Source organism: Limnobacter olei (assembly GCF_029087225.1).
GTDB classification, from domain to species: Bacteria; Pseudomonadota; Gammaproteobacteria; order Burkholderiales; family Burkholderiaceae_B; genus Limnobacter; species Limnobacter olei.
This window is the reverse complement of sequence record NZ_JARFJD010000003.1, coordinates 115,344-161,401: the sequence shown is the minus strand read 5'-3', so window position 1 is coordinate 161,401 and position 46,058 is coordinate 115,344. Positions and strand designations below refer to the sequence as shown.

The 46,058-nt window shown below is 53.0% G+C and carries 48 protein-coding genes, 1 tRNA gene and 1 pseudogene (1 of these 50 only partly in view); 16 read left to right on the top strand and 34 right to left on the bottom strand.

The window, feature by feature from the left end:
- The first annotated feature begins 196 nt into the window (after positions 1-196).
- The gene (gene rfbD, locus PY990_RS03510; protein WP_275270415.1) at positions 197-1,144 is read left to right on the top strand and encodes a dTDP-4-dehydrorhamnose reductase; all 948 of its coding nucleotides are present in this window, start codon (positions 197-199) and stop codon (positions 1,142-1,144) included.
- A gap of 15 nt (positions 1,145-1,159) precedes the next feature.
- On the opposite strand, the gene PY990_RS03505 is transcribed toward rfbD, so the two are convergent.
- The 3 genes from PY990_RS03505 to ftsY are packed head-to-tail and all read right to left on the bottom strand — an operon-like array spanning position 1,160 to position 3,762.
- Positions 1,160-2,068, bottom strand: coding sequence for a cell division protein FtsX (locus PY990_RS03505; RefSeq protein ID WP_275270414.1), 909 nt, complete (start codon positions 2,066-2,068; stop codon positions 1,160-1,162).
- 21 nt (positions 2,069-2,089) lie between these two features.
- Complete coding sequence (locus tag PY990_RS03500) at positions 2,090-2,824, bottom strand: cell division ATP-binding protein FtsE (protein ID WP_008247789.1); 735 nt, start codon at positions 2,822-2,824, stop codon at positions 2,090-2,092.
- Entirely contained in the window at positions 2,821-3,762 is a 942-nt protein-coding gene (gene ftsY, locus PY990_RS03495; protein WP_171100807.1) for a signal recognition particle-docking protein FtsY, read from the bottom strand. The genes PY990_RS03500 and ftsY overlap by 4 nt, the downstream gene beginning before the upstream one ends.
- A gap of 116 nt (positions 3,763-3,878) precedes the next feature.
- On the opposite strand from ftsY, the gene PY990_RS03490 reads away from it, so the two are divergent.
- From PY990_RS03490 to PY990_RS03460, 7 genes and pseudogenes are all read left to right on the top strand, one after another.
- On the top strand, positions 3,879-5,291 hold the full coding sequence (locus PY990_RS03490; RefSeq protein ID WP_275270413.1) for a M16 family metallopeptidase: 1,413 nt from the start codon (positions 3,879-3,881) through the stop codon (positions 5,289-5,291).
- A 51-nt stretch (positions 5,292-5,342) separates the two neighbouring features.
- Positions 5,343-6,692: a M16 family metallopeptidase gene (locus tag PY990_RS03485; protein WP_275270412.1), complete on the top strand. Its 1,350-nt coding sequence runs from the start codon at positions 5,343-5,345 to the stop codon at positions 6,690-6,692.
- Between the two features lie 44 nt (positions 6,693-6,736).
- Complete coding sequence (rsmD, locus tag PY990_RS03480) at positions 6,737-7,315, top strand: 16S rRNA (guanine(966)-N(2))-methyltransferase RsmD (RefSeq protein ID WP_413789493.1); 579 nt, start codon at positions 6,737-6,739, stop codon at positions 7,313-7,315.
- A gap of 59 nt (positions 7,316-7,374) precedes the next feature.
- Positions 7,375-7,878, top strand: a complete 504-nt coding sequence (coaD, locus tag PY990_RS03475) for a pantetheine-phosphate adenylyltransferase (protein ID WP_105027419.1) — start codon at positions 7,375-7,377, stop codon at positions 7,876-7,878.
- Between the two features lie 9 nt (positions 7,879-7,887).
- A pseudogene (locus PY990_RS03470) lies at positions 7,888-8,115 on the top strand (YfhL family 4Fe-4S dicluster ferredoxin); the annotation flags it as partial.
- 231 nt (positions 8,116-8,346) lie between these two features.
- Positions 8,347-8,631: a hypothetical protein gene (locus PY990_RS03465; protein WP_240605626.1), complete on the top strand. Its 285-nt coding sequence runs from the start codon at positions 8,347-8,349 to the stop codon at positions 8,629-8,631.
- A gap of 14 nt (positions 8,632-8,645) precedes the next feature.
- Positions 8,646-9,263 (top strand): hypothetical protein, encoded by a 618-nt coding sequence (locus PY990_RS03460; RefSeq protein ID WP_275270410.1) that lies wholly within the window; start codon positions 8,646-8,648, stop codon positions 9,261-9,263.
- Here PY990_RS03460 and PY990_RS03455 read toward each other — a convergent pair.
- The 6 genes from PY990_RS03455 to leuA all read right to left on the bottom strand — a co-directional run bounded on the left by PY990_RS03455 (position 9,260) and on the right by leuA (position 16,987).
- Positions 9,260-10,489, bottom strand: coding sequence for a hypothetical protein (locus tag PY990_RS03455; RefSeq protein WP_275270409.1), 1,230 nt, complete (start codon positions 10,487-10,489; stop codon positions 9,260-9,262). The genes PY990_RS03460 and PY990_RS03455 overlap by 4 nt on opposite strands.
- A 106-nt stretch (positions 10,490-10,595) precedes the next feature.
- The gene (gene ychF / locus PY990_RS03450; protein WP_275270408.1) at positions 10,596-11,687 is read right to left on the bottom strand and encodes a redox-regulated ATPase YchF; all 1,092 of its coding nucleotides are present in this window, start codon (positions 11,685-11,687) and stop codon (positions 10,596-10,598) included.
- 60 nt (positions 11,688-11,747) lie between these two features.
- Complete coding sequence (locus tag PY990_RS03445) at positions 11,748-13,346, bottom strand: methyl-accepting chemotaxis protein (RefSeq protein WP_275270407.1); 1,599 nt, start codon at positions 13,344-13,346, stop codon at positions 11,748-11,750.
- Positions 13,347-13,529: 183 nt separating this feature from the next.
- Positions 13,530-14,645 carry a patatin-like phospholipase family protein gene (locus PY990_RS03440; protein WP_275270406.1) on the bottom strand — a complete coding sequence of 372 codons (1,116 nt, stop codon included), beginning with the start codon at positions 14,643-14,645 and terminating at the stop codon, positions 13,530-13,532.
- On the bottom strand, positions 14,642-15,241 hold the full coding sequence (pth, locus tag PY990_RS03435) for an aminoacyl-tRNA hydrolase (protein ID WP_275270405.1): 600 nt from the start codon (positions 15,239-15,241) through the stop codon (positions 14,642-14,644). The genes PY990_RS03440 and pth overlap by 4 nt, the downstream gene beginning before the upstream one ends.
- A 75-nt stretch (positions 15,242-15,316) precedes the next feature.
- Positions 15,317-16,987: a 2-isopropylmalate synthase gene (gene leuA / locus PY990_RS03430; protein WP_275270404.1), complete on the bottom strand. Its 1,671-nt coding sequence runs from the start codon at positions 16,985-16,987 to the stop codon at positions 15,317-15,319.
- A 141-nt stretch (positions 16,988-17,128) separates the two neighbouring features.
- On the opposite strand from leuA, the gene PY990_RS03425 reads away from it, so the two are divergent.
- Positions 17,129-17,596: an Lrp/AsnC family transcriptional regulator gene (locus PY990_RS03425; protein WP_275270403.1), complete on the top strand. Its 468-nt coding sequence runs from the start codon at positions 17,129-17,131 to the stop codon at positions 17,594-17,596.
- A gap of 9 nt (positions 17,597-17,605) precedes the next feature.
- On the opposite strand, the gene PY990_RS03420 is transcribed toward PY990_RS03425, so the two are convergent.
- From PY990_RS03420 to PY990_RS03390, 7 genes are all read right to left on the bottom strand, one after another.
- On the bottom strand, positions 17,606-18,238 hold the full coding sequence (locus PY990_RS03420) for an exopolysaccharide biosynthesis protein (protein ID WP_275270402.1): 633 nt from the start codon (positions 18,236-18,238) through the stop codon (positions 17,606-17,608).
- Positions 18,239-18,344: 106 nt separating this feature from the next.
- On the bottom strand, positions 18,345-18,932 hold the full coding sequence (locus PY990_RS03415; RefSeq protein WP_105027408.1) for a 50S ribosomal protein L25/general stress protein Ctc: 588 nt from the start codon (positions 18,930-18,932) through the stop codon (positions 18,345-18,347).
- Positions 18,933-19,033: 101 nt separating this feature from the next.
- Positions 19,034-19,987 carry a ribose-phosphate diphosphokinase gene (locus tag PY990_RS03410; RefSeq protein ID WP_105027407.1) on the bottom strand — a complete coding sequence of 318 codons (954 nt, stop codon included), beginning with the start codon at positions 19,985-19,987 and terminating at the stop codon, positions 19,034-19,036.
- Positions 19,988-20,060: 73 nt separating this feature from the next.
- Positions 20,061-20,137, bottom strand: a tRNA-Gln gene (locus PY990_RS03405).
- 15 nt (positions 20,138-20,152) lie between these two features.
- Complete coding sequence (gene ispE / locus PY990_RS03400) at positions 20,153-21,070, bottom strand: 4-(cytidine 5'-diphospho)-2-C-methyl-D-erythritol kinase (protein ID WP_275270401.1); 918 nt, start codon at positions 21,068-21,070, stop codon at positions 20,153-20,155.
- A 3-nt stretch (positions 21,071-21,073) separates the two neighbouring features.
- The gene (locus PY990_RS03395) at positions 21,074-21,643 is read right to left on the bottom strand and encodes a hypothetical protein (RefSeq protein WP_275270400.1); all 570 of its coding nucleotides are present in this window, start codon (positions 21,641-21,643) and stop codon (positions 21,074-21,076) included.
- 4 nt (positions 21,644-21,647) lie between these two features.
- The gene (locus PY990_RS03390) at positions 21,648-23,426 is read right to left on the bottom strand and encodes a tetratricopeptide repeat protein (protein ID WP_275270399.1); all 1,779 of its coding nucleotides are present in this window, start codon (positions 23,424-23,426) and stop codon (positions 21,648-21,650) included.
- 79 nt (positions 23,427-23,505) lie between these two features.
- On the opposite strand from PY990_RS03390, the gene mutM reads away from it, so the two are divergent.
- Both mutM and mutY read left to right on the top strand, forming a co-directional pair.
- Positions 23,506-24,324, top strand: a complete 819-nt coding sequence (mutM, locus tag PY990_RS03385; protein WP_275270398.1) for a bifunctional DNA-formamidopyrimidine glycosylase/DNA-(apurinic or apyrimidinic site) lyase — start codon at positions 23,506-23,508, stop codon at positions 24,322-24,324.
- Positions 24,325-24,331: 7 nt separating this feature from the next.
- Complete coding sequence (gene mutY, locus PY990_RS03380) at positions 24,332-25,453, top strand: A/G-specific adenine glycosylase (protein ID WP_275270397.1); 1,122 nt, start codon at positions 24,332-24,334, stop codon at positions 25,451-25,453.
- Here the strand turns inward: mutY and rapZ are convergent.
- The 10 genes from rapZ to PY990_RS03330 form a co-directional block, all read right to left on the bottom strand.
- Complete coding sequence (gene rapZ, locus PY990_RS03375; protein WP_413789492.1) at positions 25,406-26,275, bottom strand: RNase adapter RapZ; 870 nt, start codon at positions 26,273-26,275, stop codon at positions 25,406-25,408. The two genes, mutY and rapZ, sit on opposite strands and share 48 nt — an antisense overlap.
- A complete protein-coding gene (gene hprK, locus PY990_RS03370) occupies positions 26,268-27,251 on the bottom strand; it encodes an HPr(Ser) kinase/phosphatase (protein WP_275270396.1) in 984 nt (327 codons plus the stop codon). The genes rapZ and hprK overlap by 8 nt, the downstream gene beginning before the upstream one ends.
- Before the next feature lie 4 nt (positions 27,252-27,255).
- A complete protein-coding gene (locus PY990_RS03365; RefSeq protein ID WP_040512070.1) occupies positions 27,256-27,726 on the bottom strand; it encodes a PTS sugar transporter subunit IIA in 471 nt (156 codons plus the stop codon).
- Between the two features lie 110 nt (positions 27,727-27,836).
- On the bottom strand, positions 27,837-28,166 hold the full coding sequence (gene hpf, locus PY990_RS03360) for a ribosome hibernation-promoting factor, HPF/YfiA family (RefSeq protein WP_275270394.1): 330 nt from the start codon (positions 28,164-28,166) through the stop codon (positions 27,837-27,839).
- A gap of 41 nt (positions 28,167-28,207) precedes the next feature.
- On the bottom strand, positions 28,208-29,728 hold the full coding sequence (locus PY990_RS03355) for an RNA polymerase factor sigma-54 (protein ID WP_275270393.1): 1,521 nt from the start codon (positions 29,726-29,728) through the stop codon (positions 28,208-28,210).
- 12 nt (positions 29,729-29,740) lie between these two features.
- Positions 29,741-30,496 (bottom strand): LPS export ABC transporter ATP-binding protein, encoded by a 756-nt coding sequence (gene lptB, locus PY990_RS03350; protein ID WP_275270392.1) that lies wholly within the window; start codon positions 30,494-30,496, stop codon positions 29,741-29,743.
- The gene (lptA, locus tag PY990_RS03345) at positions 30,493-31,062 is read right to left on the bottom strand and encodes a lipopolysaccharide transport periplasmic protein LptA (protein WP_275270391.1); all 570 of its coding nucleotides are present in this window, start codon (positions 31,060-31,062) and stop codon (positions 30,493-30,495) included. Before lptA ends, lptB begins: the two co-directional genes overlap by 4 nt.
- The gene (gene lptC, locus PY990_RS03340; RefSeq protein WP_168426817.1) at positions 31,059-31,646 is read right to left on the bottom strand and encodes an LPS export ABC transporter periplasmic protein LptC; all 588 of its coding nucleotides are present in this window, start codon (positions 31,644-31,646) and stop codon (positions 31,059-31,061) included. Before lptC ends, lptA begins: the two co-directional genes overlap by 4 nt.
- Positions 31,643-32,182 (bottom strand): KdsC family phosphatase, encoded by a 540-nt coding sequence (locus tag PY990_RS03335; RefSeq protein WP_105027395.1) that lies wholly within the window; start codon positions 32,180-32,182, stop codon positions 31,643-31,645. Before PY990_RS03335 ends, lptC begins: the two co-directional genes overlap by 4 nt.
- A complete protein-coding gene (locus PY990_RS03330; protein WP_275270390.1) occupies positions 32,182-33,174 on the bottom strand; it encodes a KpsF/GutQ family sugar-phosphate isomerase in 993 nt (330 codons plus the stop codon). The genes PY990_RS03335 and PY990_RS03330 overlap by 1 nt, the downstream gene beginning before the upstream one ends.
- Positions 33,175-33,280: 106 nt before the next feature.
- Between PY990_RS03330 and PY990_RS03325 the strand changes: the two genes are divergently transcribed.
- Positions 33,281-35,281, top strand: coding sequence for a monovalent cation:proton antiporter family protein (locus PY990_RS03325; protein ID WP_275270389.1), 2,001 nt, complete (start codon positions 33,281-33,283; stop codon positions 35,279-35,281).
- Positions 35,282-35,290: 9 nt separating this feature from the next.
- Here the strand turns inward: PY990_RS03325 and PY990_RS03320 are convergent, their stop codons facing one another.
- From PY990_RS03320 to PY990_RS03285, 8 genes are read right to left on the bottom strand one after another with little or no spacing between them, the layout of a single operon-like run.
- Positions 35,291-35,935 carry a type II secretion system protein gene (locus tag PY990_RS03320; RefSeq protein WP_275270388.1) on the bottom strand — a complete coding sequence of 215 codons (645 nt, stop codon included), beginning with the start codon at positions 35,933-35,935 and terminating at the stop codon, positions 35,291-35,293.
- A gap of 1 nt (position 35,936) precedes the next feature.
- A complete protein-coding gene (locus PY990_RS03315) occupies positions 35,937-36,686 on the bottom strand; it encodes a type II secretion system protein (RefSeq protein WP_105027391.1) in 750 nt (249 codons plus the stop codon).
- On the bottom strand, positions 36,683-37,801 hold the full coding sequence (locus tag PY990_RS03310; RefSeq protein ID WP_275270387.1) for a hypothetical protein: 1,119 nt from the start codon (positions 37,799-37,801) through the stop codon (positions 36,683-36,685). The genes PY990_RS03315 and PY990_RS03310 overlap by 4 nt, the downstream gene beginning before the upstream one ends.
- Entirely contained in the window at positions 37,798-38,343 is a 546-nt protein-coding gene (locus PY990_RS03305) for a hypothetical protein (protein WP_275270386.1), read from the bottom strand. Before PY990_RS03305 ends, PY990_RS03310 begins: the two co-directional genes overlap by 4 nt.
- Positions 38,340-39,200 carry a hypothetical protein gene (locus PY990_RS03300; protein WP_275270385.1) on the bottom strand — a complete coding sequence of 287 codons (861 nt, stop codon included), beginning with the start codon at positions 39,198-39,200 and terminating at the stop codon, positions 38,340-38,342. Before PY990_RS03300 ends, PY990_RS03305 begins: the two co-directional genes overlap by 4 nt.
- Positions 39,197-40,234, bottom strand: a complete 1,038-nt coding sequence (locus tag PY990_RS03295; RefSeq protein ID WP_275270384.1) for a type II secretion system F family protein — start codon at positions 40,232-40,234, stop codon at positions 39,197-39,199. Before PY990_RS03295 ends, PY990_RS03300 begins: the two co-directional genes overlap by 4 nt.
- Entirely contained in the window at positions 40,224-41,222 is a 999-nt protein-coding gene (locus tag PY990_RS03290) for a GspE/PulE family protein (protein ID WP_275270383.1), read from the bottom strand. The genes PY990_RS03295 and PY990_RS03290 overlap by 11 nt, the downstream gene beginning before the upstream one ends.
- Positions 41,219-43,195 carry a type II secretion system protein GspD gene (locus tag PY990_RS03285; protein ID WP_275270382.1) on the bottom strand — a complete coding sequence of 659 codons (1,977 nt, stop codon included), beginning with the start codon at positions 43,193-43,195 and terminating at the stop codon, positions 41,219-41,221. The genes PY990_RS03290 and PY990_RS03285 overlap by 4 nt, the downstream gene beginning before the upstream one ends.
- A gap of 131 nt (positions 43,196-43,326) precedes the next feature.
- Here PY990_RS03285 and PY990_RS03280 point away from each other — a divergent pair, with 131 nt between their 5' ends.
- The 4 genes in view from PY990_RS03280 to PY990_RS03265 are tightly spaced (at most 21 nt apart) and all read left to right on the top strand, a layout consistent with a single transcriptional unit that may run on beyond the window.
- Positions 43,327-44,115, top strand: a complete 789-nt coding sequence (locus PY990_RS03280) for an ABC transporter ATP-binding protein (RefSeq protein WP_275270381.1) — start codon at positions 43,327-43,329, stop codon at positions 44,113-44,115.
- The gene (gene mlaE, locus PY990_RS03275; RefSeq protein ID WP_275270380.1) at positions 44,112-44,897 is read left to right on the top strand and encodes a lipid asymmetry maintenance ABC transporter permease subunit MlaE; all 786 of its coding nucleotides are present in this window, start codon (positions 44,112-44,114) and stop codon (positions 44,895-44,897) included. Before PY990_RS03280 ends, mlaE begins: the two co-directional genes overlap by 4 nt.
- Before the next feature lie 12 nt (positions 44,898-44,909).
- Positions 44,910-45,383: an outer membrane lipid asymmetry maintenance protein MlaD gene (mlaD, locus tag PY990_RS03270; RefSeq protein ID WP_105027383.1), complete on the top strand. Its 474-nt coding sequence runs from the start codon at positions 44,910-44,912 to the stop codon at positions 45,381-45,383.
- Between the two features lie 21 nt (positions 45,384-45,404).
- Positions 45,405-46,058: the 5' portion of an MlaA family lipoprotein gene (locus PY990_RS03265; protein WP_275270379.1), read on the top strand. It continues 237 nt past the right edge of the window; only the first 654 of its 891 coding nucleotides appear in the window; the start codon lies at positions 45,405-45,407; its stop codon lies off the right edge, out of view.

The following is a 46,058-nucleotide window of genomic DNA, read 5'->3' as shown; positions in this document are numbered from 1 at the left end:
TTTCTGGCGAGAGATCGGAACCCAAGCCGATTGGGCGATTAACGAGCGCCAAGAGATCGGAACCCAAGCCGAGTGGGCGGTTAAAAAGCTGCGGGACAGCTGAACCCAATCCGATTCGATTAAACAAACCGGCAGTTGAGCAAGCCCGCAATCAATACGGTTAAACTATCGCAACAGTTTTCAGGAGAACTTCGTTTTGGGAATTCGCGTACTCGTGCTTGGCGCACAAGGCCAACTGGGCCACACCATTGGTCAACATGCCAAGCCCGCCTTGATGGAAACAATGGACGCCTGCATCAGCTACGGCCGTGACAAAGCGGACCTGGCCAAACCCGACACTCTCATCAATGCACTGAAAGACGTACGCCCCGATGTAGTCATCAACGCCGCTGCCTACACCAACGTAGAAAAAGCAGAAACCGAAACTGAACTCGCACACGCCATCAACGCAAAAGCAGTGGGCATTTTGGCCGAGCAATGCAAGAAGCAGGGCGTGGCGCTGGTGCATTACAGCACTGACTATGTATTCGATGGAAAAGCCAGCCAGCCCTACACAGAAACCGATGCCACCAACCCGCTAAACGCTTACGGAAAATCGAAACTGGAAGGCGAAAAATACCTGAAAGAAGTGGGCGGTAATTGGGTGGTGTTTCGCACCAGTTGGATATACGGCCAGCGAGGCAATAACTTTTGCCGAACCATGATTAAGCTGGCGCAAGAGCGAGACACCCTGAAGGTGGTTGACGACCAAACCGGTGCGCCAACACCCGCAAACTGGCTGGCTGAACTGGGCTTGACGGTGGCTGGTGTTGTGGCCATGCACCGCTACAAAACCATGGGCAAGTTGACCCCCACTTTTCTGCCCGACTTTCCCTCTGAAATTCCCAGCGGTGAAATTTTTCATGCCAGTGCGGCAGGGGTAACAAGCTGGTTTGACTATGCCTGCCTTGCGATTGAACATGCACACAAGCAAGGCGTTGTTCAGCGCATGCCCAATATTGAACGTGTAAAAACTGCCGACATGAATTTTGCGGCACAACGCCCTGCTTATTCGGTGTTGGACAACACAAAGTTAATGAACACCTTCCGCGTAAACCCACCGGAATGGACGAAAGGTGTTCGCAATTTTGTGCTCAATTACTGAGCGAAGATTGTTGAATCAATGAATGCGCAGCACTGTGCTTTTCACGGAAGCCCAGGCGCCCACCATCACCAGCACCACCCACACCAGAATCAGCCCCAGCGCGGTAATGCCGCTGGGTTGCTCGAAGCGAAAGTCGCGATCAAATTCACGAATGAAGGTGCCGGCGGCATCGTCGGCCAGGCCCATTGCACCGCTTACCACGGCATAAGCCAAACCAAACGCAACCAGCGCCAGGCTGACTGACCACCACAGGGTGGGGCGGCCCACTTCGGTGTCGGTGGCACCCAGCGATTTCAATACATGCACTTCAGCCTGGTTGCGAATCAGCTGCAAGCGCACAGTGTTGAAGGTCACCACCAGCACCATGCCTGCAATTAACACCGCCAAAGCCATGGCAATAATTTGTGTGCCGTTCAATACCGATTGAAGGCGGCGAACCCACTGCGCGTCGTACTGCACATGTTCAACACCGGTGAAATTTTGCCACTGCGCAATTTTGTTTTCGATGGCTTGGGTGTCGGTGGTGGCGTCCACTTCAAGCACCACCACCACGGTGTAGGGCAGGGGGTTTTCAGGCAAGGCTTCGGCCAAATCGGGCGTTTGGCTTTGTGTGCGCAAACGTTCCATGGCCTGCTCCGGCGTGACGATATTCACGCTGTCCAAATCGAAATCGCGCTTCAGTTGTGCGGCTGCACTTTTTACGGAATCAAGTGTGGCATCCGGTTTGAAGTACAAGCTGATTTCAGGGTCGCCCACCCAACGGTCCATGCTGGGCACAATCGCGCTTAGCCCCTGTGCAATGGTCCAGGGCATGGCCAATGCAATGGCAAGTACCAGGGCGTTGAACAGGTGGCCAAGCGGTTCATCAAGCCACAGTTTTAAACCGGCAGAAATTGAAAACCACTGCAAACGTAACCAACGCATGTGTTGTCTCTTAAAAGTGGATCAAGCCCCGTAGGCCTTGTTCAAAAAGTCTTTGGAAAAAGTTTGCACGCCTGCCTCGCGGCCACCGTTGTGCGACAAATCGGCGGGTGCTGGCAGCACCGCGCCCTCGCCCAGTTTCAAACGATGTGTTACTCGGTTAAAACGGTGTGCTTCATGCGTGGCCACAATAATGGTCACGCCCGCGCGGTTGAATTCCTCCAGCAAGCCCACCACGCGTGCGGCCGATTCATCATCAAGCTGGGCAGTGGGTTCATCGGCCAATACCAGGGCAGGGCGGTTCACCACTGCGCGTGCAATTTGCAAACGCAATTGTTGCCCACCAGACAATTCGCTGGGCAGCATGCGGTCGGTGTGGCTTAAGCCTACGCGGGCCAATGCAGCCTTGACGCGGCTTTGAATATCGGTCTCGGAAAGCCCCACCACACGCAGGGGCAGGGCTACGTTGTCAAAGCAGCTGCGGTTGTGCAGCAGTTCAACGTCCATGCCGGTGTAGCCCACATTGCGGCGGTAGTGTGCGCGTTCGCGCCGGTTCAGGCGCGCAATCGAGCTTTTGCCCACCAGAATGTCCCCGCTGCTGGGTTGTTCAAACGTGGCCAGCAATCGCAATATGGAGCTTTTACCCGCGCCGGAATGGCCTTCAAGCAGGGTAAATGAGCCCTTGGGCAACTGAAAATTCACGCCCTTCAAGGCGGCGTGGGTGCCGTACTTCAAGGTGACGTTTTTAAATTGGATCATGCGGTTTGGTTTCCGTCAGTGTCGATTCCAACCAAGGCGTTGGCAAATTCGCGGGGGCTGAAAGGGCGCAGGTCGCCCATTTTTTCACCTACACCAATAAAGGCCACGGGCACGCGGGTGCTCATGCTCATGGCAGCCAGAATACCGCCTTTGGCAGTGCCGTCCAGCTTGGTGACCACAAGTGCCGTCAGTGTAAGTGCATCATTAAAGGCCTTGATTTGCTGCAGGGCGTTCTGGCCGTTGGTGGCATCTACGACCAGCACAATTTCATGGGGTGCGTCCATCTTGGCTTTGCCCAACACTTTCTTGATTTTTTTCAGCTCTTCCATGAGGTGAAGTTGCGTGGGCAGGCGGCCTGCGGTATCGCAAATCACAATGTGTTTGTTTCGTGAAATACCAGCCTGTACTGAGTCGAATGCCACGGCGCCGGGGTCGCTGCCCTCTGCGGAAATGACATCCACATTGCTGCGCTGGGCCCACACATCCAGTTGTTCTCGGGCTGCTGCTCGAAACGTGTCGCCAGCGGCCAACAGAACGGAATAACCAATTTCAGCATAGTGGTTGGCCAGTTTGCCGATGCTGGTAGTTTTGCCCGCGCCGTTTACACCCACCACCATCATGACCAAGGGGCGGGCACGGTCTACGCCCATGCTGGTTTCCAAGGGGCGCAGCAGATCGAACACTGAGTCGCGCAGCACCAGGCGCACGTCTTCAGGCCGGGTAAGGCCTTTCTGGTACACCGTGTCGCGCACCTTCTGCATCAGCAGTTCGGTGGCGGGCAAGCCGCAATCGGCCAGCAGCAGGCGTTCTTCCATTTCTTCGAAAAAGGCTTCATCGACCTTTTCGCCGGTGAACATGGAGGTAAGGCCGGAACGGGTTTTGGTCAAACCCGATTTCAAACGACCAAGCCAGTCCTGTCTCTGCCCAGGAATCTGCATGTAAAACTCCAATTGAGGAAACTAAGCGGTGTGAACGACTGTCACACAGCGAGATGTTGAATGACTTATTCTACCATTGAGGTTAAAACGGACGTTTGCTGTAAAAGGTGTCTTGAATGATAAAAACAGGTTTTCAACTGAATAGGCGTTGGGCGGCACTGGCTGCTGGCGTTTTGCTGATTGCAAGTGCTCAATTGCTGATGGTCAACGCGGCGAATGCCGCTGATGGCGATGTGACTGAATACAAACTGAACAACGGCTTGCGTGTGGTGGTGAAGGAAGACCACCGTTCGCCCACCGTGGCGCACATGGTGTGGTACAAGGCCGGTTCGATAGACGAGTACAACGGCACCACCGGTGTGGCCCACGTGCTTGAGCACATGATGTTCAAAGAAACCAAAACCCTGAAAGTGGGTGAGTTTTCCGAGATCGTGGCTGCCCTGGGTGGGCGCGACAATGCGTTCACCAGCCGTGACTACACCGCTTATTTTCAGCAGCTTCAGGCCAAAGACTTGAGCAAAGTGATGGCGCTTGAAGCTGACCGCATGGCCAATCTTATTCTCAGCGAAAGCGAGTTTGAGAAAGAAATCAAGGTGGTGATGGAAGAACGCCGTTACCGCACCGACGACCAGGCCACAGGCAAGCTTTACGAGGCATTCATGGCCACGGCTTTTCAGGCCAACCCCACGCGCACACCGGTAATTGGCTGGATGAGCGACCTTGAAGCCATGACCTACAAGGATGCGCGCAAGTGGTATGACACTTGGTACACACCGCAAAATGCGGTGCTGGTGGTGGTGGGCGATGTGCAACCCGCGCAGGTAAAAGCCATGGCTGAAAAAACCTATGGCAAGGTAAAACCCAAGAAGCTGGAAGAGCGCAAGCCGCAAGAAGAGCCCAAGCAAGAGGGCATACGCCGTGTACAAGTGAAGGCACCGGCCGAGAACCCGTATCTGATCATGGGGTTCAAAGTGCCGAAGCTGGAAAATGTACTGAAAGACCGTGATGCGTATTCACTGGCCGTGTTGAGTGCTGTGCTGGATGGTTATTCCGGTGCACGTTTGAATCGCGAGCTGGTACAAAACCAGAAAGTGGCTTTGCAGGCGGGTGCCAGTTACGACATGACTGGCCGTGGCCCATCGCTGTTTTATCTGGATGGTTCGCCAGCGGCGGGCCAAACCGTAGAGGCTTTGGAAAAAGCCTTGTTGGCGCAGGTGAAGAAGGTGGCTGATGAGGGCGTAAGCGAAGCTGAACTGGCCCGCGTGAAAGCACAGCTGATTGCCAGCCAGGTGTACAAGCGCGATTCCGTGTACGGGCAGGCGGTTGAAATTGGCCAGAATGTGACCATTGGTTTTGAGGTGGGCGATATTGACCGGATGATTGAACAAATCAAAACCGTGACCGCTCAGGAAGTGCAGTACGCCGCGCAGAAATTTTTTGATCAAGATCAGCTAACAGTGGGCACATTATTCCCGCTGCCCGTTGACCCCAACAAGAAAGATGCGCCGCCCAAGGGTTTGACTCATTAAGCAACTGAGTAATCAATTGAGCACCAACAAGTTATGCAGGGATTTACAACCATGTTGAGTAGCAAGAACAAAGTATTCATTCGCGGCTTGTTTGCCGCAGGTGCCACCGCAGCTGCCGTGTTTGCAGCGCCTGCCAATGCCGCATTGCCGATTGAAAGCTGGACTGCGGCCAGCGGTGCGAAAGTGATGTTTATGCGCGCGGAAGCGTTACCCATGCTGGATGTGCGTGTGGACTTCCCCGCGGGCAGCCGCGCTGACCCCAAGGGCAAAGAAGGCCTGGCCAGCGCCACCGGCGACATGATTGGTCGGGGTGCAGAAGGCCTTTCCGAGAATGACATTGCGGACGGTTTTGCCGACACGGGTGCTCAGTTTTCCGGCGGTGCCAGCAGCGATTCTGCCGGGGTGCAATTGCGCACACTGACCTCCGAGCCCGAGTTCTCAAAAGCAATTTCCTTGATGAAAACCGTACTGCAAAAGCCGGTGTTCAATGCCGACATTCTGGCGCGTGAAACTGCACGCAGTGTGGCTGGCCTGAAAGAGGCTTTGACCAAACCCGACACCTTGGCCGACCGGGCATTTGCCACAGCGCTGTACCCGAATCACCCTTACGGCAAACACACCACGGAAGCCAGCCTGAAAGCGATTACCCTGGCCGATGTGGAGCAGTTTTACAAAACCCGCTACCTGGGTAACAAGGCAGTGGTTTCGCTGGTGGGCAATATTACCCGCGCACAAGCCGAGAAACTTGCCAACGAGTTGACCGCTGGCTTGCCGAAAGGTGAACTACAAGGCAACTTCTTGGGAGGTGTCGACTATCAAGAATTGCAGGCGGCCATGAAAGGCCAGACCATTCAAATTGACCACCCGGCTGCGCAAAGCCATATCTTGATGGGCTTGCCCGCCATGCGCCGTGGCGCACCGGATTACTTTGATTTGCTGGTGGCCAACCATGTGTTGGGTGGCGGTGGTTTTGTGTCGCGTTTGATGAACGAAATTCGTGAGAAGCGTGGCTTGGCGTATAGTGCCTATTCTTACTTTATGCCAGCAGGCGATGCAGGCCCATTCCAGGCAGGCGTGCAAACCAAGAAAGAGTCCACTGCACAAGCCGTGCAAATAATGCGGAAAACCATTCTGGACTTTATCGAGAAGGGCCCCACACAAGCGGAATTGAATGCCGCCAAACAAAACCTGATTGGTGGCTTTCCCTTGCGAATCGACAGCAATGGCAAATTGCTGGGCAATATCTCCATGATGGGCTTGCACAATATGCCCTTGGATTACCTAGACAACTGGACTGCCGAGATTGAGAAGGTGACTGTTCAAAGCGCGCGCGAGGCCTTTGCCAAGCATGTGAAAGCGGACAAGTTGGTGACCGTGGTGGTGGGCGGAAAGGTTGAGTAAATACGTCGAATAATCAGGCCAATAAGCTCCGAATCATCGGTGGGGTGTGGCGCCGACACCTGCTGCCGATCGCGCCGGTCGAGGGCCTAAGGCCAACGCCGGACCGGGTGCGGGAAACGGTGTTCAACTGGTTGGGGCAAGACTGTACAGGTATGCAAGTGCTCGACTTGTACGCAGGCACGGGTGCTTTAGGGTTCGAGGCGGCTTCGCGCGGGGCAAGCCACGTAGTACTGGTGGAGCAAAACCGCCAAGTGGTCGCCCAGTTGCAGCAGAATAAAGCCTACCTGTTGTCGAAATGGCCAGCCGCAGAGGGCATCCCGCCTTCCATTCAAATTGAAGCCAGTGATGTGCTTGCCTGCCTGAAACGCCTGGCCGGTGGGGGCAAGCAATTCGACTTGGTCGCGCTAGACCCCCCTTTTCGAAGCGATTTGATGCTGGCCACCCTGCCGCTGATCAAAGCAGTGTTGAAACCAGAGGGGTTGGTATATGCCGAATGGCACGAAAACCTGCTGGCTGACGAGGCCATGCTGTGCAAGGCGTTGAATGTTCAAGAAATTGATGCTTTGCGACATTTAAAAGCAGGCCAAGTGCATGCCCATTTGTTTGCCCTGCCTGCTGTGTGATACAAAGCGGGGATAGAGCAGTATCACGCGAATAAAACCCTTTGATATGGAGATCAGCGATGCGCATTGCTGTATATCCCGGAACATTTGACCCGTTAACCCGTGGTCATGAAGATTTGGTGCGCCGCGGCGCGAAGATTTTTGACAAGCTGGTCGTGGGTGTGGCCGACAGCCCCAACAAGAAGCCTTTCTTTTCAATGGACGAGCGTGTGCAAATTGCACGTGAAGTGCTAAGCCACTATCCCAATGTCGAAGTGAAGGGTTTTCGCGGTTTGCTCAAAGACTTTGTGCGCGACAACAACGCTAATGTGATTATTCGCGGCTTGCGAGCGGTAAGCGATTTTGAGTACGAGTTTCAAATGGCGGGCATGAACCGCTATTTGCTGCCCGATGTAGAAACCATGTTCCTGACGCCATCGGACCAGTACCAGTTTATCTCCGGCACTATCGTGCGTGAAATAGCTTCGCTGGGAGGCGATGTCAGTAAATTTGTGTTTCCATCCGTTGAACATTGGTTGAACCAGAAGCTGGGGCTGACCCCGCCGCAGGTGATCAACAAGTAAAGTGAGCGTATGGCTTTAATCATCACCGATGAGTGCATCAATTGCGACGTGTGCGAGCCCGAGTGCCCGAACGGCGCGATCAGCATGGGTGAAGAAATTTATGAAATAGACCCTGGCAAGTGCACCGAGTGCGTGGGGCATTTCGACGAGCCACAATGCGTGGTGGTGTGCCCGGTTGAATGCATTCCCAAAGACCCGGCCCACCCAGACACCCGGCAGCAATTGCTGGGCAAGTTTTTCAAACTGCACCCTGACAAAACACCCTATTTACCTGCTGGTTCTGTGGAAGGCGATTCTGCGGTGGCATCCAAACCAGCCCCAACCGAAGGTTGTTGACAGTTCATTCCAGAAGCAACCCTGCATTCAGTTTCTTCAAACAAGGTTCCTGCAGCTTAATTCCTTTTTTCTATAATTCACCCTTTATTGAATTGGACTTTGTACGAAATATGTCGTACATTAAGCGTGCCTGTGGGTTATAGATCAGCAAAAAAAGAAATCTTGCGTGCGCTACGGAACGGAAATTATCAGCATGAGTCTCGTGGCGATATTGATGTGAAGAATTTGCTTGCTCTCGGTAAGGTTTCGGCGATCGAAGTCGCGACACTGATTGCCAGTAGCGATGGAAGTATGCACACGGAATCGCCTCACCATGTGGTCAAGGAGATCACGGTGCATGTGATTAAAGTTAAAAATTGGTACATCAAGTTTTATTTTGTGGACCCTGATGCCTGGTTTATCAGCGTTCATAAATAAATTCAGGAACACATATGAAACTTTTCATCGATGGAGATCAAAGTCGAGCCATTTGCAATCATTGTAGAAAAATGGTTTCGCTAACCTTTAAGCGAAGGGATGTTCCGTTCAGCGACAAAAAAGGATTCGCACATGATATTTTGGTGGGTGTGTGTGACCAATGCGATCATGTTGTATCAATCCCAGCCCAATCAACGCCCGCCATTTCAGAATCACGAAGAAAAGCGCTGAGATCGATTGAAGTTCGATTGCCGGCAATTTATCTCGATATGCTTGATTTGGCGGCATTCACTGTTGAGCCTGATTCGACGCCAGACTTTCGTAAAGACCTTTTGTGTTACTACATTCATGATTTGGCGCACGACCCCAAGGGAATTCAAAGGCTATTGTCTGCCCACAAGCTTTCATTGGTGAGTTACACGATCGATACGGTGAAGATTCCTCGTAGGCGACTTTCGATGAAAGTGCCAGAAAAGCTGAAAGTTGAGCTCCAACGTCTTGAGAGTGAAAGCGAACTGAACACAACAGATTTATTGAAGTCGGTTGTGTTTGACATTCAGCGTGACGTATTGCAGAAACCCAAACCACTCAAAATTAAGGCCTTACAGTACTTGGCGATGGCTGCTGGTTAGGGTTTATTGGCCAATACCGGGCACAACACCAGGCTTGATTTTTCCAGCGGGTGTTGGTTCAGTACCCTGAACCAGCCATCTTGCCAAGCCCAGTAGGGTTTGTCTTCCCGAATTGCAGTTTCATCTGTATCGCAATTCAATTCACGCACCTGTGCTTCAGCGGGAATGCCTTCGCTGCCTTTTATGGTTTCGGGTTGTAATTCAAGCAAACCTTCCGACGCCATGTAGTTCATGTTGAAGGTCCAGGCTTGGGCATCCTCGTGGGTGTAGGTCCATTCGGCTTTGTTCAGGGTCCAGTTTTGCACGGGCAGGCCACCCTCAAATTGTTGGGCAGAAAATGCGGCCTGGTGTGTTTCAGGCAAGTCATCTCGACGCACATAGGTGCGAAGGTTTTCACCATGCAACTTGATAAAAGGCGCACCTTCACCGTTGTTGGTCTGCGCAAGGCGCAACACCAGCAGGTCTTGCTCGGCAGTGCCGGTCCACGGAAAACCGTTCCATTGGCCGTCAATGTCTACTTTCAATTGTTTGAGTGAAACTTCGCGCATGGGGCCCGCTTCGGTTTGCGCATTCATGGCGATGTACAGTTGCTTGTTTTCCTGCAGGGTTTTGATACCCAGGCGCCAACCCAGGTTGAACTGATTGTCTGGAGTGCTGTTGCCCACTTTAAACTTGAACTGCTCCAGTTTGCCGCTCAGCTCTTGTTGGGCTTCAGTGTTGTTCACCGTGAACTGTGCCTGTTCAAGTTCCAGTGAATTCAAAGCAAGTTCAGGCGTAAAAAAACCGGGGTTGGCCACTTGTGTACTTTGCCAGGCCCGTGCGGCCAGCGCCACTGGCAGCACGGGTGTGCAGTTCAAGCTGGGTTGGCTGCAGTCGGCTTCTTTCTCGGCCCGAGCCGCCAGGCCTTTGATGGTCAGAGACTCAACTTGAATTCGGCTTTGCTTGATCGACTCGAAGGCGTTCATGCCCAGTTTGATCAAGGCCAGTTGCAGGTTTTCCTTGCGGATTGGGTCATCCACTTCTATTTCAGAAATGATCAATTGAGGTTTCAGGGAAAGCGCAAACACCACGCGTTTTACATCAATACGCTGGTCGGGGTACTGATTGCGAACACTGTTCAGTTTGGATTCCCAGATGAAGCGCGGCACTACAATGCCATGGGCCAGTATGGCCCCGACAACAAAGATGACAAGCGCGAGAATGGACCACTTCAGGGCTTTGGACATGGTGGGGTACTGCGAGTGAATACTGGTATTACCGTAGCACAAAAAGGCGACAAGCAAAAAACAAGGCCCCGAAGGGCCTTCGTTTTAAACCAAGCTCGCAGCTTGTTTAAACATTGAACAGGAAGTTCAGCACGTCGCCGTCTTTCACCACATACTCTTTGCCTTCCGCGCGCATTTTGCCGGCTTCCTTGGCACCGTTTTCGCCCTTGAAGTGAATGTAGTCGTCGAACGCGATGGTTTGGGCACGAATAAAACCGCGCTCAAAATCGGTATGAATGACGCCAGCTGCTTTGGGCGCGGTGTCTCCGATGTGAATGGTCCACGCACGCACTTCCTTTGGGCCTGCGGTGAAGTAGGTTTGCAGGCCCAGCAATTTGAAGCCCGCACGAATCACGCGGTTCAGTCCAGGCTCGGTCATTCCCATGTCGGCCAAAAATTCCATTTTGTCGGCGTCTTCCAGGTCGGCAATTTCAGCTTCAATGGCGGCGCATACGGCAACCACCGGGGCATTCTGCTTGGCTGCGTATTCCTGCAAACGCTCAAGGAACGGGTTGTTCTCGAAACCAGTTTCGGCCACGTTGGCCACGTACATGGCCGGCTTCGCAGTGATCAAGCCAAAGCTTTTGATTGCAAACAGTTCTTCTGCATCCAGGCCCAATGCACGCACGGGTTTGGCTTCGTTCAGTTGCGCCTCACAACGCTGCAAAATGGCCAGAATTTTTGCTGCTTCTTTGTCATTTGCGCGCGCCTGTTTGGCATAGCGGTGCACTGCCTTTTCAACGGTGCCCATGTCAGCCAAACACAATTCGGTTTCAATGGTTTCAATGTCGGAGAGCGGGTCAACTCGGCCATTGACGTGAATGACATTGTCGTCTTCAAAACAGCGAACCACGTTCACAATGGCATCGGTTTCGCGAATGTGGGCCAGAAACTGGTTGCCCAAGCCTTCGCCTTTCGAGGCACCTGCCACCAGGCCCGCAATGTCCACAAATTCAACGGTGGCGGGTAAAATACGCTCGGGCTTCACGATATCGGCCAACTGTTGCAAGCGAGCGTCGGGTACCTCGACCATGCCCACATTGGGTTCGATTGTACAGAAGGGATAGTTTTCTGCAGCAATGCCAGCCTTGGTGAGTGCGTTGAACAGGGTGGATTTACCGACGTTGGGAAGGCCAACGATGCCGCATTTGAGAGTCATGAGAATTCGCTAAGTGCTTAATTGAATGGAGTGAATTGTACCTTGTTCACCCCACCCTGTTCACTTTTGAAGTCTGAATTTGGTTGCAGCCTGTTCCAGTAGGTGGGCAACTTCCAGAATGGATTGCGTGCTTTCCAGGTTTTTGTTCAGTGCTTTCTCGCTAGTGGCCATCAGCGCCACGATTCTATTCAGGTTTTTGGAAACCAGATCGGACGCCTTGGCTTGCTCATTCACGCCATTGGTAATTTCGTTCACTTCCGAAAGCGATCTTTGCGCCTGCTGCGCTGTTTCCACAATGGCCTGTACAGCAAGGTCGGCGTATCCGCGTGAGCTGGTGATCGAGCTAAGCCCTTCGCCCACCGCGCCTTCCACTACTTGGGCCAGGCTATTAAGTTCTGCGGTGGTTTCGGAAATTTTCACGGCAGAGCAGGAACTCATTTCAGCGAGTTTGCGCACTTCATCGGCAACCACTGCGAATCCGCGTCCTTGTTCTCCGGCTCGGGCTGCCTCAATTGCAGCATTCAATGCCAGCAAGTTGGTTTGGTCTGCGATCTGTTTGATTTCATCGGTCATGGTGGTGATTTTCCGGGTGGCGCTGATGAACGCGCCAACACTGGTCGACATGTGTTGTACGGCATGTTCAACCTTGCCAATTTCATCCACCAACACCGTGATTTTTGTTTTGCTCTGCTCGGTTTGTTCAAGGCTTTGCTGCACATTGCCCAACACCTCGCCAGCCGATTGCGACACAGAGTCCATGCTGCTGCCTAATTGTTCCACCGCAGCGGATGTGCTGTTGGTGGACTCAGACACTTCACTGGAAGAATGTTTGAGCACCTTGGACGACGAGTTCAGCATTTCCGTGGCGGATTGAAGCTGGTGTGTGCCGTTGATCATCGCTGACACGGTCTCGCGAAGACCGTTGCTCATGTTGCTCAGATTCTTCAGAAGCGTGCCGGTTTCATCTTCTCCCGCATGGCTGATATTCTGAGTCAGGTCACCGCTTTCAATTGCTTTACTGATTTCAATGGCCTGATCAAGTGATTTACGCATGTGCGTGATGGTCCGCAACGCAATGATTGAAGCAAGACAGATCGACAACAACGCCATGATACTGGCTGTCAGGGTGAATGAGTCGGTAGTCTGGATATCCTGATCAATTGTGCCTTCTAGTTCCAGTTGCTGTAGGTCAGCAAACTGATTAAAGCCGCTCACGGCGTTCTTTGCGGCAATGTAGCAATCGGTCAGCATGAGCTCAATGGCCAGGTCAAAGTTTCGATCCAAAGTCGCGCGCTCAATTTTCCCGACGACTACTTTCAGTTCTTCCCAGCCGGCAGTGCCTTCCTTGAGAAACTCGCTGGCCTTGGGGGACAATTTGCGTTTACCCAGGGTGAGTACCAGTTCATCTACTTTCTTGGCCAAACCCTGATAGGCACTTCGATACGCATTGATTTTTTCCTGTGGCGCATTTGCTTGTGATGCGAAAAGTGCATCACGCAAGTTGACCCTGGCCAGTTGAATGAAGTTAAGAACATTGGCCACGTCAATCAAGGGGGCGACATTGTTTTCAATCGCGTTCTGTGTGTTGCTGGATTGGTCTTTAAGTTGTAGCGCAAAAACACTCAGGATTGAAACCGACAGGGCGATTAGAATCGCCATTGAAACTGTAAGTTTTCTCGCAATTGTCCAAGACTTCATGATGGCACCACCCTTTGGCAAATAATTTGTCAAACAATGGTATGCCCTAGACAAAAAGTTGGATCCCCCCGCAAAGCTTGACCTGTATGAGGGATATATTGGATGGTTCTGGAATTGTTGTACTAGGCAAACTCCTAGAGTTGCTTACCTGGTATTCAGCGTGTTGAGCCATTTCGAGAAATCGTCGGCCATGCGTTCACTTTCTCGAATTGCTGCTTGCCACAGCGGTATGCGAATGCGGTGATCAAAGTTGTAGCGCTTGAAATCACTGCGGTCTGGAATTTTCTTCGCGGGCAAACGCTTTACAAATTCTGGCGAAGGGCACACCAGAATCACATTACTCATCCAATCCGGGTTGGCTTTGCGCAGCTTTAAAAACTTGTCCAGCCAACCGGGTGTCACCGTGGGGGCGAAGTGCGGGTACAGCACCAAACCATCCAGCCGGTGATAGGGCAGGGCCAGGTGATAATCTGTCAACCCGCCATCCCAGAATGGGCCTTCATGGTATTTCACCTCGGGGTGGTCTTCGCGAAGCGCCTGGGCGATTTTGTGCACCGGGTTTAGTACAAATGGAATACTGCCGCTGGCCAACAGTGCATCGTGAATGTTCAATGCATCCAGATCTTCGATTCTGGTGGGAATACGATCAAAGGGCTGCTTTAGCCAATCGGTGTGCGCTCCCGGGCTTTGGAATACCCAACGCTCGAAATAACTGGAAAGGCGGTTGCGGTTTACGCTGTTGGCCAACACTGCGCTTGCAAAACCACGCTTGCGGGCGCGCTGCTGTTGCGCATGGTGCAGTGGCGTTAAGCCTTTATTCACCCACACCAGCAATTCTTTGCCCACAGGTTTCACCATATGCTGTGCTTCATCGGCCACCACGGCTTGCACCATTGCCTGGCACACGCGGCTTATCTCATGGCGGTCCACGCCCTTGCTGTAGTCTTGCGCTTCAACATATTGCTGGGCAAGTCGCTTGAGTGTGGCTTCGGGGTTGCTGCTGGCAGCCGCTGCCATGCGCCAAGCACCGATAGATGCACCAATTAATTGCAATGGTTTTACGCCATTTGCGGCACGGCTTTCCAAGTGCGCTGCGCCCAGCCAGTCGTTGAACAAATACTGATCAAGCCCTTGCAAAATCAAACCTTTCGGGCCACCTGCGGCGGCGGGAATGGCACAAATGTCCTCTGGCTTTAGCCCTTTGTTGGCAATGTGCGCTTTGGCGCGATCGCCCAAAATAATCTTTATGCTGCTTCTCATGCGCACTCCGTGTGAATGTGCGTGGTGGCCTGGCCAATTTGTCCCTTCAATATTAACTCGGTGTGTTTCAGCAGCACATCGATTGATTTGTCGATCACCTGCTGTTGATCACTGCTGGGGCGATGCAAAACAAAGTCGGCGACGCCTTGTTGAAGGTTGAGGCTACGGGGGTGGCCAATGCCGATGCGCGCGCGCCAGAATTCGTTGCTGCCCATGTGGGCATGAATGTCTTTCAACCCGTTGTGGCCGGCATGGCCGCCACCTTTTTTCATTTTGATTTGACCGGGCAGCAAGTCCAGTTCATCGTGCGCCACCAGAATTTCCTCAGGCTTGATTTTGAAGAATTTTGCCAAAGCGCCAACAGCCTGACCAGAGCGGTTCATGAAGGTGGTGGGGAACAGCAACCACACGTCTTCACCCGCAAACTTGATGCGCGCCAGGTCGCCAAAGAAACGCTTGTCGCTTTGCAAAAACACATTGTGTTTGCGTGCAAGCGCTTCCAGATACCAAACGCCTGCATTGTGGCGTGTGTCTGCATACTGCGGGCCAGGGTTGCCAAGGCCAACGATCAGCTTGATGGGGGTGTTGCTGGACATGAAGAAAAACAGCCCTGTGAATCACAAGGCTGTATTTTCGCTGATAGTTCGGCTGATTCCAAACAATCGCAGTGATTATTTCAATTCGACGGGCATGGGCGCTTCAACCCTGCGCCATGCACTGACCAGCGCCATCAAGCTGGCGGTGGTGATGTTGTCGTGAAAGCCCACGCCAAACTTGCTGCCGGGCATGTTGGGTACGCTCACTTCAATAATCGCCATGGCCTTTGATTTTGCGCCTTGCCCAACACTGCGTTCCTCGAACCCTACAATATCCATGGGCACACCGAGGGCTTGCACCGCGGCATCCAGCGGACCATTGCCCACGCCTTCAAGGCGAATGGTTTCACCGTGTTGCTGTACGGTAATCTCAATGCCTTGGCCACCTTCGGTATCAAAAACTTTGTGGCTGATGTAGCGCGGCTGACTTTCATCATTTTGCAAATAGGTTTGTTCGAACAGCGCCCACAGGGCGGGCGATGTCATTTCAGCAGCCGTGCTGTCGCTCACCTTTTGCACCACACTTGAAAACTCCACTTGCATGCGGCGCGGCATGACCACGCCATGTTCACGTTCCAGAATGTAGGCAATGCCACCTTTGCCCGACTGGCTGTTCACGCGAATTACGCTGTCGTAAGTGCGGCCGACATCGACCGGGTCGATGGGCAAATAAGGTACTTCCCAAATGGCGTCAGGTTTTTGAATGTCGAAACCTTTCTTGATCGCATCCTGGTGCGAACCCGAAAACGCGGTGTACACCAAATCGCCCACATACGGATGGCGGGGGTGAATGGGAAGTTGTGTACAGCTTTCCACCACACGGGCCACGGCATTGATGTCAGAAAAATCAAGGTTCGGGTGCACACCTTGGGTGTACATGTTCAAGGCCAGCGTCACGATGTCGACGTTGCCACAGCGTTCACCATTGCCGAACAGGCAGCCTTCAACCCGTTGCGCGCCAGCCATCATGGCCAGCTCTGCGGTGGCCACGCCAGTGCCTCGATCATTGTGAGGGTGCACGGACAGCACCACATGTTCACGGCGATTCAGGCGCCTGTTCATCCATTCAATTTGGTCAGCGAACACATTGGGGGTGCTCCATTCCACTGTGGTGGGCAGGTTGATGATGATCTTGCGATTCGGCCCTGCATTCCACGCTTCAATCGCGGTGTTGCAAGCCTGCAAAGCCACATCCAGTTCGGTCATGTTGAAACACTCGGGCGAGTACTGCAAAACCCACTGTGTTTCAGGGTGTGCGTCGGTGAGTTCTTTCACTTTCTGCACGCGCTTGTTCACCATGTCGATCACTTCAGGCACAGTCATGCGGAACACCGTATTTCTCCACACGGGTGCGGTGGAGTTGTAGATGTGGATGATGGCGCTTTTGGCACCAATCACCGATTCCACTGTTCGCTCGATAAGATCATCACGAGCCTGGGTCATGACCATGGGGGTAACATCGTTCGGAATCAAATTGTTGTTGATCAAATGCCGAACCACGTCGAAGTCGATCTGCGAGGCGGCGGGAAAGCCCACCTCGATTTCCTTGAAGCCGATGCGCACCAATTCCTTGAAGAAGTCCAGTTTGGTGGCCACACTCATGGGTTCAAAAATCGCTTGGTTGCCGTCGCGCAAATCGGTGCTTAACCAGATTGGCGCATTCTCGATGGCCTTGTTGGGCCATGTTCTGTCGGGCAGGTCCACTTTGTAAGCGGGGCGATATTTGGTGGCGGGGTTCTTCAACATGCTGCTTAGGCCTGAAACTTGAATCGATGAAAAACAGTGTAGGCTTTAAGCTGTGAAATATGATTGCGTTTATTGCCTGGAAAATGTTATTAATTGGCAGATAATTGCAAAAATAGCTTACTTAGAGGCATTAAAAACGAAATGCAGGAACTTGACCGCTATGACAAACGAATTTTGACCCTGTTGCAGGCCGATGGGCGAATGAGCAACCAAGACCTGGCCGATGCCATTGGTTTGTCGCCTTCGCCATGTTTGCGCCGCGTGAAGGCTTTGGAAGAGGCCGGGCTGATCACTGGTTACCGCGCCTTGGTGGATGCGAAAAAACTGGGGTACAGCCTGATGGCGCTGATTTATATTTCCATGGATCAGCACACGCCGGAACGCTTCGCCAGTTTTGAAGGCGCCATTGAAGCAATTCCCGAGGTGCAGGAATGCTTGTTGATCACAGGCCAGCAGGCCGATTACCAGTTGAAAGTGATTGTTGCTGACATGGACGGTTACCAGAATTTGCTGTTGAACAAAATTACCCGCATTAAAGGTGTAACCGGGGTGCACACCAGTTTTGTGCTGCGCAGGGTGGTGGATAAAACCGAGGTGCCAGTAGATTAACTTGCAAGCTCAGTTTTGCAACATGTTTTGAATCATCATGCCGCCGCCACCAATTAGCACGCCGAAGTACACAATTGAGGCCACATTGGCCAAATGCCCCAACAGCACAGCTGTACCGTCGCGTTGAATCAGGCCCACGGCAAGAAACAGCAGGGCAACGCCCGGCACGGTGTTGGAGAACGGAATGAAGCCAAAGGGTGCCATCAGTAACACGGCGCCCAGAATCAAACCGCCATCGTTGATGATGTTCATGCCTCGGCCTGTGGTTAGCCAAGCCATGCGGTGGGGTTTGCTGATTTTTTCAAGACGAGGAATCCACACCAGGCCTTTTTCAAGCGCAGTGCGCAGTTTGTCGGCGGGTAGGGCGCGTTCTTTGAAGCGCTTGGGTAACCACAAAGTTCGACCGAAAATTCTGCTGATGCCAATCAACAAAATGGCTGCGCCAAAAATGGTGCTGACCCCCGGAATTGATACTGGCACCATAAACACTAGCGTGAGAAATGCCACCAATAGAAGCATGCCGTCGCGGCCCACCAGGTCTAGAATTTCACCAAGGCTGACCGTGCTTGTGGGCAGTTGTGCGATCACTTGTTTGATTTGATCGCCCAATGGCAATTCATCGAAATTGGGTGTGTTGTTCACTTCGGGTTTTGCGCTTGATTGATAAATGAGCCCACATTGTGCCCATAAAAAAAGCCGCTGAACTTCAGTGCAGCGGCTTTTCCGGTACTAAATGGACTTCGAGGGTTTACTCGTCGCCGCCCTTGGCAGCACCAGCCTTGATTTTCACTGTAACCAGCGACAGGTCTTGCTGACCGTGGTTGGGGATGCTTACACCTTCAGGGAACTGCAGATCAGTCACGTGGATTGAGCGCTTGGTGACGTCCAATACGCTGCAATCGACTGCGATAAATTCTGGCAGGTCTTTGGGCAAGCATTCGATTTCGATCTGGTTGGCCACGAAGGTAACCTGACCGGCATACAGCTTGACTGCTGGGCTTTCCAGGTGACCTGAATAGTGCAAAGGCACATTCATGTGGATCTTCTGGTTGCCGTCGATGCGCTGGAAATCGATGTGTAGCAACTGTGGCTTGTAAGGGTGTGACTGGAAGTCGCGCAGCAATACTTGCTGTGACTTGCCGTCGATTTCCAGATCCAGAATACTGGAGTGGAATTTTTCCTTTTGAATTGCGTGCCACAGGGGGTTGTGTTCAATTGACACAGCCTGAGCTTCCTGATTTGCGCCATAAACAATGCCAGGTACCTGGCCAGCACGACGCAGGCGGCGGCTCGCTCCGGAACCCTGCTCTGTGCGGGATGTTGCAACTACTTTCATGTTGATTCTCCAAATTTGACTTCACCGCGACCAGTGAAACCAAGTTATGCGGCACTTGGGGGCGTCCGCAAAAAAGCCCAAAACAACTTGTTACCTAAAACTTAATCAATAAACAGCGAGCTGACCGAGTCAGAGCGAACGATGCGGCGAATTGTTTCGGCCAGCAGTTCATCAACACTCAGAACACGAATGGTTTTGCTGTTGTTGGCTTCCTCAGACAAAGGAATGGTATCGGTAACTACCAGTTCGTCGAGGTCTGATTCTTCAACACGTTGAATGGCACCACCCGACAACACAGGGTGGGTACAGTAAGCCACTACTTTTTTCGCGCCGTTGGCTTTCAGGGCCGCGGCGGCTTTGCACAGGGTGTTGGCAGTGTCGACCATGTCGTCCATGATCACGCAGGTGCGGTCTTTCACATCGCCAATAATATTCATTACTTCCGCCACGTTGGCGCGGGGGCGACGTTTGTCGATAATGGCCAAATCGCAGTTCAGGCGTTTTGCCAATGCACGGGCACGAACTACGCCGCCTACATCGGGCGACACAACCATCAGGTTGTCGAGGTTTTGTTTCCACACGTCGCCGAGCAAAACAGGCGATGCATAAATGTTGTCTACGGGAATGTCAAAGAAACCCTGGATTTGGTCGGCGTGCAGGTCCATGGTCAGCACGCGGTCAACGCCTACAACCTGCAGCATGTTGGCCACTACTTTGGCAGTAATTGCCACGCGTGAAGAGCGCACGCGGCGGTCTTGACGGGCATAGCCGAAGTAAGGAATGGCTGCGGTAATACGGCCTGCTGATGCGCGCTTGAGCGCGTCGATCATGACCATCATTTCCATGAGGTTGTCGTTGGTGGGTGCGCACGTGGATTGCAGTACAAACACGTCTTTGCCGCGCACGTTCTCGTTGATCTCGACCATGACTTCACCGTCTGAGAAACGACCTACTGTAGCCTTGCCCAGCGGAATGTTCAGCTGTTTGGCCACTGATTCAGCCAATGCAGGGTTCGCATTGCCGGTGAAGATCATTAGACTGCTGTCGGTTGCCATTGTTTACCCCAGGGCTTGACGTGTGCGTTGGCGAAATAAAAAAAGGGCCAACCGGTGGCTGGCCCTTTGGTTTTGGCAGAGGAGGAAGGATTCGAACCTTCGAATGCCGGAATCAAAATCCGGTGCCTTAACCAACTTGGCGACTCCCCTAAAACTTTTATCGATTCAGCTTGGTTTGATTTTGCATTCAAACAACTGCCCACGCTGTAATTCAGGCGCATCGGCGACTGCTGCCATTGCGGTGCTGAGTTGGCTTGGGCTGGCAAACAAAGCAAACATGGCGGAGCCGGAACCTGACATTCGAATCAATTGCGGGTTGAGCTTTGCAACACAGTTTGAGAAAACACCAAACTGCTGTTCCCATTCCGGGTAGTTGCGTGACACAACAGCTTGCAAAGCATTCTGTGTGTTGGCTTGCAAGCAAGCCATCAACTCACTATTCATTCGGCGGGCCGAATCGAAGACCGCTATTTTGACGTCACTTGAGTTGCGTGTCAATTGCGGATCGCTAAATATTTTGGGCGTGGGGCAAGAAAGTGGCGGTTTGTAGACAATTAAATGCCCTGAAATGCCTGGAATTGGCGTGATTGCCTCGCCAATGCCTTCGACAAAAGCACTGCTGTCCTGGAGAAAGAAGGGCACATCAGCCCCTAGCGTCAGGCCAATCGCAGCCAGTTGTTCAGGTTCAATCGGGTTTTGGTGGTGCCGTTGCAGCAGGCGCAGTACAGCGGCAGCGTTGCTGCTGCCGCCACCCAAGCCAGCCTGTTCCGGAATTTGTTTGTTGACATGAATAGTCACTGCGTAGCCCATTCCAATGTTGGCGTGGGCATAAAAGGCCTTGCAGGCGCGAACTGTCAGGTCAATTTCTTCAGGAATGTGAACTAGGTCACCACTTCGCTGAACGACCAATTCACGGCTTGAATTGGTTTGCACTGACACGGATAGTTGGTCACCCAGCGTGATTGGGCAAAAAATACTTTGGAGTAGGTGGTAACCATCGGCCCTTCGGCCGGTGACGTGCAAAAACAGATTGATTTTGGCTGGCGAAAAGGCCGAGAGTATGGCCGGGCTGGGGACGTTCACGCTTTATTTGCCCAAGGTGCCTTGCGGAATCAGGTCGATACGGCCCGAGGTATTGTTTTCGATAAACACCACGCGGTATCGGCCATTCTGGTTTTCCCAAGCCCAGTTGGTGGGCAGTGTAGGTAATTCATTGGGATTCGGGTTTTCCATCCACTGCACCAAGGCTTCAGCAGGCAGTTCAACCGGAAACATCAAATCGAACAGGCTTTGCCAGTCTTTGGCCAAATACACCCGGCCATCGGCGGCCCGAACTTCGTAAAAGTTACCCAGGCGTTTTGCGCTGCCCAGCGAAGGACCCAGTGTAGAGTTGACTTCCAGGTAGGCAATTTCAGGGGCTTGGCTTGGCCCAGTGCGGCCCGAACGCCATTCATAGGTGCCCGAAATGGAATCAGCTTCAATTTTCCCGTCGGCTTGTTCAACTTTCCAGATAAGCCCAAAACGTCCGTAGTGGCAGCTTGACTGGATCGACTTGCAATCCACTTCAGTGCTTGGGTTTTGACCCAAGGTGCTGCAGGCAGCCAGGCTTGCACCGATCAAGCCGATACAGGCCAGGCGCAATGTTGATAAAGCCATGAACTTAAATTCCCTCAAGCTGTTGAACCAGTTTTTTCACTGCTTTGCTGTCGGGGTAACGAACGGTCAAGCGGCTACCCAGTTGACGTGCTTCTTCTTTTTTTCCAGACTTAAGCAACACTTCAAGCAAGTGCAGGCCGATTTCTTCGTCCTGACGCAGACCAAACGCTTTTTGTAAAGTTGCTTCGGCACTGTCTAGCTTGCCCAAGCGGTAATGCACCCAGCCCAGTGAATCGAGAATGAAGGGGTCGTTGGGAGCCAGTTCTACTGCCTTTTTAATCAACTCGTAAGCTTCTTCCAGCCGAATATTATTCTCGGCCCAGGTGTAGCCCAAAGCATTGTAGCCGTGTGGGTTTTCAGGGCGAACTGCGATAAGGCGCTTTAAGAACTGCTCCACACGCGGCAGGTCGTCTTGCCGCTCAGCCACCATGGCACGCTCGTAAAGCAGGTCGGGTTGGTCCGGGAATTTCAGTAAGGCCAGTTCAAGTTCGGTGGCGGCTTCAGCGGGCGCCTTTTGCGATTCTGCGAGTTGCGATTTCGCCAGTGCCAGTCGCACAGACTCATCTTCGTTCTTGGGTTTGAATTGATTCAGTACCCGCTTGGCGGACAATGCATTGCCCTGTTTTTCGAACAAGGCTGATTTTTTCAACTGTATGTCCAGATTGTCGGCTGCATTGGGCGCAGTATCCAACCACTTCAGAGCGGCCGCATAGTCTTTGCGTTCAAGTGCCATGTCAGACAGCGTGGCGTGTATCAGCGATTCGTTCTGGCGCTCGGCTGGGGCGGTTTTGTCCAGATAAATCTTGAAGTGCTGCTCGGCGGCTTTGTAGTCTTTGAGCTGTGTAAGTACAAAGCCCTGGCTGGAATACAGGGGAATGTTGTCGGGTTGAAGCTCGATCATTTCCGCAAACCGTTGCCGCGCTTGCGCCCACTGCCCAAGCTGCGTGTGGTTGCGAGCCAGGTAAAGGCGCGCACCAAACCAGTTGGGGTGCAGCTGCGCCTGCTCGTTGACCAGTTTCATGGCGGCATCCAGGTTGCCGTCGCGTTTTTCCATGAACTGGGCCATCAGCACATAAAAGCGTTCTTGTGGGGACTTGCGCAGCACATTTTCCATGTGGCCCACTGCCTGTGGGTACAACTCGGAATTGTTGGCAAGTTGGGCGAGCAAGGTTTGTGCTTCCAGATCATCGGCATTGTTGCCGAACAGCTCGATACCGGTTTGGTACGCTTTGTTTTTGTCCGGGATGCGTTGAAGCATGTCCAGCGCAACTTTCTCGGTGCTGGAACCCCCAAGCCCCGGGTTTGCGGTCTCGGCGGTTTGCACATCGGCCAAGAAAGCCTTGAGTGCAGGCATTGCCTCATCGACCCGATTGGTGCCCAGTTGCAGCAGCATGATGGAGCGGCTGGCTTGTTTGTCACCGGGTGATAATTCAGACCACACTTGGGCTGCGTTCAAGGCCAGGTCCAATTGGCCTTCAGCCAGGCTGATTTCCACCGCCCTTTTTGCAAGATCGGGATTGCGCTGTTGTTTGGCCGCCTCGGTGTATGCCAGCGTGGCAGAATAAGTGTCACCGCGTTGGCTGGCAATTTCAGCAGTAAGCAGGGCAAACAGCGGGTCTTGTTTCACCATGTCGGCCACACGGGCTTCATAGGCCTTTTGCTCGGCAGACATTTTCTGTTGCGCTGGTTCGCCCTGTTCAGCGGGCACGGTGGCGCAGCCTGTGGTCAGGATGGCTGCCAGAAAAAATACCGGGCCTGCGATGGTCCATTTAAAACAAGTCATACTGTTGAACCCAATGAAAAGCTGGTGAATCCACGTTTATTTTTATCACATTAACAGATGCGCGTGCGCGCTTTAGCTTATGCCTGAATTACCCGAGGTAGAAATCACCAAAAGAGGCGTAGACCTGCATTTCACAGGGCAGCGCCTGCTGGCTTGCACCGTGCGGCAACCCCGTTTGCGTTGGCCCGTGCCGGTTCAAGTGCAAAGTTGTGTAAAGCAGATATTGCAAGGCGTGGAGCGCCGCTCGAAATACATGTTGATGGATTTCGGTGGGCAAGTGTTGGTGGTGCATTTGGGTATGTCGGGTTCCATGAAAATTGTGAGTGCCAGTACTCCGTGGGACAAGCACGATCACATTGAATGGAACTTCGGGGACAAGGTGTTGCGCTACAACGATCCGCGTCGCTTTGGCAGCGTGGAGTACGTCGAAAAAGTGCCTGGTTGGGAAAACAGTTTTATACGGTTTGCAAAACTGGGGCCCGAGCCTTTCAGTGAGGCATTCACGCCCGACTCATTTTTCAAGGCCACGCGAGGCAAAAAAGTGTCGATCAAGGCCTTGTTGTTAAGTGGGTTTGCTGTGGTTGGCGTGGGCAATATTTACGCCTGCGAGGCCTTGTTTCGCAGTGCGATTCGCCCTGGCAAAGCAGCAGGGCGCTTAAGCAAAGCGAATGTGCAGGCATTGCATGCAGCGGTTGTGGCTGTGTTGACTGAGGCGATTGAGCGGGGTGGTTCCACTTTGCGTAATTTTCAGGCCATTGATGGCGAGTTGGGACATTTTCAATTGCATTGTGATGTGTATGGCCGCGAGGGGCTGCCCTGCAAGCGCTGCGGCTCAACGGTGAAGAGGCGTGTGATGAATCAGCGCAGCACGTTTTATTGTGCGCAATGCCAGGAATGAGCGAGCCATGAATCCGATGAAAGGAAAGCCATTTGGCGAGGTGCTGGTGCGTTGGCAAAAGCAGCACGGCCGTCAAACCCTGCCCTGGCAGCACACAGGAGATGCTTACAAGGTGTGGCTTAGTGAGGTGATGTTACAGCAAACCCAGGTGACCACCGTGCTGGGCTATTACACCCGTTTTTTGCAGGCTTACCCAACGGTTTCTGATTTGGCCGCCGCCCCGGAACAGGACGTGATGCAGCTGTGGGCGGGTTTGGGTTATTACACCCGCGCGCGTAATTTGCACGCCTGTGCCAAGCAGGTTGTGGCTCGTTTCGGGGGGCAGTTTCCGCGAACGGTGAGCGAGCTTGAAAGTTTGCCCGGCATTGGTCAGTCCACTGCAGGTGCAATAGCATCACTGGCTTATGGTGTGCAGGCGCCCATTCTGGATGGGAACGTAAAACGGGTGTTTTGCAGGTACTACGGAATCGAAGGTTACCCGGAGCAAACCACGATCAAGAAAACTTTGTGGGGAATTGCCGATGCCAATGTGCCAGCCCAACAACCGGGAGTTTACAACCAGGCCTTAATGGACCTTGGGGCCACCTGCTGCGTACCGCGCAACCCGGCCTGCTCGGCCTGCCCCTTGATGCAAAGTTGTGTGGCTTTGGCAAAAGGCATGGTGGGCTTGTTGCCTACCCCAAAGCCTAAAAAGGCTCGACCCGAATTGTATTTTGTCAGCTTGATTGTGGAAGACGAGGGCGGTGGAGTGCTGCTTGAACTGCAAACGGAGAAAGGTATTTGGCAGGGCTTGTGGACCACGCCACTTGAAGCTTGCGATAGTCAGCCTGATTTTGCAGGCTTAACCCGAATTGCAATTGCCTGGGTTGAACACTATGGCTTGCAGGCGCACTGTGCTGACATTGAGCAACAGTTGCCCGGTTTGCTGGGCCAACCTTGGCTGGTACATGAATTAACCCACCGCAAAATGCATTTCAAGGTGTTGCGTCTGAAAGTGCCCGGCGCATGGGCAGCTTGCTACTCGGTTGGTGACAAACCAGTGCCCAAAATTGTTCACAAACTGCTTGGTCAGGTACGGGTGTTAACCCAGGCTGCGGTGCCGCAACAAAACACTCTCGATCTGAGGTAGGGGTTCGCTGGTAAAACGCTTTGCCAGCGTTTCGGCCACATACACCGAGCGATGCTGGCCACCAGTGCAGCCAATTGCCACGGTGACATAGCTGCGTTGTTCATTCAAGTACGACGGCAACCAATTTCTCAAATAAGTTTCGATGTCGCTGATCAGCGGGTCGCTGCGATCGTCGGCCTGAATGTAGCGTTGAACCTCCACGTCTTTGCCAGTCAGGGGGCGCAGGCTTTTGTCGTAGTAGGGGTTGCTCAGGCAGCGCACATCAAACACCAGGTCGGCATCGGAAGGCAGGCCCTTTTTGAAACCAAAAGTTTCAAACACTAGGGTAAGTTTGGCCGATTCTTCTTCCACAGTTTCAAGCACCCATCGCCGCAGCACGTTGGGTTGCAAGGCTGAGGTGTCAATACAGCTTGCAATGTTTCTCAGCGGTTCGAGCGCTTCTCGTTCCGCATCAACACATTCTTGCACCGTGGCCTGTTCGCCAAGGCGTGCGCTCATGGGGTGACGTCGGCGGCTTTCCGAGTAGCGGGTGATCAGGGTTTCATCGTCGGCATCGAGAAACAGAATGCGCACATCGGTCCCGTCGGCTTTCAGGGCCTGGACAATTTGGGGTACATCGACAATGTCCCGCCCGGTGCGAGCGTCGGCCGCAATCGCAATTTGGGTGATGCCTTCGGAGGACAAGCGTTGGATGACTTGCGGAATGAAGGACGGCGGCAAGTTGTCAACGCAGTAAAAGTGGGAGTCTTCCAGCGCACGAATTGCAACTGATTTGCCTGAGCCTGAAAGGCCGGTGACCAAAACCACTTTCATGTTAATCATGGCCGATGTCCGTTTCAGTGTCGGGGTCAACCTGGAGGTGGTCGATGCCACCCAACTCACTGAGCATGGCTTTTTGTTGACGCACCATGAACTCGTCCAGTGTATTGATGCCCCGCATTTGCAAAATGGTGTTACGGACCGCGGCCTCCAGAAGCACGGCCAGGTTACGGCCTGCTGCCACTGGCAATATGGCTTTGCGAATGGGCAGGCCCAATACTTCCTGGAATTGCTGCTCGGTCACCAAGCGTTCCTGGTGCAATTCAAGCGAGGCTTTGCGCACCAGGTGCACAATCAGTTTCAACCGCATTTTTCGGCGAACCGCGGTTTCACCAAAAATAGCCTTGATGTCGAGCAGGCCTACGCCGCGCACTTCCATCAGGTTGCGAATCAGTTCCGGGCAGCGGCCTTCAATGTAGTTGGGGGCCACGCGCGAGAACTCCACCACGTCGTCAGCCACCAGGCCATGCCCGCGTGAAATCAATTCCAGGCCCAGTTCGCTTTTGCCCAAACCTGATTCGCCACATATGAGCACGCCCATGCCCAGCACATCCATGAAAACGCCATGCATCATGGTGGTGGGGGCGAGCCATTTGTTGATATACACGCGCAGAAAGTCGATGATTTCGGCGGCCGACAGGGGTGTGGCGAGCAGGGGAATGTTGGATTCGTCGCAGGCGGTTTTCAGCAGTGGGTGCGGTTGAAATGATTCCGCCACGATGACAGCGGGTGGATCGCCTTCAATCAGCTTGTCGATTTGGTGTTTTTTGCGTTCGTCGCTAATGCGGGCGAAATATTCGATTTCCTGTCGACCAAATACCTGGATGCGACCCGGGTGAATGGTGTTGAGGTGACCTACGAGATCAGAGGAAGCAAAACACTGAAGATCCAGGTGGCGGTCACCACCATTTAAACCGGCCAGCCAGTCAAGCTTGAGTTTGTTGCGGTTGGCTTCGATCAGTTCTTTCAGTTGCTTCACAGGCTTAACTCGCGGGTTGGTAAGGCTCCCAGTTGGCGATCAGTTGGTGAGTGGCGCCGGGATCGGATTCTGTCATGAGTTTCTCACGGAAATCTTTGTCAGACAGCATTTGAGCCAGTTCTGACAGTATATCCAGATGATGTTGGTTTGCGCTTTCAGGCACCAGCAAAAACATGAGCAGCTTGACGGGTTGGCCGTCGGGGGCATCAAAAGGGATGGGGTCTTGCACACGCACCAGCGAGGCAATCGGTTCGCGCAGGCCCTTGATGCGGCCATGCGGTACGGCCACCTGCTGACCTAAGCCAGTGGAGCCCAAACGTTCACGCGCAAACAGACTGTCGAACACCTTGGATCTTGCGATGCCTTGGTTGTTTTCAAAGACCAGACCGGCTTGTTCAAACACGCGCTTTTTGCTGGTGACCTGTGTGTCCAACAATATGTTGGATGGTGGAAGTAGATTTGCGATCAAGTTCATCGCTGTTGATTCCTGAGACCCGCTTCTAATCGTGGGGCCGATTATACGCCATAAAAACAGAAAAGGCGGATGGAAGTCCGCCTTTTGATTTTCCCTGAAATTACAGAGGTTTATTCAGCTTCTTCGACCACCTGGTGTTTCATGGGAGTGTGGTTGTGGTTGGTCAGTTTGTCTTTGTGACGCAGTACCTGGCGATCCAGTTTGTCGGCCAGCGCATCAATGGCGGCGTAGAGGTTTTCATGACTTGATTCAGCGTGAATGTCTTTGCCGCGAACGTGCAGCGTGACATCTGCCCTTTGAACCAGCTTGACCACCGAGATGGTCACCGATGCATCAATGACGTGATCAAAATGCCTTTTCACCCGATCCAGTTTTTCGATGACGTAGTTTCGAATCGCTGGGGTAACTTCCAGATGATGACCATTGATGTTCAAGTTCATAAGGTATCTCCTTTCGTTGCTGCGGGGGGAAGCTTTAACGGTTAAAGCGACTTGCGCATGTTCACCGGGGGTATTTTCAGTGATTCCCGGTATTTAGCGACCGTGCGTCTTGCGACCACGATGCCCTGTTGACCGAGTAGGTCGGCGATTTGGCTGTCAGATATCGGCTGCTTGGCGTCCTCCGCAGTAATCAGTTGCTTGATGAGTGCACGGATGGCCGTGCTGGAAGCCTGGCCACCTGAGTCGGTGGAAACATGGCTTCCGAAGAAATACTTTAGCTCAACCAACCCATAGGGCGTCAACATATATTTTTGCGTGGTAACCCTTGACACGGTCGATTCATGCAGACCCAGCAAATCGGCAATTTCCCGCAGAACCAAGGGCTGCATTGCGATTTCGCCGTGATTGAAGTAGCCAATTTGACGTTCTACGATGGCTTGGCTAACCCGTAAAATAGTGTCAAATCGCTGCTGAACGTTTTTTAACAACCAGCGGGCCTCTTGCAGTTGGGCGCTAAGTTGTGCGCTTTGGCCGCGGTGAGATCGCAAAATGGAGGCATACATTTCATTGATGCGAATTTTTGGCATCACATCCGGGTTCAGTTGAACATGCCACTGACCGTTGAGTTTTTTCACGATCACGTCGGGCACCACATGGTCGTCGTCAATGCGGCGAAAGCGCGCACCGGGAAACGGCTCGAGTGAGCGAATGATTTGATGACATGTTTTCAGCACATCCTCGTCGACGTTTAAAGCCTTCTTCAACTTGGTGAAGTCGCGCTGGGCCAGTAAGCCCAAGTGATCACGAATAATTTGCTGGCAGTGGGTGTACAGGCTGTGCTGGCAGGTGATGTCTTTGCGTTGTGCCAGTTGCAACAACAGGCATTCCGCTGCGTTGCGCGCACCCACACCGGGCGGATCAAAACTTTGCAGCAGGCGCAGGGCCGCGCCGAGTTCTTCAAACTCCAGGTCAGGCTCGTCCTGCAGGGTTTCCCACAGGTCTTCGAGTTCAACAGTCAGGTAGCCGTCGTCGCTGAGGTAGTCGATCAGCCAGAGCACCAGGTTTTTGTCCCGTTCACTGGCCTGCGTCATGCGTAACTGCTCAATCAGGTGCTGATGCAGGCTGCTGTCGGGTGCGGCCAATTGCAGGCCTGGTTTTTCTTCATCTCCGTCGGCGCCTGCGCCGCTGTTGTCACGCCAATCGCCTTCCCAGTTGTCTTGAATGGAGTCGATGGTTTCGCGCTGAACAATTTCTTCGCTCTGGTTGTCTTGTTCGGCTTGTTGGTCGCTGACCGGCTCGCTGGTTTTGCGGGGGTCGGGGTCGGCTTCAAAGCTGTCGCCTTGCGGCTCATGCAGTTCACCATTGCTACTGTCCAGACTTAAAGTGCGCTCGCCTTCCACGGCCTCTTCGTCAGCCAACTCCAGCAGCGGGTTTTCGGCCAGCGCCTGCTGAATTTCCTGCTGCAATTCGAGCGTGGACAATTGCAGCAGGCGAATGGACTGCTGCAGCTGCGGCGTGAGCGTGAGGTTTTGCGAGACTTTAAGCTGAAGGGATTGTTTCATGGGGGTTCAGCTTTACATCCGGAAGTGTTCGCCGAGGTACACGCGGCGTACATCGTCGTTTTTTACAATTTGCTCGGGGCTGCCCGAGGCCAACACTCGGCCTGCGCTGATGATGTAGGCGCGATCGCAAATACCCAGGGTTTCGCGTACGTTGTGATCGGTGATCAGAACACCAATGCCCTTGGATTTCAAAAACGCCACAATTCGCTGAATTTCAAGCACGGCAATCGGGTCTACGCCAGCGAAGGGCTCATCCAGCAAAATGAAGCGAGGCTGGCTACCCAGCGCACGCGCAATTTCAAGGCGGCGGCGTTCGCCACCCGAGAGTGAGGCGGCAAGTGAGGTGCGAATATGTGCAATTTGCAGATCGTTGAGCAGGTCTTCGACTGCCTGGTCCACCGTTCTGTCTTTGGGCGGATTAATTTCAAGCACTGCACGAATGTTTTCTTCCACCGTCAGTTTGCGAAACACCGAGGCTTCCTGAGGAAGATAAGAAAGCCCCGCTCTTGCGCGTTCGTGAATGGGTTGCAAGGTGATGTCGCAGCCTTCCAGGCAAATATTGCCTTCGTCGGCACTCACCAGGCCCACAATCATATAGAAACAGGTGGTTTTGCCAGCGCCGTTGGGGCCCAGCAGGCCCACCACCTCGCCTGTGTCCACGTGCAGCGAAACATCTTCAATGACTCGCTTGCTGCGGTAGGCTTTGCGTAGGCTAAGTGCTTGAAGGCGTCCTTGTCCTGTCAAGGTGTGTGCTGGGGTGTTGCTCACTTGCTGCCCCCTGTGGGTGTGGGCTCGGTCTCTTGGGTTTTTGGTTTGATCACCGCCTGCACGCGAGAGGAACCACTGCTGTTGGGCGTACCCACCACATTCAGGAATTCTGTGTTTTGCTCGTACGTAATTTTGGTACCCGAGATCGATTCAGTGAGCTGACCATTGGTGCTTTTTTGAATACTGGCAGCACCTGTCAGTGTCACTATCGATTTATTGCCGTCGAATTCAATCGTGTTGCCGGTGCCGTTGATCAGCAGTACTTCATTGGGCTTCTCCGAATCACGCTGCTGTTTGAAGCGGGCAGGTTTTCCTTCGACAGTGGCAAACTGGGTACCGTCACTGCGTTCGGTCAGTGTTAATTTGTCGCCGCGAATCACCAAGCTCCCACGTGTTAACAGCACATTGCCGGTGAAAACGTTCACATTTGACTTTTCGTTGTAAGTCATCTGGTTGGCGTCAATGGTCGTGGGTTGTTGTTTGTCAGATTCCAGTGCTTGCGCGCAAACCCCTAGGGCCAGTGCAGGCGCAGCCAGTGCGAGGGAAATCCAGGTGGAGCGTTTCATCGTTTGGCCTCTATGCGAAACTTGATTGACCCTTGGGCAGTCAACTCGCCAGTGTCGTTGTTCAGTGTGGCACCCCGTGCTTCAAACCGTTGGCCAGGCCGGGTAACCAGCACATTCTTATCGGTTGAAATTTCGTTGGTGATATTGTCGATCCGTATTTCTTCAGATTTCATGGTGGTCAGAAGCCCTTCGTTTTGACTGGTCACCACCACGTTGTCCCGCAAGAAAATTTCGTCGGTATCGAGCAGGTAAACGCCTTTTTGGGCGTTGCCTTTCACCATGCCGTTGCCTGATTCAAACTGTTCCAGTTCGGGTTCGGTGATGTTCCAGACGTTGCCTTGCGGGATGTGCTCGGCTTTCTTGCTACGAATGATTGAATATTTGTTCTCGGTCAGGTCATGGCTTTGTACCGAGAAATTGCGCAAGTAATAGTCGCTGCTGGTGGGGTCGCTTTTCCCGCTGGCGCTAAACAGGCTCAGTTCAGACTGAATGGCAAACCAATACGAGGTGGCGGCGAGTGCGAACGTCAGCAGCAGCGGTATGAACTGCGAAAGCAGGTTGAAGAAAGCACTTACTGGTTTCACGATGCTTCCCAGGGGTTTTGATAGCCAGCTTGATGACTCAAAATGAAGTCGCACAATTCGCGGGCAGCACCATCGCCGGGGGGGCGTGTGTTAATCCAGTTGGCTGCGTTTTTCATGGCCGCCGGGGAGTGCTGGGTGGTGGCAGCCAGGGCAACCTGCTTCAGCACGGGGTAATCGGGCCAATCGTCTCCAAAAAAGCCGCATTCGCTCCATTCCAATCCAAGTAGTTGACGAATTTCATCATAGGCTTGCAGTTTGGTTTTACAGCCTTGAACCAGCTGGTAGATGCCAAGGTCTTTGGCGCGTTTTTCTACAATGGTGCTGGAGCGCGCAGTAATCCAGATCACCTTGATGCCATGGTCCATCAGCAATCGAAGGCCTTGCCCATCAAACACACTAAAGCGTTTCATAACTTCGCCTTCATTGCCGAAGTACAGGCCACCGTCAGTCAAAGTTCCATCTACATCAAAGCCCATCAGTTTGATTTGCGCCGCGGCTTGGGCAGCAGTGGGTTCGCGGTCGGTCGATTGATCCATTACACCACCTTGGCTTCAAACAGGTCATGGAAATTCAGGGCGCCAACGATATGACCTTGCTCGTCCGTGACCACCACCTGGCTAATGTGGCTGACCTCCATCATGCGAACTGCCTCGACGGCCAGTTTGTCAGGCGAAATGCATTTGGGTGCACTGTTCATGACTTCACTCACCAGCAAGCCGCGCAAATCCAGCCCTTGTTCGATCAGGCGGCGCAGGTCGCCATCGGTGAAAACGCCCAGCAGCTTGTTGTTGACCCCCACCACGGCAGTCATTCCCAAGCCTTTTTTGGTAATTTCCAGAATGGCATTGGAAATGCTGGCTGATGGCGCCACGGTGGGAATTCGGTCGCCTTTGCGCATGACATCGCTGACATGGGTCAACAGTTTGCGGCCCAGGCTGCCACCAGGATGCGACAGGGCGAAGTCTTCTTCGCTGAAACCTCGCGCCTTCAACACCACCACGGCAAGGGCATCGCCCAGGGCCAATGCCGCTGTTGTACTTGCGGTTGGGGCCAAATTAAGGGGGCAGGCTTCCTTTTCAACGCCACAGTCCAGTACCAGGTCGGCCTGACGGGCGAGTGCTGAATCGAGTTTGCCGGTCATGGCGACTATTTTTGCTCCGCGGCGTGCAATGGCTGGCAATACCGCCACCAGTTCCTCAGTGTTTCCTGAGTTAGAGAGGGCAATAACAACGTCTTCTTGGGTGATCATGCCCAAATCGCCGTGGGACGCCTCAGTGGCATGTACGAAAAAGGAGGGAGTACCGGTACTGGCAAAAGTGGCTGCAATTTTTTTGGCAATCAGGCCCGACTTGCCCACTCCGACCAAAATGACTCGACCCTTGCAATTCAGTATTGCGGTGGTTGCCTGGCTGAACTGATCATTCAAGCGCTCGGACAGTGCCAAGACCGCTTGGGCTTCAATGGCCAGCGCTTCCCTGGCCATGGCCAGAAAATCGTGTTTGTCATTATTCGACGGTGTTTTCGACATGGTAGACCCTGATAGACTTAAGCAACGAAGGTGCTTGAGGCTGTGCTCTTTTCAGGGCAGTATAGCAAAGCGCGTGCCAATTCTCTCCACTTCCTAAGCATTAAACGTGCCTAACGCTCTAGAGCTTTCTTTGATTCTCATGCTGGTCGCCGTGTTGGCGGTCTCGCTGTTCCGTTACTGGAAGCTGCCCGCCATGCTGGGCTATCTGTTTGCGGGCACGCTGATCGGCCCATATTCGTTCGGCATCGTGCCCGACACACCCGAAACCCGCCACTTGGCTGAATTCGGTGTTGTTTTTCTGATGTTTTCAATTGGTCTTGAGTTCAGTTTGCCCAAGTTACATGCCATGCGCCGAGTGGTGTTTGGACTGGGTTTGGCGCAAGTGGGGCTGACCATGCTGGGCGTGATGGGCCTGGGTGTGCTGGCTGGCTATTTTCTGGAAGTTCCACTGAGTACAGCCTTTGTGCTGGCGGGGGCAGCAGCCATGTCTTCCACTGCAATTGTCAGCAAATTGTTGTCCGAGCGGCTTGAACTGGATTCCCCCCATGGACGCCAGATCATGGGAATTTTGTTGTTCCAGGATTTGGCCGTGGTGCCGCTGCTCATTATCATTCCTGCGCTGGGGCAGGGGGCCGAAAATCTTACTGTGACTTTGAGCCTGGCGGTGGTGAAAGCAGCGCTGGTGCTGGGGCTGATGCTGGTGTTTGGCCAGCGCATGATGAACTGGTGGATGACTTTCGTGGCCCGCAGCAAGTCGCAGGAATTGTTTGTGCTGAATGTGCTGCTGATTACCTTGGGCTTGGCTTGGCTGACCGAACTGGCTGAACTGTCGCTGGCGCTTGGTGCGTTTGTGGCGGGTATTCTGATAGCAGAGACCCAGTATAAACACCAGGTGGAAGAAGACATCAAACCCTTCCGGGATGTGCTGCTGGGCCTGTTCTTCGTGACCACTGGCATGCTGTTGAATCCGGAAGTGGTCATGCAGAATTGGTACTGGGTTATTTTGCTGGCCGTACTTCCTGTGTTGGCCAAGCTGGTGTTGATTGCTGCACTGGCTCGAATTTTCGGTGCCAACATGGGCACCGCCATGAGGACCGGTATTTACCTGGCGCAGGCCGGCGAATTTGGTTTTGTGTTGCTGGCCAACACGGGCTCGGCCGGTTTTGCTTTGGTACCCGACCCCTGGTTACAAACTATCACGGCAAGCATGGTGCTTTCCATGTTGGCGGCACCCTTCATGATTCAACACGCAGACCGAATCGTATTGCGCTTTTCCAGCCAGGAATGGTTGCAAAAGTCGCTTGAGTTGCACCAAATTGCCCAGAAAAGCCTTGCCACGACCAAACACGTGCTGATTTGCGGTTTCGGCCGCAGTGGACAGCACCTGGCGAGGTTGCTGGACCGTGAAGATTTGGATTATGTGGCCTTGGACCTGGATCCAGACCGTATTCGTGAAGCCACTGCTGCTGGCGATTCGGTGGTGTTTGGCGATGCTGCGAAACGTGAAACACTGGTTGCCGCCGGTTTGTTGCGGGCCTCTTGCGTGGTGGTTACCTTTGCGGAATTCAAGTCTGCTGAAAAAGTGTTGACTGCGGTACGTGCTTTGGCGCCCAACGTGCCAGTGGTGGTGCGCACTTATGATGAAAGTGATCTGGAAAAACTGACCGCGGCTGGAGCTACTGAAGTAGTGCCCGAAATTCTTGAAGGCAGTTTGATGTTGGGCTCGCAGGCCTTGATGTTGTTGGGTGTGCCTGTTTCGCGGGTGGTCAAGCAGATTCGAGCCATTCGTGAATCGCGTTATCAAATGTTTCGGGGGGTGTTTCGTGGCGTAGACGACGAGGCGGACACACCCGAGAACCAATGGGTCCGTTTGCATTCCGTATTCGTGGAACCGGGGGCCAGTGGCGTGGGCAAAAGCCTGGCCGAGTTGGGTATTCTGGACTTGGATATCGAAGTCAGCGCGATTCGCAGGCGCGGCATTCGTGGTGGAGACCCTTCCCCCAACACACAGTTGGAGTCGGGGGATATCCTGGTGCTGAAAGGTCAGCCGGATGCCTTGAGCCTGGCGGAGGCCATCATTCTTGGCCGCAAGTCCATGGGACGTTAAGTTGGCTTCTTAACGAATAATATAGAGCGCTGCGCAATCAGCGCCTTGCGCTTCGTCCCACTGGCCGGCTTCGGTGGTGCAAACTTCTTCCTCGCCACTGAGCACTTGCACTGCACCGCGCAAGGGGTTGCCATCATCGAGTTTGCGATCAATCTCCGCAAGTTGGGCAACCGGGATGGTTTCGCCGATCAGCAAGGCCATTGCATTTTCCCGGGAGTTGGGGCCTTGCAGCTGATTGCTGAGCAGGTATTGGCCACTGAACTGGTTGCCCATGGTGCTGCTTGCAGTGCAGTTGCCCGATTCATCACTTCCGCCAGTGAAATCGCCTTGAATAAAGCCAGACAGCTGAAGATGCGTAAATACATTGCAGGTTTCATCGCCTTCAATCAATCCGTTGCCGTTGCCGCCGCTGTTGGAAAGTCCTGCTGCGCTTGCCGCAATAAAGTCGCCGGGCAATGCTGAATAGCGTGCCTGAAAAGCTGACAAGGCAGTTTCCAGATTGGCGATGTCGGTCATGGTGGCTTGCACGCGCGCACTATTGAGCAACTCGCGGCCCTTTAGCACACCGCCAGCAAGTATGGCCAGCACGGCCAGTGCAATGGCCAGTTCCAACAGTGAAAATCCGCGTTGAATGTGTTTTCGTGGATGCGTCAATTTAATTCTCCTGAATGTGTGGTGTGTCGAGTGCGCCGCGTTTCATCCAAAGCCAGTTCAGGCGTTCAAACGAGAGCCAGACCGGGTTGGTTGCGGGTTGATCGGGATTGATAAAAAATTGTTGGTACCGATTTTGGTTGGCCAGGTCGTGAACCGGATATGCAAGCCAAACCGTGGTGGCGTTCAGCAAGGTGTGCGCGCCGCAACCTGAATTCACATTGGGTGGAATTGCATGGCCTTGCACAAGCTGACACAGATGAATGGCAGGCAATGGCCCGGTACCGATTGCGTGGTTGGCGGTGTAAGGAGCCATGACAATTTCGGTTAACTGTTGCGGGCTCAGTTGTGCGAAAGGTTGCGCCGAAACCAGCGCATTCCGGGCAGGCTCGCCGGCCTGTTCCAGCGTGGCCACTGCCATTTTCCACTGGCCACTGATTCCCCAGCTTGCCAGCGTGGCAGTTGGAAGCCAGCCTTCCTTGTGGGTGCAGGCGTCGCCGCTGCGCAATTCAGCGCCGTTGGCGAGGCCTGCCGGGCACGGCAGCCTGCCTGTGGCCAGTACAAAACCCTCCACTGCTTCAAGAATGCGCTGTCGTGAATCAAGGTGGGTGAGTACCTTGTCTTTCTCGCGCTGACTGGCCAAGAGGTGAAGCACCGGCCCAAGAATAATAGCCATGAGTACCACTACAAGCGCGACTTCAATCAGCATGAAACCATGTGCGTTGGCAGTGAAGGATTGTGGGCGGCAATTCATGGTGTTCCTGTCAGTTTGAAACTGAATTGATTGAGACTGGACAAGGTGTTGTCGGGCCAGGAAAAGCGACAAGTGCAAGCCGTGCTGTTTTGACTCAGCGGGCACTGGTTGCTGTGGGTAGGACGACATGATTTGTTGATGGCAGCGATGGGTTCGAAGTGGCTGACTGGCCACAGGTTTTTCATTTGGGCTGGGCCATTGAATACGCAGGGCTGGTTGGCCAGGCTGGTGCAATCGGTTTGTGTGTTGTGGCTTGTGCAGTTTGGATTGTTGTCCAAGCATGAAGCTGACGACATCCAGTGGCCTGCGTTTTGGCAATGGCAACTGCAGCGCGTTTTTGTGCAGCGGCATTGGCAACCTGAGTCAATGGGCTCATACAGCTTGGAAAACGGGTCGGCAAGCACCATGTTTTCATGGGTACTCGTGCTTGCGTTGAATTGCGGGTTGAGTTGTTGCCATGCATTCAGTGTGCTTTTAAGTTGATGCTGTTGTACCCGTTTCATGTGGGTTCGTAATTCACTCAGGTGAAGCAAAACATAGGGGGAGGAAATGTCGTACTGATGCTCTGCGATGGGTATAACGCTTTTTGCGACCACTGCAACGATGTTTGTTTTGATTAGATTGTTTTCAGCCGGAATTCGAACCTGAATTGACGGTTTGGCGTAGTTCACCCAACGACTCCAGCCCAAAGCGTTCGGTTGAATCAACTGGCTTGAAACCGCGTACTGCCATTGCATGTTGGTTGATGGCTCCAGTTCGTTGAAGCGCGCATCAACCCCTGCGTTCAGATAGTTGATGGCAATTTTGCTATGAACGGGCAGGTAGCCCCAGGCTTTGTTCAAACAAGTGGTTTGCGCAGGTTCGCCCGGTTGAATCGCTGGGCAAGGAAGGTGGCCCAAATGACTTTGGCTGTGCAAACCCTGGCTGGAAGCAAAGCCCAACAAGCTGGCTCGAATTTGTTCAAGTGTTTGGGTTTCACGGGCCTTTTGTTGAAGCAAAAGCCCTTGCCTGAAAGCTTCATTGTTGCGAAATTCCAGAGCGGCAAAACCCAGCATCAAAATCAGAATTAAAAGTGCAAACAATGAATAGCCCCGCTGTTGAAACGCGCTTCTCATGGCAGCCACTTTTTTTGAACAGGGTCAAAAGTTTTTTGACCTTGCTGGGTGATTATCCAGCCTTGTACCTTGTAGGCGGGCGCGGAAATTTTCGCCGCGGGTTCTTCAGCTTTTATTGAAGTTGGAATTGAGGGTGCTACAAAAAGGTTTTTGCCCGGCAGGGGGTTGTTGATCGCAATATTCGATCGAGTGCTGGCGGGCTCTTTGCCAAAGCACAACAGATAAAACGGTGTGTCAACTGGGGTGGGTTTTGTCTCCACAATGCATTGCCCTGAATCGGGCTGTTTGGTGTTTATCCAAGTGGTCCAGGTTTGCCACAAGTCGGCTTCGGTATTGAATTGTTGCTCCAGAAAAAGAGTTTTTCTTACTGGCACGGATTGCTGAATTTGCAGGTTTGGCTTCTTATTCAGTTGTTGTTCAATTTCCATGTTACGCAGAGCGACCAGTGCAAAAAGGGCCGTAAGTAACAATGCCAAATCGATTGCGGGGCGAACCCAGCGAAAGCCAACAATTCTCCGTGTTGTCGTTGTCAGTTTGCTCATTGGTTTGTTGCTCCAACTGAGCATTGCGCTTGGGTGGAGCTATTGAGCGTGCAGCCCTTGGGCACTCGTTTTCGCGCTCGGGCCAAATCTGCAGTGGTCAGAATTTCTCCCTGTTCGTCCCACAATATTTTCAGTGAAAGCAGGTTGGCGCGTTCGTCTTGACCAAATTTTCGAATTTGTTCCTGCCAATCCGCGAATGGCGCTTCTTTGGCGTTGCGAGGCGCAGCATCGAGCGAATTCTTGAGGTGCTGCAAATTCGCTTTCTCGAGTTTTGATTGTTGTTGGTTTGTATGCCAACTCATCAAAAGAAAAGTACCCAGCACGCAAGCAACTGCTGCACCGCGAACCACCTGATAATGAGCAGAAGGTTTGATCCACAACCCCAGATAAAGTTGAAAGCTGCTACGGAGTTGGCTGATACCCAATTTGTTTGAATTCAAGAAATCCTTTAGGTGTTTGAATTCGTGCGTATTCAGAAGTGCCATGTGAACAGCGCGATTGAATTGTGCTGATTTTTCCGAAGAAATAATCCGAACGCTTTGTCCCATGCCGCGCAGTTCGGTCAGTACTTCTTGGTGAAAGGCTGTTGCCGGTGATTCAATAATTCTCGGCGGGTCTTCTGCAATTCCAGCCCAGCGGTGCTCTGCCCACGGTGAGGTCGTAATCTTGTTTTGAAATACATTGAGGTACACAAGTGTGTCTGGCAAGCTGAAGCTGGAAAGTGCAATTGCACTGCCACTAAACTCACTGTAGGGAAGGCGTTGTTCTTCTGCCCACTGCTGGTCTTGTTGCCGAAACAGAATTGCGTGGCCCTGCTCAATCACCCACACATCAGCATGCATTGGTGTGGTTGTCATGACAGGCCAGTCAGGTTGTTGTACAGCGGTGCCAATGTGAATTGATAGGCCAGCGCAAGGGTAAGTGCGGCAATGGCCAAGGCGATTGAAGGCAAAGTGTTTTGCAGGCGTTGTTGGGTTTCCCTCGCCCGCATTTCGTACACTGTTGAAGCCAAGAAAAAGCAGTAAGCCAGGTTGCCGGTTTGCTCGGCCAGTTGACTTTGACGCACCAGGAAACCAGGTGCGCCGGCTGCCTGCATCGACTGGCTTAGTGACATGCCCGATTTCAACTGTTGTTGAATGCCCAACATCAGCTTGTTAAGCCTTTGCAGGGTTTTCGTTGACAGATAAATACCACCCCACCAGCTTGCTGTGTGCAGGGTGCGGTGGCGTAGGCAGTGCATCAAATCCAGGCCGGCATGGAGTTCGCATGCAATCACATGATAAAAATTCGATGTAAGCCAAAGATTGTGTGGCAGTAGCGTCTGTAATTCAGTTTGATTGTTGATGGGTCTGAATTTGAAGTAAGTGGCAATTAACAACACGACAATACCGATGAAAAGAAGGCTGTCTGACGAGGTGATGGTGGGTGTGGATGTGTTCGTTTTTTGTATTAAATGCGGTGCACTCACGTGATGAAGCAATACCCAGCATGCGCAGGCCAGCGTTAAAACCAGCATTGGATAAACAAGGCTTTTACCCAAGGTGTGTTGTGCATCGCTGGTGGTTTTCCAGCGATCCAGTTGGGTTTGTAAGGCCAAGCCAAGATCACCGCTGGCCTGTGCACACACCAGTGCAATTTCCAGGTGCATGGGCACTTTGCCGAATGCGGCACGAAAGGCGGTTTGAATGTTCTGCCCTTCTTGGAGAAAGCGCGATGTCCGGGATAAGCCCAAGTTTAAAAGTTTTCCTCGTGAATGGCCCTTTTGCAGTTCACTGCTCAGTGAAAGCGCATCAAGCGCGGGCATGCCAGACTGCAACAATTCAGCCCATTGGCCTAACCAGGTCCGCCAGGTGGCTTGCTTTATTCTGTCGCCAAGTGGCTTAGTTTTCATGGCTTGGGTTCAAGGTTGACGATGATGGAAATGGAAGGTGATTTGCCGATGAGAAAAGTTGCATCAGTTCATCAATGCTCTTGCAACTGAGTACCTTTTTGCGGGGCATGTTTTTCAGGTTGACAATTTCAGCCCACAATTGGCGTTGTTCGTTTTGTTCTGCAGGTTTCAAGCGCAAGGTGACAATGCCGTTCAGGCAGTTCATCAGGCTGCCCAGGCGCACATTCAGTTCGGTGAGCCGGCTGATGGCCCCAAGGCAATCCGGTGCGTGTACAGACGCAAAAACCCGATGTCCGGTGAGTGCAGCATTCAGGGTGAGTTCGGCGGTCTCTTCATCCCTGACTTCGCCAACCAGAATGGTGTCTGGGTCCTGGCGCATCAATGAACGCAAGCCCGAGGCGAAGTTCAGGTGAGGTAGCCGTGACAAGTCGGTTTGAACTGCGTCGGGATTGATGATTTCTACTGGGTCTTCAAGTGTTGCAATCCGACCTGCACATGCACCCAGGTTGTTGAGCATCGCATGCAGCGTGGTTGTTTTTCCGCTGCCTGTTGCGCCAGCTACCAATGTGAGTCCGTGCTCGTGGGCAAGCAGTTGTTGAATATGCGCCAGGGCAGCTTGACTTAAGCCAAGCCGATTCAAGGGCATGCGGCTGTGCGTATTCAATAGCCGGATCACCAGGTTTTCTCCATGCAAGCTAGGGTGGGTGGCCAGTCGAAGATCAAGGTTGTTGCGAGTTAGCCGTGCGTCTTGTGGGCGGCGCGTTTCAGCAATATTCATTTTGCTCTCGGCCTTGAATGCTTGAATAAGCGACCTGCCTGCATCGCTCGGAATACCTTGCGCCTGCCCCAGTTTTCCGTTCACACGCAATCGCACCCAGAAGTTCACGGGTGAGGGTGTAATGTGTATGTCCGATGCATTTGCTGCGCTGGCATAGGCAATCGTGTTGTCAATGTTCTTGAAGGCTGTGTCCGGCGGTATTTGCTTCATTGAAGTTTCGCCTGAATCAATGAACGTACTGTAAGTAGGGGTAGTGAACATTCGTGTAGCGCACATTGCTCCTCGGCTTGCGACAAGTAGGCGAGGGCATTGGTGAAGTGTCCAAGGCTGCTTTGATGAAGTGCCATGTTGTAGAAGGGTTCAGGTGTGTCTGGATAACGTTCGATCAAGAGAGCAAGAAGTGCGTTCAGGGCTTTGTTTTGTCCAGCCTGATACATGGTCAGGCTGGCAGCCAGGGCTTTATTAAGTTCACTTAATTCTTTGCTGGTTTGTGGCTGATTCGCAGTTGCACTGTCGAGTACGGTTGCCTTAAGTAGCACCACCAGTTCAATGTGGCTCTCACCGCGGTTTTCGCTTTGAGTGATCAGGTCGATAGATTCCGGGGCACCGGGAATGCCTCGGTTCAAGCTGTTGTTCTCTTTTTGGCGTAACCCACCCAGCAAGGCCATTTCACCGCTTTTCAATCGGAGTATCGATTCCAGTTCGCGGGTTTGTACCTCGGGTACCCGACTAATAATGTTGAGTTGTTGCAGGGCTGGGTTGGGATCTTGCACAAAACCCACGATGCGACTGAGTGTGGGGCGAACCCGCAACTGAATTGCATTGTTGTCTGCAATTTGCGGTGTCACCGTCATCAGGAAACCCACCGGCACGGTTTGAACCTGAGTAGTGAATGTGGAAAAAGCGGGGCTGTTTTGTGTGGGTGCGCTGGTTTGAACATCGGTTGTGAAATACACCCGGTTGTCGATTACCTTCAGCACGGCCGCCTGTTGGTTCATGGTCACGACACGCGGCGACGAAAGCACTTCGGTTTTTCCGAATTCCTCCAGCAGGCGCAAGGCCACATTGGTGTCGGTGTTGCTGGTGGTTCGCAGGGCATTCACAGTGAATGCTGGGTTACCCAGATTCAGCCCCTGCACAGCCAGGCCGGCGGTAATTCCGTTTTGACGAAGCACGTTCCAGTCAATTCCTCGCTCATAGCGATCGTTTAACGAGATCTCGGTGATGACCGCTTCAATCACGATTTGTCGATCAACCCTGCGTTGAATTTGCTCAAGCCACTGGGCTACCCTGCGGTGCTGGCTGGGTTTTGCAATCACCGACACGGTTCCTGATTCCGGGTTGGCGATGACTCGCCCGGAGCGTGTTTCCTTGCGTGTCGTCGTGATGTCCCGTTTTTCGGTGGACACCGCCGTTGTACTTCTCAAATTGGGTTGTGCGCGGCGAGGTGAAATGTTGCGTGTACTTGCATAGGCTCGGTCTTCATCTTCATCAATGACGCGCTCCCGGGTTGAGAGTTCGATCGGTTTTACCTGCACCTGAATAATCTGTTCAATTTGACTTGCGATGTCCTGCCACAAATCGTGTTGTTGTGAGTTGTTCAGAATCAGTTCTGAGCGATTGCCTGTCTCCCGGCGATCCGTTAACTCGCGCGGGCCGCCAGCGATTGCCGAACTCAGGCTCGATGAATCATTCATTTGCCGCGCAATTGACAGGTAGTCGAGGGTATACACCCTCAGTTCATCAACTTCGCAGCGCATGGACAGCTGTTTTGCTTCAAAGCGCACGCTGGCCCCGGCTTGAAGTTCCAGGCTTTCAATAACCTGTTGAAGTGGCATGTCTCTTCCCACCAAGCTGACCGGCGAGTCGCCACAGCCATCCATTTCATAGCCAAGTTCTAGTTCGCGAGAGATCAGTTCAAGCACTTGATTGGCGGGTATGTTTTCGAGCCGAAAGGTGAATGTTTGTTGATGTCTCTGCCAGGCGTTGCTGCTGTGTTGAACTTTATCTGCCCAAAAAACTGCATTCAATTCGAGCGTCTGCTGTGCCTCAGGTAGAGCAATCGCAAGGCTTCGTGACTGTGGAGTGGCCACGCAAGCGGTCAAGGCGGTGCAAAGACCAATTAAAAACACACGCAGTGATGGCACGGGCAGTCTTTTCAGGGTTGAAGTGCTGCGGATCATACTTTGATGAAACCATTTCCACGCTTCGTGGTCATGCCTTGTGAGTGAGCCCATCACCATTTGGATGGTGGGCGCATGTCCTTCGGGGTACAATAGCCCCCAAATTCGTATTCGCTTATTAAGGAGCCCCCATGGGCTTTGTTGCTCAATTAAAAAACGTGGATTTCGGCTATGCCGATCGCCTCATTCTGGAAAACATTTCGCTGGACATTCCCAAGGGCAAAGTGGTTTCTGTCATGGGTGGCTCCGGTTCGGGCAAAACTACTTTGTTGCGTCTCATGTGCGGTCAGTACCCAGTGAATCGGGGTGAGGTTCAAGTGCTTGGCCAAAATGTGGTGACTGCCAATACGCAGCAGCTTTATGCATTTCGCAAAAAAATCGGTGTGCTTTTTCAGTTTGGCGCCTTGTTTACCGATTTGAACGTTTTCGAGAATGTGGCCTTTCCGCTGCGTGAACACACCAACCTTCCCGAGGCGGCCATTCGCGATTTGGTGCTATTGAAGTTGCAGGCGGTGGGTCTTCGAGGGGCCAGCAATCTTTTTCCATCAGAAATTTCCGGTGGTATGAGTCGGCGAGTGGCCTTGGCGCGCGCAATTGCTCTGGATCCCGAACTGATTTTTTACGACGAGCCTTTTGCCGGGCTTGACCCGATTTCATTGGGTATTACGGCGAATCTCATTCGCACGCTGAACGATGCTTTGGGTGCCACCTCGGTGGTGGTCACACACGATATTCACGAGTCATTTGCAATCAGCGACCATGTCATCGTGATTGCGAACGGCAAAGTTCTGGCGCAAGGCACACCGGCAGAGGTAGAGGCCAACCAGGATCCTTACGTTCAACAATTCATCAAGGGCTTGCCCGAAGGGCCGGTGAAGTTTCATTACCCCGCGCGCAACTTACAGGAGGACTTTGCATGAATCCGGTCCTCTTGGTTTCCCGTCTGGGTGCCGGTGTTATTGCCACAATCGCTGGCTTGGGAATTTTTGCGCGTTTCGTGAGCACCTTGTTCATGTTGCTTCCCAAAGCCCTGTTGCGCCCCCGCCTTATCATTGATCAGGTTCATTTCATCGGCAATTACTCACTGGTCATTATTGTTGTTTCCGGGCTGTTTGTGGGTTTTGTGCTGGGTTTGCAGGGTTATTACACCTTGAACAGGTACGGTGCCGAGCAGGCCTTGGGTTTGTTGGTGGCCTTGTCGCTGGTGCGTGAATTGGGTCCGGTGGTCTCTGCCTTGTTGTTCGCAGGCCGGGCTGGTACGTCGCTCACTGCTGAAATTGGTCTGATGAAAGCAGGGGAGCAGCTGACTGCCATGGAAATGATGGCGGTGGATCCCAAAGCACGTATTGTCTCGCCTCGCTGGATCGCAGGCCTTATTTCCCTGCCGCTGCTGGCGGGTTTGTTCAGCGCTGTGGGTATTTTTGGTGGTTATGTGGTGGGTGTATTGTTGATCGGCGTGGATGCGGGTGCATTTTGGTCTCAAATGCAGGCTGGTGTAGACGTGCGCGATGACATTCTCAATGGCGTGATCAAAAGCGTGGTGTTTGGTGTGGCTGTCAGCTCAATTGCCCTGTTTCAGGGCTACGCCTGCCAGCCCACGCCTGAGGGTGTATCCAGGGCGACCACCCGAACAGTGGTGATTTCTTCCCTGACCATTTTGGGTCTCGATTTCGTGCTTACAGCACTCATGTTCAGTATTTAACGGATTGAAGGTATGAAAAAGAACACGGCGGTGGATTTTTGGGTGGGCCTGTTTGTACTGATTGGTGCACTAGCCCTGGTATTTCTTGCCTTGAAGGCAGGCAATTTGAGTTCTTTCACCACAGGTGACCAATACCGGGTGACAGCTGAATTTGACAATATCGGTGGTCTAAAGCCCCGTGCGCCGGTCAAAAGTGCGGGCGTTACCGTGGGGCGCGTGGCCAACATCAATCTTGATCCAGTCACATTCCGTGCAGTCGTGTCCCTGGATTTGGAGGAGGGCTTCGAGTTTCCCAAGGACTCTTCAGCTAGAATTCTCACTTCAGGCTTGCTGGGCGAGCAATATGTGGGTATTGAAGCAGGTGGCGACCTGGAAAACCTGGCGGGTGGCGAGAAGTTTGCGCGTACTCAGTCTGCGGTGGTACTCGAAAATCTGATTAGCCAGTTTTTGTTTAGCAAAGCCTCGGAAGGCGACTCCGAAAAGTGATGAAGGGGATTTGAAGTGTTAATGTCCATTCGAAAAGTGATCTTGCTGCTAGGCGTGCTTGGCTTGTCCAGCGCATGCACCAGCATGCGCGCCCCTTCTGAGTCAGACCCCTTGGAAGGATTCAACCGTTCTGTTGACGGATTTAACCAAGTGGTTGACAAGGCGGTGGTGAAGCCACTGGCGCAGGGTTACGACAAGGTAACGCCGCCCGAAATCAAAACCGTGATCGGAAATTTCTTTTCCAACCTTGATGACATCAGCGTAGCAGTCAACAATTTGCTGCAAGGCAAGCCCAAGGCTGCTGGAAGCGACATCACGCGTTTTGCCCTGAATACAACCATCGGAATTGTGGGCTTGGCCGATGTGGCCACAGAATTGGGGTTCCAGAAAAACGACGAGGATTTCGGTCAAACTTTGGGCGTGTGGGGGGTGGGTTCGGGCCCTTATTTGGTGTTGCCTCTATTGGGGCCAAGTACCTTGCGTGACGCACCTGCCCGGCTTGTCGATGCGCCGCTTGATCCGCTTTACCACTATGACGACGTCAGGGTGCGCAATAGTTTGCTGGTTGTGAATGTGGTGAATACCCGTGCACGTCTGTTGCCGGCCACTGACCTGGTAGAACGCGTGGCACTCGACCAATACGCTTTCGTGCGCGACGCTTACTTGAGGCGCCGT

Bases quoted from the DNA above. Each gene is read 5' to 3' on its own strand.
- PY990_RS03505 (WP_275270414.1), bottom strand. From the start codon at position 2,068: ATGCGTTGGTTACGTTTGCAGTGGTTTTCAATTTCTGCCGGTTTAAAA.
- PY990_RS03500 (WP_008247789.1), bottom strand. From the start codon at position 2,824: ATGATCCAATTTAAAAACGTCACCTTGAAGTACGGCACCCACGCCGCC.
- ftsY (WP_171100807.1), bottom strand. From the start codon at position 3,762: ATGCAGATTCCTGGGCAGAGACAGGACTGGCTTGGTCGTTTGAAATCG.
- PY990_RS03490 (WP_275270413.1), top strand. From the start codon at position 3,879: ATGATAAAAACAGGTTTTCAACTGAATAGGCGTTGGGCGGCACTGGCT.
- PY990_RS03485 (WP_275270412.1), top strand. From the start codon at position 5,343: ATGTTGAGTAGCAAGAACAAAGTATTCATTCGCGGCTTGTTTGCCGCA.
- coaD (WP_105027419.1), top strand. From the start codon at position 7,375: ATGCGCATTGCTGTATATCCCGGAACATTTGACCCGTTAACCCGTGGT.
- PY990_RS03460 (WP_275270410.1), top strand. From the start codon at position 8,646: ATGAAACTTTTCATCGATGGAGATCAAAGTCGAGCCATTTGCAATCAT.
- PY990_RS03455 (WP_275270409.1), bottom strand. From the start codon at position 10,489: ATGTCCAAAGCCCTGAAGTGGTCCATTCTCGCGCTTGTCATCTTTGTT.
- ychF (WP_275270408.1), bottom strand. From the start codon at position 11,687: ATGACTCTCAAATGCGGCATCGTTGGCCTTCCCAACGTCGGTAAATCC.
- PY990_RS03445 (WP_275270407.1), bottom strand. From the start codon at position 13,346: ATGGCGATTCTAATCGCCCTGTCGGTTTCAATCCTGAGTGTTTTTGCG.
- PY990_RS03440 (WP_275270406.1), bottom strand. From the start codon at position 14,645: ATGAGAAGCAGCATAAAGATTATTTTGGGCGATCGCGCCAAAGCGCAC.
- pth (WP_275270405.1), bottom strand. From the start codon at position 15,241: ATGTCCAGCAACACCCCCATCAAGCTGATCGTTGGCCTTGGCAACCCT.
- leuA (WP_275270404.1), bottom strand. From the start codon at position 16,987: ATGTTGAAGAACCCCGCCACCAAATATCGCCCCGCTTACAAAGTGGAC.
- PY990_RS03425 (WP_275270403.1), top strand. From the start codon at position 17,129: ATGCAGGAACTTGACCGCTATGACAAACGAATTTTGACCCTGTTGCAG.
- PY990_RS03415 (WP_105027408.1), bottom strand. From the start codon at position 18,932: ATGAAAGTAGTTGCAACATCCCGCACAGAGCAGGGTTCCGGAGCGAGC.
- PY990_RS03410 (WP_105027407.1), bottom strand. From the start codon at position 19,987: ATGGCAACCGACAGCAGTCTAATGATCTTCACCGGCAATGCGAACCCT.
- PY990_RS03395 (WP_275270400.1), bottom strand. From the start codon at position 21,643: ATGGCTTTATCAACATTGCGCCTGGCCTGTATCGGCTTGATCGGTGCA.
- PY990_RS03390 (WP_275270399.1), bottom strand. From the start codon at position 23,426: ATGACTTGTTTTAAATGGACCATCGCAGGCCCGGTATTTTTTCTGGCA.
- mutM (WP_275270398.1), top strand. From the start codon at position 23,506: ATGCCTGAATTACCCGAGGTAGAAATCACCAAAAGAGGCGTAGACCTG.
- mutY (WP_275270397.1), top strand. From the start codon at position 24,332: ATGAATCCGATGAAAGGAAAGCCATTTGGCGAGGTGCTGGTGCGTTGG.
- rapZ (WP_413789492.1), bottom strand. From the start codon at position 26,275: ATGATTAACATGAAAGTGGTTTTGGTCACCGGCCTTTCAGGCTCAGGC.
- PY990_RS03365 (WP_040512070.1), bottom strand. From the start codon at position 27,726: ATGAACTTGATCGCAAATCTACTTCCACCATCCAACATATTGTTGGAC.
- hpf (WP_275270394.1), bottom strand. From the start codon at position 28,166: ATGAACTTGAACATCAATGGTCATCATCTGGAAGTTACCCCAGCGATT.
- PY990_RS03355 (WP_275270393.1), bottom strand. From the start codon at position 29,728: ATGAAACAATCCCTTCAGCTTAAAGTCTCGCAAAACCTCACGCTCACG.
- lptA (WP_275270391.1), bottom strand. From the start codon at position 31,062: ATGAAACGCTCCACCTGGATTTCCCTCGCACTGGCTGCGCCTGCACTG.
- PY990_RS03335 (WP_105027395.1), bottom strand. From the start codon at position 32,182: ATGGATCAATCGACCGACCGCGAACCCACTGCTGCCCAAGCCGCGGCG.
- PY990_RS03330 (WP_275270390.1), bottom strand. From the start codon at position 33,174: ATGTCGAAAACACCGTCGAATAATGACAAACACGATTTTCTGGCCATG.
- PY990_RS03315 (WP_105027391.1), bottom strand. From the start codon at position 36,686: ATGAATTGCCGCCCACAATCCTTCACTGCCAACGCACATGGTTTCATG.
- PY990_RS03310 (WP_275270387.1), bottom strand. From the start codon at position 37,801: ATGAGAAGCGCGTTTCAACAGCGGGGCTATTCATTGTTTGCACTTTTA.
- PY990_RS03305 (WP_275270386.1), bottom strand. From the start codon at position 38,343: ATGAGCAAACTGACAACGACAACACGGAGAATTGTTGGCTTTCGCTGG.
- PY990_RS03300 (WP_275270385.1), bottom strand. From the start codon at position 39,200: ATGACAACCACACCAATGCATGCTGATGTGTGGGTGATTGAGCAGGGC.
- PY990_RS03295 (WP_275270384.1), bottom strand. From the start codon at position 40,234: ATGAAAACTAAGCCACTTGGCGACAGAATAAAGCAAGCCACCTGGCGG.
- PY990_RS03290 (WP_275270383.1), bottom strand. From the start codon at position 41,222: ATGAAGCAAATACCGCCGGACACAGCCTTCAAGAACATTGACAACACG.
- PY990_RS03285 (WP_275270382.1), bottom strand. From the start codon at position 43,195: ATGATCCGCAGCACTTCAACCCTGAAAAGACTGCCCGTGCCATCACTG.
- PY990_RS03280 (WP_275270381.1), top strand. From the start codon at position 43,327: ATGGGCTTTGTTGCTCAATTAAAAAACGTGGATTTCGGCTATGCCGAT.
- mlaE (WP_275270380.1), top strand. From the start codon at position 44,112: ATGAATCCGGTCCTCTTGGTTTCCCGTCTGGGTGCCGGTGTTATTGCC.
- mlaD (WP_105027383.1), top strand. From the start codon at position 44,910: ATGAAAAAGAACACGGCGGTGGATTTTTGGGTGGGCCTGTTTGTACTG.